A 52400-nucleotide genomic window follows, 5' to 3' on the forward strand; every position below is an offset into this window, starting at 1 on the left:
ATCATCGCCGCGCCCTCGGTGATCCGGCGCAGGGCCTCACCCAGGTTGGTGGCGCCACACACGAAGGGAACGGTGAACTTCCACTTGTCGATGTGGTTGGCGTAGTCGGCCGGCGTCAGGACCTCGGACTCGTCGATGTAGTCGACTCCGAGGGACTGCAGGATCTGCGCCTCGACGAAGTGGCCGATGCGGGCCTTCGCCATCACCGGGATCGAGACCGCAGAGATGATGCCGTCGATCATGTCGGGGTCGCTCATGCGGGACACGCCGCCCTGGGCGCGGATGTCAGCCGGGACACGCTCGAGTGCCATCACGGCGACGGCGCCCGCGTCCTCGGCGATCTTCGCCTGGTCCGGGGTGACGACGTCCATGATGACCCCGCCCTTGAGCATCTCGGCCATCCCACGCTTGACGCGGGCCGTGCCGACCTGGGCAAGCGAAGCAGCGGGGGTTTCTGGGGTGCTCACGGCATGACTCCATCGGTAGTGACCTGTATCGGGAAACGCCCGCGACGTGGTCCGGTCTCACGTATTCCTCGTAACGACCACGCTCGGGTACCCCAATCCTATGACGTGGGCGTCCGTGTCTCATCGCCCGGTCAGCGAATGGAACGGACCCCCGGGTCCTCTTCTTTCGCAGCGACGTCCCCGGCCTCGGCCAGCAGGTCGGGCAACTCGGTCGGGTAGACCACCTCACCACCTGCCGCGATGGCCCGCATGTCGTCCGCGGTACACCAGCGGTGGTCGGTGATCGCCCGACGTTCCTGCTCGGTGAACCCACCGCGCTGTGGACTGAACGCGGCGCGCCGCAACACGAAGAACAACTCCTCGGAGCGAATCACCTCGCCGTCGTACGGGAACACCGCGACCCGCCGCCAGATCGGCCCACGAAGCGAGGAGGCGTCCACGTGGAGACCCGTCTCCTCCCGGATCTCTCGGACCGCGGCCTCCCGCAGCGTCTCCCCCTGCTCGACACCGCCGCCGATCGTGAACCAGAAGTGCACGTCCGGGACCTTCGGGTCGTGCCCGCGCAGCAGCAGCACTCGCCCGTCCTCGTCGAGCAACACCACGCGTGCCGAGGTTCGCATCTCGTCGACACCCGCGCCCGCCGAGGTGGTGGGGCGTTCGGCGATCTCGAAGTACGTCGGAAGCGGCGCGGTACCGCCCAGGTGCAGCCAGCGAACCGGCCTGCGGGTGCGCAGCGCGAGCGTGTCGCGGACCGCGTCGTTGTGGAACCGGCGTGCGATGAGCACCCGAGCCTCGGCGTCGGCTAGTTCCGCCACCAACTGCGGTGGCAGCGCCGCGCTCGGCACCGCGACCAGCGCGGCGGACAGGCGGTTCTCGGTGGACTCACGCTCAGCGCGGTCGGCCCGCTCGGCCTGATCGGCCAACGCCGCCAACCGTTCTCCGTCCAGTTCCGGGCGTGGCGCGGATCCGAACGCGTATCCCGTCGGGACCACCGCGGCGGCCACCGCGCGCGCCACCACCGCTCTGCGTGCGAGTGCCGCGTCGAGCGCCTGCCACGAGAGATCGGAGCGAACGTGCAACCGGTCGAGGCGGTTCGCGGTGCCGTATGCCCACACCGCGACCGCGACGAGTATCGCGACGACGAGCGCGATGACGAGGATCGTCGTCGCGGAGAAGGTCATCACGCCTCCACCCGCACGCCGCGCGCACCGATGGTGACCGTCTCGTACACCCGCAGGATCTGTTCGGCCACCACCGGCCAGTCGTACTCGGCGACAACCTCGGTGGCGACGCCGACGAGTGCACGGCGCCGGTCGGGATCGGACAGCAGTCCGTCGACTGCCGCGGCCAGCGCGGCGGAGTCACCGATCGGAGTCAGGATTCCGGCGGTCCCGTCCCGGAGCACCCTCCGGAACGCGTCGAGTTCGCTCGCCACCACGGCGGTGCCCGCCGCCATCGCCTCGACCAGCACGATGCCGAATGACTCACCACCGAGATTCGGAGCGCAGTACACGTCGGCGGACCGCAACGCCGACGCCTTCTCCTCGTCGCTGACCTGCCCGAGCAACCTCAGGTGTTTCGCGTACCGACCGGCCTCCTTGAGCAGCCGGTCCTCGTCGCCGCGGCCGACCACGAGAACCTGGAGGTCGGGGTGCCGCTCGACCAGCGCGGGCAGCGCGCCGAGCAGGACCGCCATCCCCTTCCGGGGCTCGTCGTAGCGGCCGAGGAACAACACCGTGCCGCCTTCACGCGGATAGCCGTCGAGCGGAGCGGCGTCCGCGAACGCGGAGACGTCGACACCGTTCGGGATCTCCACGGCGTCCGAACCGAGCGACTCGACCTGCCAGCGGCGAGCGAGTTCCGACACCGCGATCCGGCCGGAGATCTTCTCCAGATACGGCTGGAGCACACCCTGAAAAGTACTGAGCACCAACGACTTCGTCGTCGAGGTATGGAAAGTCGCGACGATCGGACCCTCCGCGATCTTCATCGCGAGCATGGACAGACTCGGGGCATTCGGCTCGTGGATGTGCAGCACGTCGAAGTCGTTGTCGGCGATCCACCGCCGCACGCGGGCGTACGCGACCGGCCCGAACGTCAGCCGGGCGACCGACCCGTTGTAGGGAATCGCGACCGCGCGGCCGGCAGAGACGACGAAGTCGGGCAGCTCCGTTCCGTCCGACGCAGGCGCCAGGACACTCACCCGATGGCCGCGCTCGATCAGCACGTGCGCGAGCTCGACGACGTGCGCCTGCACGCCGCCGGGCACGTCGAACGAGTACGGGCACACCATCCCGATCTTCACGTCACGACTCCATTCGAGCCAGGCGCGCTTCGGACAGGTCGGACAGCCACAACGGTTGCAGCATGTGCCAGTCCGCGGGGTGCGCGGCGATGTTCTCCGCGAAGCGGTCCGCGAGCGTCTGGGTGGCCGCGCCGACCCCGCCCGCGGTGTCGATCGCGGCGCCGACGGAAAATCCCCAGTCGTCGCCGTCGAACCAGCAGTGCACCGGGAGCAGCGCCGCACCGGTCTCGATCGCCAGCTTCGCCGGTCCAGCGGGCATCCGGGTCGGTTCCCCGAAGAACGTCACGGGAACACCGCGTTTGGCGAGGTCCCGCTCGCCGAGCAGACACACCACCCGGTTGTCGCGCAGGCGGTCCGCGAGCTGGCCGAACGGCGGGGTCTCGCCGCCGCTGAGCGGGAAGATCTCGAAGCCGAGGCTCTCCCGGTAGGCGACGAAACGCTGGTACAGCGACTCCGGCTTGAGACGTTCCGCGACCGTCGACAGGGTGCCGTGGGCCTGCACGAGCCACACGCCTGCCATGTCCCAGTTGCCGCTGTGCGGCAGGGCCAGTACGGCGCCGGTGCCCGCGGCGAGCGCGGCCTCGACGTGTTCCTTGCCCTGGATCTTCGCGTCGAGCCGGCGACCGAGCTCGGCCTGGTCCATCGACGGCAAGCGGAACGCCTCGCGCCAGTATCGGGCGTAGGACCGCACCGACGCCCGGATCAGCTCGTCCGGCACCTGCTCCGCGGGTACGCCGAGAACGCGAGCGAGGTTGCGCCGCAGCTGGTCCGGGCCACCCTTCCGACACGCGAAGTCCGCTCCCGCGTCGAACAGACGGGTCGCGACCGATTCGGGAAGGGCACGCACCAGCCGCCAGCCGGCGGCGTACCCGAGGTCACTCGCCCGCTCCGCGACGCTCACTGCTCGGAGTCCTGGTCGGCGGGCTTCGCGACCGTCAACAGCTCACGCGCACCCGGTGAGTTGCGGACCGCCAGCACCCGCTGGAACACGGTGATCACGCTGGCGACAGCCAGGATCCACATCGCGACGTAGATCGCCCACTCCAGCCAGTCGATTCCGAAATGCCCGGCGATACCGGTCAGTCCGGCGCCGGCGAGGACGATGACCAGCCGATCCGGACGCTCGATGAGCCCACCGTCGGCGGTGAGTCCGCTCGCCTCGGCACGCGCCTTCGCGTACGAGATCACCTGCGAGGTCACCAAACAGATCAGCGTCGCCACCAGCAGCGACCGGCTGTTCTCGTGGTAGACGGCCCACCAGGCGAGGCCTGCGAAGATCGCTCCGTCCGCGACGCGGTCACACGTCGCGTCGAGCACCGCGCCGTACCGCGTTCCACCGCCACGAGCGCGCGCCATCGCCCCGTCGAGCATGTCGAACATGACGAAGAACCAGATGAAGATGGTTCCCCAGAACAGGTGCCCGGACGGGAACAGGGTCACCGCACCCGCCACGCTCGCGACCGTGCCGAACACGGTCACCGCGTCCGGAGTCAACCCCGTGCCCACCAGTGCACGACCCAGCGGCGCCGTGACTTTCGAGACCGAGGCCCGACCCAGAATGCTCAGCATCTAGATGCTCCCGACGTCGGTGGACATCTCCTGCCACGCCGCCGACAGCAGGGCCCGCGTCTCACGCAGCAACTGCGGCATCACCTTCGTGCCGCCGAGGACCGTGATGAAGTTCGCGTCGCCGCCCCAGCGCGGAACGATGTGCTGGTGCAGGTGTTCGGCGAGCGAACCGCCTGCTGCCGCACCGAGATTGAGCCCCACGTTGAATGCATCCGGTCGCGACACCCGCTTGACGACTCGAATCGCCTGCTGGGTGAATGCCATCAGCTCCGCCGACTCGCCCGCCGTCAGGTCCTCGAGCGCAGCAACCCGCCGATAGGGCACCACCATCATGTGCCCCGGGTTGTACGGGTACAGGTTGAGCACCGCGTAGACGTGCTCGCCGCGCGCGACGATCAGGCCTTCCTCGTCGCTCATCTTCGGGATCGCCGTGAACGGACCCTCGTCCGACTTCGCAGCCCGGGGCGACTCCGCGATGTACGACATCCGATGCGGTGACCAGAGTCGCTGCAGCCGGTCCGGGTCGCCGGGACCGGTGTCGGTCAGCCGGCCCGGCTCGTCACTCTCGGTCATTGCAGACCGCCGAGCAGTTCGGCCGTGGGCGAGGCGTTCTCGCGCCGCGCGATCCAGCCCGTGATCGCGGCGACCACGTCGTCCACCGGAATGCCGTTGACCTGCGTGCCGTCGCGGAACCGGAAGCTGACCGCGCCCGCCTCCACGTCCCGCTCGCCGGCGAGCAGCATGAACGGCACCTTCTGGGTGGTGTGGTTGCGGATCTTCTTCTGCATCCGGTCGTCGCTGACGTCGACCTCGGCGCGCACACCCGCGGCCTTGAGCTTGCCGACGACGTCGAACAGGTGCGCCTCGAACGCCTCGGCGACGGGGATACCCACGACCTGCACGGGTGCCAGCCAGGCCGGGAACGCACCCGCGTAGTGCTCGGTGAGCACACCGAAGAACCGCTCGATGGAACCGAACAGGGCGCGGTGGATCATCACCGGCTGGTGCTTGGCGCCGTCGGACCCGGTGTACTCGAGCTCGAAGCGCTCGGGCTGGTTGAAGTCGAGCTGGATGGTCGACATCTGCCAGCTGCGACCGAGCGCGTCCTGCACCTGCACCGAGATCTTCGGGCCGTAGAACGCGGCGCCGCCCGGATCCGGGATCAGGGTCAGACCCGACGCCTCGGCGACCTCGGCCAGGGTGTTGGTCGCCTCTTCCCAGGTCGCGTCGTCGCCGACGTACTTGTCGGGATTCTTGGTGGACAGCTCGAGGTAGTAGTCGTCGAGGCCGTAGTCCTTGAGCAGGCCGAGCACGAAGTTCAGCGTGCGAGTGAGCTCGTCACGCATGTCCTCGCGCGTGGTGTAGATGTGCGCGTCGTCCTGCGTCATGCCCCGCACGCGGGTCAGGCCGTGCACGACGCCCGACTTCTCGTAGCGGTAGACGGAGCCGAACTCGAACAGGCGCAGCGGGAGTTCGCGGTAGGAACGACCGCGGGACCGGAAGATCAGATTGTGCATCGGGCAGTTCATCGGCTTGAGGAAGTACTCCTGGCCGGGCTTGCGCACCGTGCCGTCCTCGTTCAGCTCCTCGTCGATGTGCATCGCCGGGAACATGCCGTCGCGGTACCAGTCCAGGTGACCGGAGACCTCGTAGAGGTGACCCTTGGTGATGTGCGGCGAGTAGACGAACTCGTAGCCCTCCTCGACATGCCGCTGACGGGAGTAGTTCTCCATCTCCTGGCGGATGATGCCGCCCTTGGGATGGAACACCGGAAGTCCGGAACCGAGCTCGTCGGGGAAGCTGAACAGGTCCAACTCGGCACCGACCTTGCGGTGGTCCCGTCGCTCGGCCTCGGCGATCAGCTCCATGTGCTTGTCGAGCGCCTCGGAGGACTCCCAGGCGGTGCCGTAGACGCGCTGCAGATCCTCGCGGTTCTGATCGCCACGCCAGTACGCGGCCGAGCTGCGGGTCAGCTTGAAGGCGGGGATGTGCTTGGTGGTGGGAATGTGCGGACCACGGCACAGGTCGCCCCACACCTTCTCGCCGGTCCTCGGGTCGAGGTTGTCGTAGATGGTCAGCTCGTTGCCGCCGACCTCCATCACCTCGGGGTCGTCGATCCCGGACTTGTCGTCGATCAGTTCGAGCTTGAACGGCTCGTTCGCGAGCTCCGCCCGGGCGTCCTCGATGTTCTCCACCACGCGGCGCGAAAAGCGTTGCGCGCCCTTGACGATCTGCTTCATCCGCTTCTCGAGGCGGGTCAGGTCCTCGGGGGTGAACGGCTCCGCGACCCGGAAGTCGTAGTAGAAGCCGTCCTTGATCGGCGGGCCGATGCCCAGCTTGGCGGCCGGGAACTCCGCCTGCACGGCCTGCGCCAGCACGTGCGCGCAAGAATGCCGGATCACCATGCGTCCGTCCGCGGTGTCGGCCGCGACGGCCTCCACCTCCACGTCCTGCTCGGGGATCCACGACAGGTCCTTGAGGTTGCCCTCGGCGTCGCGGACGACGACGATCGCGTCGGCGCCCTTGCCGGACAGCCCGGCCTCGCGGACCGCCGTGCCGGCGGTAGTCCCCGCAGGCACCCGGACGCGGGCGGCTGGGGCTACGGATGCAGGCGTGGTCACGGCGATGTGCTCCTCGTGTGGTGGGCCGACCCCGGTACGGGCCGGTCGATGAGAACTCATGCTATCGGCCGCCCGGGTGATCGACCCGATCACCCGGCCGGGCGGTCACAGCGCGGCCTGCTGCGGCCGTGTCACAGCGCGGCGAGCCGCGCCTGGCGAACCTCCGGCAGTTGATGCGGGCAGCTGACGCACTTCGCTCGCTCGGCGGCCTCGTCGCCCTCGGGGGCGACCACCCGGTAGATCAGACAGCACGAGGCACGCCTGAGGAACGTTCGAGATCCGACCTCGACGAAACGGGGAACGGGAAGCGGGGGTCCGACCAGTTCCGCGAGACGCACGGCGAGCGTCGCCGACCCAGCGTCGAGCGCCCGGTTGGCAAGGGAGTCCGATGCGAGCGCCCACATGGCCGGGGCCGCGCCTCCTGCCTGTCCCAGCGCGTCGACGATCGCGGTGAGCGATCGGCGGAGCCCGTCACCGAGTCCGTCGAGGTCTGCGACCCGCCGGGAATAGGTGACACGGGCGGGCGTTCCGTCGGCCTGCAGGGCGCCGCTCGTCGCATCCAGGGACGGATCGGGGACGGCGCCCACGATCGTCGTGTCGTCGAAGAGCGGCGCGAGAAGGACCGAGCTCGCCGAGTACCACCAGATGGTGGCGGCTGTCCGCCGGTCGGTGGTACGCCATCGGCGTCCGGTCTCCTCGATCCGCTGTGTCAGCCACACCGGGTCAGCCAGGTCCGCGCCGGTGAACAATGTGGTCACAGGGGCGATTCGAGTATCGAGTGCTCGATTCCGAACCAACCACCGACCAGCGAGAACGTCCCGAGAACCCACAGCGTCGCCAGCACGATCAGCATGGTCGCCAGCGCCGACAGCGCCTTGACGACGATGGACTGCTTCGCGAACCAGTCCATGAAGGCGTCGTACTTCGCTTTCGCGAAGTGGAGGAGCCGGTGCGCCCAGGCGAACTCCGACCCGAGGATGCCGAGGCCCGCGAACACGATCAACCAGCCCGGCCCGGGGTACGGGATCGTGACGATCCCGACGACGAGGACCGCGGTGCCGATCACCCCGACGGCGATGCGATAGCTCAGGTTCAGAACGGGATTGGACGCGATCTGCCGCCGTGCCCGCTGCCATCGGTTCTCGGTGCGCACCTCTTCTGTCACGGGCACCACGGTACCCAGATGTGACGGGCGACGTACCGGGCGATCACCCGATCCGTCACGGACTCGATTCCAGGTCGAAGTCGCCCGCCTCGACCCGCGCACGGAGCTCGTCGGCGTGTCCGAGTGCGCGACCGATCTCCTCGGCCATCACGTGGGCGGCCGACTGCCAGGCGACGGCTCGGATGCGTTCGAGGTTCTCGTCGAACTCGGCCTGTGTCGCATTGCCGTGGTACTTGCCACCGGACTCGCTGATCCACCGCGCGACGAGCAACTCGCACACCTCGCGGAGCCGGGCACGCATGACACCGGCCGACCATCGACTCAGCTCGAATTCTGTTCCTATCGAATACATTTCGAGTGCACCACGAAGCTGGGGAACACTGTCGACGTACCAGACCTTTCGACCGTCACCCTCGGTGCGGCGCTCCAGGTAGCCGGCCGTCACGAGCGCGCCCACGTGTTCGGGGTAGGCGTCGCCCAGCAGGTCCGCCAGCTCGCCTTCGTCCATCGTGCGCGCCGACGTGGCGAGCCAGGCGGCGCCGGCGAACGCGGGGCCGAGCAGGTCCACGACGTCACTGCCCACCTCGCCGCCCTCGCCGAGAACGGTGCGGATGGTCTGAAGCCGCAACCCCTTGGACTGAAGCGCGACGATCGACCGCAACCGCTCGAGGTGGTGCTGGGCGTACACCGCCTGGCCCGTTCGCCTGGACGGCTTGGGCAGCAGCCCCTCGGACTGGTAGTAGCGGATCGTCCGGACGCTCACATCTGCACTACGGCCCAGTTCGGCGAGTGTGTACTCCCTGTCGTCCGTCACCCCACCCACCTCCATCCCGCGTCCCCCCGGCGCCAACTCTGTTGCAAAACTTAACAGTTGACGGTGCTGAGCGGCGTTCATTACTGTCGCGTAACAGTAATTGCTGTAACGCTGCGGGTGAGGCGACGCCGCTACCGACAGCCGGCACCGTCGACCAGGAGCAACCGTGAATCTGACAGACAACCTCAAGGCGTCCGCCGCCAATCACGGCGATCGTGTCGCCGTCAAGATGGACGACGCCGAGCTCACCTACACCCAGCTCGAGGCCTTGGCCGCCAAGGTCGCAGGCTGGCTTCGCGAACTGGGCATCGAGCCCGGGGACCGGGTCGCGCTGTCGCTGCCGAACATCCCGCAGATGCCCGTCCTCTACTACGGCGTGCTGTGGGCAGGCGGCGTCGTCGTCCCGACCAACCCTCTGTACAAGAGCCGCGAGTTCGCCCATGTCTTGCGGGACAGCGGCGCCAAGGCGTTCTTCGCGTGGAACGCAGTGGACGAGGAGGCAGGCAAGGGTGCCGCGGAGGCCGGGGTCACCTACGTCTCCGTCGACCCGGCATCGTTCCTCGCCGAACTCGGCACCTACGAGGCCGTCGAGGGTGTGGACCGCGACGCCGACGACACCGCGGTGATCCTGTACACCTCCGGCACCACCGGCGCGCCGAAGGGCGCCGAGCTGACCCACGCCAACATGATGCGCAATGCGGAGATCTCCGCGAGCGAGAGCATCGCGGGTATGTCGGCCGGCGACGTCGTCTTCGGCGGCCTGCCGCTGTTCCACGTGTTCGGGCAGACCACGATGATGAACGCCGCGGTGCTCACGGGCGCGACCCTGACCCTGCTCCCCCGCTTCGACCCCGCGAAGGCGCTCGAGGTCATCGCCCGCGACAAGGTGACGCAGATGGGTGGCGTGCCGACCATGTACGTCGCGCTCTCGCAGTTCCCGGATCGCGGGGACTACGACACCTCCAGCCTGCGGCGGTGCGTGTCCGGCGGCTCCGCACTCCCCGTCGAGGTGCTCGGCGCGTTCGAAGAGGCATACGACGCCCCGATCCTCGAGGGCTACGGCCTCTCCGAGACCTCCCCGGTGGCGGCGTTCAACCATGCCGACCGCGAGCGCAAGGCCGGATCCGTCGGCCAACCCATCGACGGTGTCGAGCTCAAGCTGATCGACGCCGAGTGGAACGAGGTTCCGGATGGCGAGGACGGCGAGATCGCCATCAGTGGCCACAACGTGATGAAGGGCTACTTCGGTAACCCCGAGGCCACGGCGTCGGCGATCCGGGACGGCTGGTTCCGCACCGGCGACATCGGCCGCCGCGACGAGGACGGCTACTACTACATCGTCGACCGCGCCAAGGACATGATCATCCGCGGTGGCTACAACATCTATCCGCGCGAGATCGAAGAAGTGCTGTACGCGCACCCGGCCGTCGGCAGCGTCGCCGTCGTCGGCATCCCGCACGAGACACACGGCGAAGAGGTCGCTGCCGTCGTCATCCCGAAGCCCGGCCAGACGCTGACCGAGAACGAGGTTCGCGAGTTCGCGAAGGAGCGGGTCGCGGCGTACAAGTACCCGCGCGTCGTGCGGATCGTGTCGGAGCTGCCCCTGGGCCCCACCGGCAAGATCCTCAAGCGCGCGATCGTCGTCGACTGATCAGCCGACGCCTGAAGCGAAGCCCCGGTCACCTAGTGGCGACCGGGGCTTCGTGCTGTGACGGGCTTCGTATCGTCACGGTGTCGTGTTGTCGGCACCAGGTCGAGGCACGCGTGACGCACCGGGACACCGAAAACGACGAAAGCCCCCTCTTTCGAGGGGGCTTTCGTCTGAACCGGCGTTCTGTTGTGGTCCCGGCTGGGATCGAACCAGACGTGATATACCTGGTCAGAACACTAATTAGCAGGTCAAAGACACCAAGTCGTGCCACACCGTGCCTAGGTGTGCCAACTTCTGACACTCTAGGGCCCACGGAGGGCCCACGACAACGAAGAAAGCAGGCGCATGGCCAGGAAAGTATTCGGACGGATTGAAAAGTTGCCATCAGGCCGGTACCGAGCCCGCCACCCCGACCCCACTCCTGGGAGCGCGGAGCGCGTCCCGGCACCCAGCACGTTTAGCACCAAAGGCGCGGCACAGACCTGGCTGAACACGCAGCAGGACGCGATCGCCGGGGGCACCTGGATACACCCAGATGCTGCCGCCGTGGCACAGCAGGCCACTCAGGCCGATGAGGCACGTAAGGCTGTCGCGTTCGGCGTGTACGCCGAGAAATGGGTCGCCACCAGAACCAATAGCAAGGGCGAGCCGATACGCCCCCGCACCCGCAAGGAATACGAGCGGATGCTTGGCACAACCGGATCGCTATTCCATTGGGCAGTAACACCCATCAACGAAATACGCCCCGATGCAGTGCGCGAGTGGCGATCGAAGCTACTCGCAACGGGCAAGGCGACGGCCACAGCGAGGGCCTACGACTTGATGAAATCAATATTGAAGACAGCCGTAGAAGACGGTCTGATCAGTGGAAACCCATGCAAAATCAAGGGCGGCTCACTTACTACCACGGGGAAATCCACAACGCCGCCGACCGAGGTCGAACTGGACATCATCATCGAAAAGATCGTGCCGAAGTACCAGCCATTCGTGATCATCGCCGCCGCCGGCGGCCTGCGATTTGGCGAGGTCATCGGCCTGACCAGTGACGATGTGGCTGTTGAGCGCGACGGCGCCGGCGAGGTGGACGCGGTGCGGATCGCTGTCGTGCGCAGCATCGTCGAAGGCAACGGCATCGCCAAGGTAGCCGGACCTCCCAAGAGCGCCGCAGGGCAACGAATCATTGCCATCTTCGGACAGGACGCCCGGATCGTGGCTGCCCACGTCGAGTCCGTGAAACCGGGTGCATTGCTGTGGACAGACCGTAGCGGTGCCTATGTGTCACAAAGCACGGTGAATAACCATTGGCGGAAGGCACGGGCAGCAGCAGGCCGCTCCGACCTCGCATTTCACTCGCTACGCCACTATGCAGGAACTCGCTACGCGCAAACCGGCGCGACCGTGGCCGAGACTATGGCGAGGTTGGGACACAGCAGCGTCAAGGCCGCAATGCGCTACCAGCATGCCGGCACCCGTGACGACGAACTCGCCAGGCGCGCTTCACGCAGGTAACACCGGCCACCGCCCCGCACTCCATCTGCGCGAGGTGGTTTGTACGCTGTCGCCGGGGTGTTCGCCCCGCTGCAGGCGGAACACCTCTGACCTGCGATTTCAAGTTCGCTGCCGTGGCCCGCAGTGAGTTTGCACACATTCCGCTGCAAAATGTCGTGACCTGCGGTTTTAAGTTTGCGGTTAAGTCTGCCGCGGCGAACTTAGCGGCAAACTTGAATTTGCCTCCTGACCTGGCTGTTTGGTGGCAGCGGAGGGAACTTTGCAAGTCTGCCGGGGGGCAGCGTAGCGACCCCGGCGGGCGCAAAGCTCCTTACGCCCGCCACGGCGCGGATTCGGCACACGGTGAAAAGGACTGCGAAAGAGACTGTGACCGAGTGCCGTGGAGGTCGACGTGAGTTGGAGAGCAAGGCGGTGTGGCACAGCGCAATGGAAAGAAGAATGTTGCCTCTTTCCATGTCGACCTCCGCAGCACCTGCCACCGTCTCCCCCACCGCACCCGGGCGTTCCGCCCCACCGTAGGGCGCGCAGCGCCCGGGGCGCGGCGGTGCCGCCCCCGGGTGGCCTGCACGGGCGGAGGCCGTGAGGTGCCCTCGATCAATTGGCCTCATCGGGTGCCATAGTGGGGCACAAGAAATCTCGGGATCACGATGCAGCGAGGCAGGATAACCATGGCAAGTACCGGATGGGAGTTTTGGCGGCTGACCCGTACGGCGGACGGTGCACTTGAGTGGCTGGGGTCTACCCGGCCGGGGGCAAGATCCGCGATTGACCGACAGAAGGTGTGGACGCTGCTTCCGAGCAGTGGTGTGCTCGTTGCGAATTGGTTCGTCACTGAGGACCACTGGATGACGGAACCGGGGAGAGTGTCTGGCTCCACGAAGAGATCTACGCAGATGAGGCACGCCAGGTCGCGCTCGAAGTACACAAGCCTGACCCAGCGGACCTCGCGCGCCTGACTCGGCCGGAAAGGTGCCTGACTCTTGATCAGATCGACCGGCACCCTGCGGAGAAGGTCCTGGGCAAGCGAGTGGCTGACAAGCTCTTCGACAACCGCTGAGGCAGGCAACGCCCAGTGCCCGCGAACCCAGTCGGCGACCTGCGACGGAGCCAGTGCGAGCATCGGCGTCGGCGTCGGCGTCGGCGTCGGCGTCGGCGTCGGCGTCGAGGCGACCAGATAGACGACCTCGACGGTCCTGCGGCCATCTCTGGTGACGGTCGGCGGACCTGCACGTGCACGCTGATCCGGGATGTAGACGGCCATGATCCAGATCGGCCCGGCAGGTGCGGCGGTCAGCGTGGCACGACCCGACCGGCTCCCCCACCAGTTGTGATCCGGTCGATTTCGGTGAGCGGCCAGCGGGTACGCAACCGATCCTCCCGAACGGAGGTGAGTCGGCCAGAGGTCGTCCACGCTCAGAGAATCAGAACTCGCTGACGGAACGGGTCGAGAAGTACACGCCAAGGGACCAGCACACGCGTTCAGCATCGCGATCCGCCTCCATACGGGAATCGGCCCACCAGAACAGCTGAACGTCCTGACACACAGCGACGCCCGCCTGGATCTTCCGGATCGTGTCAGCGGCCCCGGTAGCATCGTCGAACTCGTCAAGGCCGTGACCGAATCTGATGTGTTCGCCATCCGGCAATCCGAACTCCTCAGCGATCCACCGCTGGAACATGCAGACCGCTGTTCTCACCTGTTGCGAGGCGTAGTCGCCACCGGACGCCTCGACTTCGCTGCACACCGCGTTCATGAGGAATGCTCGCTCGCGAAGGTGGCGTAGCTGCCGATCCGCAGCGCTCTCCGTCTGCAAGGTCGCGTTCACAAGTGGCATGTGCACAACCTATCGGTGGTCGGGTCGGCGAGGAACGCATCCGGCTCGTTTGTGTAGCCGGTCGTAGACCCCCGATATCCCGGCGACAGCCGAAGGGGCGCTTATGTCAGGGTTCCCGTCATCGACTCGGAGGTTCCATCGGCAGCAATGACGGTGTCGTACAAGTAGTAGTGGTGCAGCCTCTTGTGGGATTCAATACCGGCGTATGGCAGGGAGGCATTTTCGTAGCGGCGAAACGCGATCACGGCCTGGTCCATGGCGCTTCTTCGACCTGATGGCGTTGCGGGGTGGCCTTGCTGCCTGGAACCGGCCCGCCCCGGGCTGCGTACAACCGGGTATGACAGATGACGAACTCGACCGAATCGCCGAGCGGCACTTCGAGGGCCTCCCGCCCCGATCCCGTAAGGAGTCGGAGGTGCATGCCGGCCTCGACTTCGTGGTGTGGGAGTTGCAGATAGCAAGGAAGTGGTGACGGCAGGCGGGATCCTCGGATGCCTTCCAAGAAGGCACGGCCCCGACCCAATCCGTCCGGGACATCCCGATCAAGAACCTGCACCGGATCTTCGACCGCGACACCACCCGCACGTTGCCGCTGCTCCGGTGCCGCGGTGTTGAACGTCTCAGCGGACCCAAACTGCTGCGCGAATCGGATCGCCCGACCGCTACCCACCCGCGGCAGGTCCATCAATGCCAACAGCCCGAGCGCTGTCCGCAGGTCCGCCGCGTCACCCGCATCGGCGGATACGCCGACGTCCGCGAGCGGAAACAGGGTGGGTTGCCCATCCATTGGCACAGCATCCCAAACCATCAACCACGGACACAGGCGCCTGCCCGCACGATCCAAAGAATCTACCCGTCACTCCTGGATCGGACCCCTGCCTCCGGCGCGGGGACGGCCACCTCGAGGTCATAGTTTGCTGAGCCGCTCGGCGTCTTCCAGGAGGAAGTTCATGGCTTCCCGCGTGCGGGAGTCGATTTCGTCGGTCGCGCTGCGCAGTTCAGCAGATCCCAACTCGTCGAACACAGACCCCGAATCGACCTGGTCGTAACGGTGCTTTTCGAGCCACTTGCGTTTCTCGATCAAGGGTTCGAACCCGTGGACATGGTCGCGGTAGACCAGGAGTCCGTGCACTCGCTGCGTGAGTCCCGAGAGCCTCTCATCGAGCTCGCGGACTCGGCGCTCGTAGAGTTCGGTGACAGCTTCGTCTTTGGCCAGCGCCCCACCCGGTCGCGATCCCAGCTTCTTTCTGGCTCGGTCGAGAGCCCGGGCACTGTCGGCGATCTCGCCGACATGCCGGTGCAGGTCCACACGGGCGTGAAAGTCGTCGAACACGGGGTCACCCCACACCGGCGAGGACTCCGTTTCCGCCGCGAGAACCGCCGCCGCATACGCCAGCTTGCCTTCTGTCGTGGAAAGTATCTTCGCGAGGCTGTCCATCTCAGCGTTCGACAACTGCGGTACGTCCCTGCGCATCGCGGCCTGCTTGGCAGCCTTGACTTGCCTGCGGTACTCAAGGGCGGAGGCTTTGGTGACCTCCCGTAGCAGCCATGAGCCGACGAAGACGATCAGCCATGCCACCCATACCATCAGAACGAGGAAGGCTTCGATCTCGAAGTCGAACAGAATAGCGCCGAGCGAAACGGTGACTGCGGCGATCGTCCAGGCCGTGCAGCTACCGAGCAGTTGCGACGCGGAGTCGTGCACGGCTACCGCTCGCGGCTTGACGACGGTCTGCGGCTGAGACTTCTCCGGTGTCCCCTTCCAGTGGTCGAGCGTGCACGCGGCGAACTTCTTGGCGGCATCGGTCCGGAGGGTGATCTTCGTTAACCTCATCTCGACCCAGCCGGGCATAGCGACCCGCTTCAACAGAGCCGACGGCTCCGTGTCCGCCGTCACGAGGCCACCTCATCACTCGCGAACGCAATCCACTGGTCGCTCATCGACTCCCCTCCCCCAGCCCGACTACTACGAGTCGGTGCCCACGTCGCGGTGCAACGCCAGAAGCTACAGCATCCCTGCGACACCACAGGGCCGCTCGTCGCGACGCGCATGGCCGACCCCGACCCCGACAATCGATCCCACTCTCCAGCAGGCCCGTCGACACCGGCAAGCCGATACGACATTTCCCCTGCTGCCGGACCGGGATCCGGATTGGCCCGATGCGGCGGTTGGGCGTCGCGGGTTGCAGGCAGAAGTGTCAGTGGCGTACCGGCGCCAGCCGACACACCACCCCGGAGTGGTCGCTGAGCTTGAGCTCGGCGACGTGCCCGGACCAGGTGCGCACTCCGGTGCACGTCAGGTTCGAGGCGACGTGGTCGATCAGTGGGCCGTGTTCGATGTCCCCGGCGGTGTGGATCGTCCACCGACCCATCACCTCGGCGAGACGGTCCGCGACCCGTGCAGGTTGCAGGACACGAGGGATGCGCTGGTTGAAATCTCCGGCGACCACCGTCGGTGTCGACGGGTCGAAGCGTGGTGCGAGCATGTCGAGCTGGTCGAGACAGTCGAGGTGCTCGGACCAGGCCGTGGCGTCGCGGCGCCCGGTGCTCACGTGTGCGCGGGCCCACGGGATGCAGACTGCGAGGATCCGGATCGGCCCGGCGGGTGCGGCGGTCAGCGCCGTCACGACCCGCCCGGCTCCGCCGCCCGTGGTGAGGCGGTCGACGTCGGTGAGCGGCCAACGGGACCGGAGCAGCACCTTGCGGTGGTGCGGCTTGTCGTCGTAGCCCCAGTCGTTGCCGGCATCGACGACGTATCCGCCGTCTGGCAGGAGCCCGCGGCTGCCCTCCGTCACCACGAGGATGTCCGCGGACGCGTCGGCCAGCCGCTCACGAACGTGCGGACCCCGTCGGCCGGCGGTGGGTGCCCATTCGGTGTTCCAGGTCGCGACGGTGATCTCGGTGCTGTCCACAGCCAGCACCCTACGACCGCGACTCCCCCAGCCTAGGAAGGACCGCCCGGGCCGGTGCCCGCCGGTAACACCTGATATGACATCTCCCTGGTGGCGGCACCAGCCGGTACACGACCCCGGGTGATCTAAGCCGGAGCTCGGCGGAGTGCGCAGTCAGGTGCACGTCAGGGGGGCGACGTGGTCGATCGGCGGACCGTGTTCGACGTCGCCGACGGTGTAGACCGCCCACCGACCCATCACCTCGGCGACCCCGGACCGACTGCCAGACCCGCGGAACGTCGCGTCGGCATCGGCGGCGTTCGCATGCTCGGTCACGGACAAGAACGCGCGAGGGTCGGTCAGAGGCGCGAGATCTGTGCGAGGTATTCGCTGCATTCATCCACGAACCGGAAGTCCCATTCGTCGAGGCACCGGGTGAGCATCGCGTGAATGTCAGCAGGGACCGGTGCGCCTACCCGGACGAGGTGCCGCAGCATGTAGTACAGGCCGTCCTCGATCATCCCGTGCCGGAAGTCGGCGGCGACGATGTTGGACAGTTCGGGTACCGCCTCCTCGAAGACCCGAAACAACGCCTCCGCGCACTCATCAACAAAATCCGCCACGTGTCATGGTACTTTCATAGACTGGGGTCCCGGTAGTAGCAGCGCATAAAGTAACGAAGTTCGCGAAGCACCTGGCCGCCGAGTTCGAAACCAACCTGCACCACCTGCGGACCCGCGAGGGCATGGCCAAAGCCCGTGCGAAGGTCCGACTCAAGGGCAAACAGCCGAGACCGCCTCTCGCAGCACGGAAGACGATCCCTCGCCCGGCCCGACCCAATGACGACGCGAGCCTCGACCTGGCCGAGGAATGCAGCGTCTGGCCGACTCCACCTTCCACTGCATCGTCAGCGGCACCGCCCACCCAGTGCCTATGAGGCCATCGGCCAGGCCATCTATCAGACAGAATGCCGAACTTCGTTGGATCTTCAGCGATTACTGCCGGAACCCCCAGTAGCCTCGTTGCTCTGTCTTGAGAATGGAGTAGACCTGTGGCGGTAACGAATCGGGGCGAGCAACTGCAGATTGTTGCGTCGCGGATGCCGCGGATTCGAGAGCCACACGTCGCACCCCTGAACAATCTCGCCGACCGGATCGCCGACCATGAGCGGATCCCCCGAGGTCACGTGCCTTATGTCGACCCTGCGCAGGGGGGCATTCATGCCCGGGCTCTCGTCCTGCTCGATAATCCGAGCACTCAGGCCGAGGCTGGCACTGGGACCGGGATGCTCAGTCTCGACAACCCCGACTACACAGCACTGAACTGCCGCAACAAGTACGCCGAGGTCGGTGTGGACTGGCGGTACGTCGTGCACTGGAACGTCTGCCCGTTTCCCACTGCGAACCCCCGCAACAGCAAATCGACGACCGCAGAACGCCGCCGCGCAGTGGTCTGGACCCGCGAGTTCGTAGCTCTCTGCCCGGATCTACGAGTAGTCCTTCCCCTCGGTCGCGCCGCCGAACACGGTGCCAAGATCGCGAACCTGGCGGGGACCGGGCTGACTGTTATCGAGGATGTACCCCACTGTGGGCAGCGAGGATTGAACTCCAAACCGGACGCGCGGGAGCTCTTCGACACTGCTATCCGGACCATGCAGCGGATCGTCACCGCGTGACGTACCCGTCCTGCCCCGTCGGCCCAGGCACATCGCCATGGGCGACGAAAGGGGCCAGGCGGGGCCCACTTTCTCCGCGTTCCACCGGCCGATCATTCAACGGCTTGCAGAGGGGGAACCCCGCCCGGATGACCCGAAAGTACACGCGACCAACGGGGCACAGCACCCGGACTTCGCGGCGGCTCGCCACGCACGTGGGTGCCGTGCTCGAGGTCGCCGACACGGCGTCCGTCGCTAACACCGATTATGGCGCTTCCCTTGACGGGTTCCGGTTCCGGCAGCTCCACATCGCCGCCCCCTACCAACGAGATCGCCGAGGTCCTACACACCCAGCTCACCGGGTCATCACGGACTCGCACGTGCCAGTCTGGGCATTGTCGTGGGTGATCGCTACTCTCCGACCGAACCTGGGCCACACGAGACGAATGGGCGTGCCGAATGGCACTCGACACGGTCGGGACGGAGAGGTAGCCGATGGCCAGCCAAGTGATTTTCGTTTGTCAGACGGAGAGCAACCTCTACACGAAGGAGGTTCACATAACGTCCCAGGACTCTCTGCCGGAGAGCATCGCCACCGCGAAAGACCATCTCGAATACTGGGTAGGACTAATCATTCGAGATGGAGAGACCCTGGTTCGTTGGTGGGTTGAGGACGAAAACGGGTCGACAATCGAAGATTTCGGTACCGAGCTGTCCGTCTACGTGAACCAGTACGGGAAGTTGAAGAAGAGGCGCTGACCCCGATCCGGCCAAGGCGCAGCAGCGGGCTCCCGCGCGGGTTCACTTGCACGCCCGGCTGCCTGGATAGACCGCTCAGTACGCTGAGCCCACAAGGTGTCCGTGCGAACAAGTGTGGAGGGGATCGGGTGAGCGAACCGGTTCGGTTCTCGAACTACGGAAACGGTCCGTCCCTGCACGGCAAGCTGCTCGAGCTGATCTCCGGGGCACGGCGCCGGGTGTGGATCAAGGTTCCGTGGTGGGACACCAGCACCCCTGCTCGTGCACTGCTCGATGCGGTGGTCGCCGCGAAGCGCCGCGGCGTCGACGTGCTGGTACTCAGCCGGCCGGAGGCGTCGAACGATGCCGTGCACCGGGAGCTGCGCGCCGCCCGGGTGAAGTTAGTGGCGGTCCGCTACATCCACGAGAAGGAACTGATCGCGGACGACGAGGCGATCACCTACTCGATGAACTTCACCGGCACCGAGATCGAACGCAACGAGAACTCGGGCAACCGGTTCACCCGGCCCGAGGATATCGAGCCCCTGGAGGCAGGCTTCCGCACGCTGGTGGACAACCGTGCCGCTGCTTCCCTCGGTGACGAGCAATGGACCGGCGCCGACAAGATCATCCCCACGAACCTGCAGAAGTTTCTGACCCGCTACGCCCGGCTGAACCCACTGCAGTCGAAAGCGGTGCCTGCGGTACTCTCCACCCCCGGACATGTGATGGTTGTGGCCCCGACAAGTGCCGGGAAGACGTTGATCGGGGAGGTCGCGGCGCTGCGGTCGATCGTTGGCGACGGCAAGCCCGCGGTGTGGTTGCTGCCGGCGCGGGCGCTCGCCGCCGAGATCGGGGAGACCGCCCGGCGGTGGCGCGGGCACGGGATCAACGCGATCGAGTTGACCGGCGAAACGAACATCTCCAGCGACGCGGTGCGTCGAGCCCAGTTGTGGGTGGCGACGACGGAGAAGTTCGAGGCCCTCTACCGGCGTTCGTCGTTGCGGGACTTCATCGCCAAGGTGGGGTGCATCATCATCGACGAGGTCCATCTGGTCGGGGACCCCGAGCGTGGTGCGACGTTGGAGTCGCTGATCGCCCGGCTACGGGCCGTCGAGGGCCGCACCCGGATCGTGGCGTTGTCGGCGACAGTGTCCAACGCCGAAGAACTCGCCTCCTGGTTCAACGCGCAGCTGATCCGGTCGGCATGGCGGCCGACGATCCTGACCACCCAACTCGTCCCCTACGATGAACCCCCCGAGGGGTCGCGGCGAGAGCAGTTCGAGGGGGCGAAGGACCGGGTGATGCGGTCACTGCTCGCCGAACTGCGCGACACACCAACCCCGCCTGCTACCGACGGCGACGGATCGACTGGGCCGGCGAGTGTGCTCGTCTTCTGCGGCAGCAAGAACGCCGCCCGCCGCACCGCGGCACAAGCCGCCGATCTCACTGAATTCCGTGGACTCACCGACGACCAGCTCGTCGAGGCCACATTCGAACGTGGAGTGGGACTGCACTTCCGGGACGCACCGCGTGCCGGGCGGGCCCTGTCCTCGTTCAAGGACCGCTCCATCGCGACGCTGGTGGCGACGTCGGGGTTGTCGACAGGGGTCAACACTCCGGCACGGGCGGTGGTGATCCGGGACCTCGAGCTGGGCATGTCGCCGCTGGAGGTCAGTCAAGCGCAGCAGATGCTCGGCCGCGCCGGCCGCGCCGGGCAGGAACCCGAAGGGTTCGGGTTCCTGCTTGTCCCCCGCCACCAGGAGGCGTCGTGGCGGCGCCGGCTTGCCGACGGGTACGCCGCCCGATCCCAGGTCGTCTCCCGGCTCATCGACGTCATCCTCGCCGAAATCCTGCTCGGCTCGATCACCGACCGCCGCTCGGCGGCATCGTGGTTCGAGGAAACCTTCGCCTACGCCCAGTCCGGTGAACCGCTCGACGTCGACGACGCGGTCGATCACCTCGTCCGCCGCGGCTTCGTCACCGAACTCGACGGCGGACTGGCCGTCACCGAACTCGGTGCCCTGACCTCACGTCTGATGGTCGACGTCGAGTCCGCCGGCGCCATGCTGACCGCGATCACCGACACACCGCTGCCGACGTCCGCATCCGAGGCGGAGGAGTTCGTGATCGCGGCGGCGACCGGCAACGTCGGGAAGCTGCGGGACTGGCCGGTGAACCGGAAGGCCTACGACTCCCATGTGCAGTGGATCCTCGCACCGTGGTCACTGCGGGCGATCAGCCGTGTCCGGGACGACTTCGGTGCCAAGTTCTGTATGGCAGCAGCGCATCTGGCGTTACGGGACCCCCGCAAGCTGCACGCCACCCCACCGAAGGGGGTGTCGCTGGCCGAGTTCCGGCGGGCGATCGACGACCTGCCCCGCTACCTGGCCTGGATCGCCGCCCTCGGCTACCTCGACACCACCACCTGGATGCCCGCCGTCGCAGGTGATCTGGCGCGGCGTCTGTCCTGGTGGCATCTGACCCCGCACCCCGACCGCGGTAGCGGCCGACTGCTCTGGTTCCTTGAGAAGACCCTCGAACCGCAGAACCGCAACACCGCCATGCAAGACCTGTGGAGGCGCGCCACCAGTGCCGGATTCACCGGACCCGACCGAATCAACACCCGACCCGGCGGCGTCGATGTCTCCCCCGACCAGTTCACCGATCTGGCCCGGGGCCGCGCCCACCTGGACCTGACGCCTCCGCAGCGGCTGACCTTGCCGGTCACGACGTCGACGACCGACGCACGGTTGACGATCATGAGCACTGCAGGCAGCCACCGGGCGATCTCGACCACCTGCCCTGCCGGCGGGCGGGTGGAGATCCCCGTACCCCGCGGCGCGGACACCGATCGGATCGCGGCCGACGTCTTCCTCTATACCCGCTCCGGTGACTTCGCCTACCGGAACCTGGTCACCGACCTGCCGGCCGATGCCCTCGTCGGCCGCAGCGACCCGGTCGCCGACGCGGCCGCGTTGATCCCCGACCTGCGGCCGGTCGCGGTGGTCACCCAGCGTTTCGGCAAGGTGCGCCGGCTGCTGATGACCGACCGTCGCAAACGTGCCACGGAACTGCTGGCGCTGCTGGCACCGGATCCGCAACTGCGACCCGTCGCAGCGGCATTGTCCGGGCACGAAGCCGAACCGGACCTCGCGGTGATTGCACTGCGTGAGAACCTGCCCCGACTGCTCGCCGAACGCGCCGCCGGCGCTCTTCGCCCGGCCGCGGCAGTCCTCACCTCCTGGTATGCCTCACCGGACGAGTTCGAATTGACCATCGCTGCACTCGCCGGAGCACTGAACCTCGAGGTCGGGGTCGCATCCAGAAACGACGCACTTGCCGCCCTGGTGTGCATTGGCAGCGAATGGCACTTGGTCTCACCGTCAGACGAAGCACTGGTCCGGGTCGAAGCACTCATCCCCGACGATCTGCCACCGATCCTCCGATCGGTGCATCCACCGCAGCCAGAAGAGGCGAACGAGACAGCCGCCCGCTGCGCCTGGCTGACGAAGTTCGCGGCGGCTGACTGCGGTGAAAACGAACGCGAACACCGTGACCACGACGTTGCCACCACCGAACCGGGAGCAGTGTCCGAGCTTGGGAAGGACGCCGACGATACGCAAGACACCGCCACCTCCCGCCACTTGTGGGAGAAAGCCGCCGACCTCGGCGACGCTGATGCGATGTATGCACTCGGCGTACTCGCCGACGATGCGGGCGATACCCGTGCGGCCCGCCGCTGGTGGCAGAAGGCCGCCGACCTCGGCCACCCCGAAGCGATGTGCAACCTCGGTGTACTCGCCGTCAGTGCAGGAGATACCGCTGCGGCGCACTGCTGGTGGGAGAAGGCCGCCGACCTCGGCGACCCCACTGCGATGTACAACCTCGGTGAGGTCGCCGCCGAGGCAGAAGACTCCGCCACCGCCCGTCACTGGTACGAGGAGTCCGCCGACCTCGGCGACGCTGATGCGATGTACGCGCTCGGCGTACTCGCCGACGATGCGGGCGATGCCACTGCGGCCCGCCGCTGGTGGCAGAAGGCCGCCGACCGCAACCACACCGGAGCGGCGGGAGCCCTCCACTGATCCGGCCACTGGGGCGGAAGACGCCGAACCCTGCGATCAGCCAACGGGCTCACGGCCCACATCATTTGACCGCGGATAGCTGCCTCTTATGTCAGGTAACCAGACGAGGCAGAACATGATGCGAGCCATACCCTTGCTCGTGCGGGAGCGATGACGAAGGGACATGCAGCAATGAAGTTGAAGCAGGAGACTCGGGTTCTGCGCCGCAAGGCACTCTCCTCGCTGACGGTCGCAACGACCGCGTTCAACTCGCCGAACGACGAGGGACGCGTGACCCAAGTTCTCCTGAACCTCCAGCATTCCTTCGAGATGTTGCTCAAGGCAGCGCTCGTCCAGAATGGCGTCCAGGTCTTCGACAAGAAGCTCGGCCGGTCACTTGGCTTCGAAAAGTGCCTCAATCTGTCGACCGCCGAGCCAGCAATCAAACTCACAGAGGCTGAGGCTGGAACCTTGCGGGCCATCGACGCGATGCGCGACGACGAACAGCACTGGTTCAACGAGGTCAGCGAGCAACTTCTCTATGTATACGCACGGGCAACAATCACATTGTTTGACGAACTCCTCCAGCGGGTCTTCGGAGAGCACCTGGCGGACCATCTACCCTCTCGTGTCCTCCCCTTGTCAGTGGACCCACCGCGAGAGCTGGATGTCCTGATTGATGAGGAGTACTCACAGATCGCCGAGCTCCTAAAGCCGGGCCGGCGCGCGCGACACGAGGCACGAGCCCGCATCCGCACTCTGTTGGCCATGGAGGCACATGTCGAACCGGATGCACAAGTTTCCGCGAAGGACGTTGACCGTGTCGAACGGGGCATCAAGGCGAGACAGGCTCGCGCTGAAGTCTTCCCTCGACTCAACGGCGTCACCGCCCGCGTCGAGGGCACCGCGGTGAACGTGACAGTGCACTTCAGCAAGAAGGAAGGCGCCCCGGTCCACTACGTCTCTGACGAGTCAGTAGAGGCCGCCGGCATCCGTGAAGTCGACCTGAACCGGAAGTACTACATGCCGGCAACCGAGCTGGCCCAGAAGCTCGGGCTGACCAGCGCGCGCAGCACTGCCTTGCGTCGGCATATGGGCATCGATGACGATGCGCGCGCCCACTACGTCTTCGTGCTCGGATCGCAGCACATCTCCCGCTATTCCGACGCGGCCTTCACCAAGATGAGAGACGTCTTGAGGGAGATTGATATGACGGCGGTGTGGGAGGGGCACAAACCCTTAGGTCGCAGCAGGACACCACGAACCTGCACCGCGCCCGGCTGCGCAGCCACAGGTTAGCAATGGCGGGTTATGTGCGGCACTGAAGGCGGCGACACGCGTACCGGTCACGCCATAGGGTGTAGGTCGCGCTGCGCACACGTTCGCCGCTGGCCGCCGTCTCCGGAGCACCGAGCCAGGAGCCATAAATATCAGCGCTCCGACCGGCGTCAGATGTGACCCGGTAACGTCTCCTGCGCTGGGATTTCGTCGTCCCTGCAAGTCATAGACATCTGCGCCACCCGGCGCATGAAGGAGGAGTCCGCTTCGTGCCGAAGAGTGTAGAACGACAGCCTCGTGGCGTGCGATGAGCGACGCAATCACCCAACCGATCCTCAACAACCCGTACGAGATCCCGAGCCGGCACCACGAGCTTGGCCGGCACGGACCGACCGGCCAGATCATCGACGGCCGCCGCCCGTCTGAATCCTTTGTCCCGATCGCCAAGGCGAAGAAGGGCACCACCCCCGCCGCGGCGATGTCAGTGCCAGGCGCCGAGCAGCAGTCTCTGGACCTCGACGTCACGCACGAACGCCGCGAGGCAAACGACCTCATCAATTCCCTGCGCCGGGAGGTTGGCCTATGGCGGTTGCGTGGCTACCCCACCGTCACCGCCTACACCCGCAAGCTCCTCGAACACTGGTCCGACCAGGACAAAGAGAACCGTGTGCTGTTCGCCCAGCGGGAGGCCGCCGAAACCGCGATCTACCTGGCCGAGGTAGCGGGCCGTGCAGGCAACACCGACTGGCGTACCCGCCTCGCGAAGGTCAACGCGGAGCACAACCACGACTTGAACCGTATTGCACTGAAGATGGCTACCGGCGCCGGCAAGACTGTCGTGATGGGCATGCTCATCGCCTGGAACACAATCAACAAGGTCCATGCCCCCCGCGACGGACGGTTCGCTAAGCGGTTCCTGATCGTGGCCCCTGGTGTGACGATCCGCGACCGTCTGCAGGTGCTGCAGCCGTCCGCTCCCGACAACTACTACGACCAGCGCGACCTCGTACCCCCTGACCTGCAGCATGCGCTCGGTCAGGCAGAAATCAAGATCATCAACTTCCACCAACTGCAGTTGCGCGACACCAAGGAAATAAAGAACGTCGCACTCAACACCCGCAAGCTCCTCAACGCTGGCAAGACAGTCGATCCGTTCAAGGAAACGCCGGACCAGATGGTCTCGCGGGTCCTGCGCGGCTTCACAGGCAAGGGCAAGCTCTCCGAGATCGTGGTGTTCAACGATGAGGCGCACCACTGCTACGTCGACCGTGCCACCGACGAGGCAGCCGCTGAGGTGAAGAAGCTGTCCACGATCGAGAAGAGCGAGGTCAAAGAGGCCACCGAGGCTGCCCGCATGTGGTTCCGCGGCCTGCAGTCCGTCTCGAAGAAGATCGGCATCAAAACGGTCTACGACCTGTCTGCCACGCCGTTCTACCTCACCGGCTCCGGCTGGCCCGAGGGCTTCATCTTCCCGTGGGTGGTCTCCGACTTCTCGCTGATGGACGCGATCGAATCCGGCCTGGTCAAGGTGCCGCGTACCCCGGTCAACGACGACGCCGCGAGCGACACAGTGGCGTATCTGAACCTGTGGGACAACATCGATCCGAAGTTGCCGGCGCGAAACACCGACAAGGCGATCAATCCCGATACCTGGATGCCACCACCGGTAGTGCAGGGTGCACTCGAATCGCTCTACGCGGACTACGAGAAGGAATACGCACGCTGGGAAGAAGGACTCCGAGACCTCGGTGAGCCACCACCGGTGTTCATCGTCGTGTGCTCGAACACTCTGGTCTCGAAGCTGGTCTACCAGTGGATCGCCGGGACAATCACCCTCGCAGACGAGGATGGCGGTCGAGACCACTACCGGGCCGGGAACTTGCCGTTGTTCGCCAACGGATCTGGCGATCGTCCCCATGCGCGACCGCTGTCGCTGCTGATCGACTCGAAAACCATCGAGTCCGGCGAGTCATTCAGCAGTGACTTCGCGCAGGCCGCGGCCGCGGAGATCGATGCATTCAAGGCCGACTACCGCATCCGTTACCCCGGCGCGGATGCGGACGCGGTCACCAATGAGGATCTGCTGCGGGAGGTGCTCAACACCGTCGGCAAACGCGGCAAACTCGGCGCCGACGTTCGCTGTGTCGTGTCGGTATCGATGCTCACCGAGGGATGGGACGCCAACAACGTCACCCACATCCTCGGCATCCGAGCGTTCCGATCGCAACTGCTGTGTGAGCAGGTCGTCGGCCGGGGCCTCCGCCGCCGCTCCTACGCGCTCAACGACCAGGGCATGTTCGATCCGGAGTACGCCAACGTGTACGGAATTCCGTTCGCGTTTATCCCCTCCGACGGCACCGTCGTCGACACACCCCCGTCCCCACCCGCGGTGGAGGTCTACACGAAGCCGGAGCGAGAGGACATGAAAATCGCGTTCCCGCACGTGCAGGGCTATCGAATCGAACAACCAGACCTGCCGCCGACGATCGACACCACCACCGCTCGCACCTACCTGCTGTCGGCATCCAACGTCCCCACATGGACCGAGACTTCCGGCCTGGTTGGAGAATCGGTCGTCATCGAAGGCCGCGACACCTCCAGCATCCGCGAACAGACCGTCGCCTACAAGCTCGCCGAAACGCTGATCAACCGACAGCTCACGGCCGACGACAATTCCCGTCGGCCATGGCTGTTCGGCGACATCTCCAAGCTATGCCGAACCTGGCTGCGCGAGTGCGTCATTATCGAAGACGGACGGCACATCGGCGAGATCATGCAGACCACCGAACGGCTGGTCGAGGCCGCCGAGTACATCTACCAGGCACTCACCGAGCAGGATGAGGACAAGCGCATCACCTGGCTTCGCCCGGTCCTGCGCGAGTTCCGGCCAATCGGATCCACCGACAACGTGTACTTCCAGACCCGCAAACCTGTGATCGACACCGAACGCTCACCCATCTCCCATGTCGTGCTCGACCCGGCGCGGGCCGGCGGCGCCAACCAGTGGGAGAAGACCGTTGCCGAGACGCTCGAGGACATGCCGGAGTTTGTGGCCTCATACGTGAAGAACGACCACCTCGGGTTCACCATCCCCTACGTCCACAAGGGCAAACCAGCCGAGTATCACCCGGACTTCCTCGTGAGGGTCGCCGGTCGAGACGGCGACCCTCATACCCGCGTGCTCATCGTGGAAGTCTCCGGCGGCCAGAAGCCCGCCGGCCAGACACTCGCCAAGGCAGAAACAGCACGCAACACCTGGATCCCAGCAGTCAACAACCACGGTGGACTCGGCACGTGGGGATACCTCGAGATCCGATCGATGACCGGGGTCCGCCACGTTCTGACCAAGGCGATCCGGCATCTCAACGACGATCTGCCGATCCCCGCAGACCTGTCCACCCCCGACCAGCTCACCATCTGACAAGGGAGCCCACAGAAATGAATGCACGCAAGGCTCCCGCAGCGAAGGGCCCGACCCCGGTTGAGCGGATTAAGCACGGCGACAAACGCACAAACCTGCCCACGGCGGACGCCCACGATTTCGTGACTGCCGAGATCGAGGCACCCCGCACCCTCCGCTACCCCCGGGACATCTCACTGGATCCGCAGTTGGTGTGGAAGGGCAAGGACGAGCAGGACTCCCAGGATCTTGAGATCGACGCACCGCCGATCTTCATCCAGGAGAAGATCGACCCGCGGGTGCTGATCGAGAATCTCCGCAACACCTCGAAGGCTGACGAACTCGAGCCTGAATTGACGATGTTCGACGTGTTCGACGGCCTCGATGAGTACGACGCCGTCGACTTCTACCGACACTCTGCGAACTGGTCCAACCGCATGATCCTCGGCGATTCGCTGCAGGTCATGGGCTCCCTCGCCGAACGCGAAAACCTGCGCGGAAAAATTCAGATGTGCTTCATCGACCCTCCTTATGGAATCCAGTTCAAGTCCAATTTTCAGACTTCCCAACAGAATCGGGATGTCAAGGACGGGAAGATTGAGCATGTAACGCGCGACGTCGAGATGATCAAGGCGTTTCGTGACACCTGGGAACTCGGCATCCACTCGTATCTGCCCTACCTTCGTGATCGGCTCGTGGCCGCCCATGACCTACTTCACGAATCAGGGTCAGTATTCGTCCAGATCAGCGAAGATAACGTCCATCTCGTGCGTTGCCTCCTCGACGAGATCTTCGGCGCCACTAACTTGGTAAGTCAGATCTCCTTCGTCACTACCAGCGGATTCACACAAGCCAAGGGCGTTGGCCGATCCGGAGATTATTTGCTCTGGTACGCAAAGGACATCGACCGAGTGAAGACGCGTCAGCTGTGGTACGAAGCCAAAGATCGTCAGGGGTACAACTGGGTCCGCTTCAAGGACGGATCTTCGCGCTCCATGACCAAGGATGAGAAACTCGATCCCACATTGCTCCCAGACGGCGCACGCATCTACAACCCAGACAACATCCAGTCGCAGGGAGCCGCGTCGTCCCCCCAGCCATTCGAGGTCGGCGGCAAAACCTACGAGCCGCGCGCTACATCCCATTGGAAGGCCAGCTACCCCGACGGAATGAACCGTCTCAAAGCGGCCGGCCGAATCCATGTGGCGAAGAACAGTCTCCGATACGTGCGGTACCCGGACGACTTCGGGTGGAAGCCCTTCACCAACAACTGGACCGACACCGCTACTGGCAACTTCACAGACGACAAGATCTACGTCGTGCAGACCTCTACAAAGGTCATCGAGCGTTGCATCCTGCTGACCACGGATCCTGGCGACCTGGTGCTCGACCCTACATGCGGTTCCGGGTCCACTGCGACCGCGGCGGAGGAATGGGGACGCCGATGGATCACCATCGACACCTCCCGCGTCGCACTGGCATTGGCGCGGCAACGCCTGATGGGCAGTAAGTACCCCTACTACTTGTTGGCAGACTCAGAACAGGGTCGGGCCAAGGAGATCGCAGTCAGTGGCAGAGCGCCGGCTAGCGTGCATACAACGAACGACATCCGGCACGGCTTCGTGTACAAGCGCGTCCCGCACATCATGCTGTCGGACGTCGCGAACAATCCGGACATTTCCGAAGGGATGCAACAAGAAGAGGTCGATGCAGCAATCGCTCGGCACGCACAGAGCGAGATTCTCTACGACCGTCCGTACGACGACGATCGGCGGGTCCGGGTGGCTGGCCCGTTCACAGTGGAGTCGTTGTCGCCGCATCGTTCTGCCTCATTCAACGGAGTGGATTCGGCTGGCGACGGCGAGCAACGGGCAACATTGAGTGAGCAGTATGCAATCGGCGACGAGGTGGCGAACGACGAGTCGTTCGAGCAGATGATCCTCGCCAATCTCACAGCCGCCGGGATTCAGAACGGACGAAAGTCCGAACGAATGAAGCTCGAGGCTCCCGAGCCCTACCCTGGCAGCTTCGTGCAGGCCGTTTCGGCTCAGATCGTCGAGGACGGGGAACCACCGCTACGCGTTGGGTTGGCGATCGGCCCGCAGTACGGGACCGTGTCGCCTCGGTTTGTGAAGGACGCGGCCCGTGAGGCGATCACCGCTGGCGATATCGACGTGCTCGCGGTGCTCGCGTTCGCGTTTGATCCGACCGCCAGCGGTGTGAAAACCGCAGACGGTGGTGGCGATTTGGAGAAAACTGACGACTTCGCGGAAGTAGCTGCGTCACGGAATCTAGGCAGGTTGCCGGTGTTGTTCGTGCGAATGAACGCGGATCTGCTCATGGGCGACGAGCTCAAGAAGACCGGCGCTGGAAACATGTTCATGGTGTTCGGCGAGCCGGACATCGACGTGCGAGTTGATGGCGACGAGGTCGTGGTCGACCTGCGTGGTGTCGACGTCTACGACCCTAACACCGGCGAAGTACGGAGCAACGACACCTCGCAAATTGCACTGTGGATGATCGACAGCGACTACAACTCCGAGTCGTTTTTCGTCCGGCACTGCTACTTCACGGGGGGAAACAAGCCGTATGAGCAGCTGCAACGCGCACTCAAGGCAGACATCGACGCAGAGGCATGGGAGTCGCTGTACTCGACGACTTCTCGCGCATTCCCGAAGCCGAGAACGGGCAGGATCGCAGTGAAGGTAATCAACGACTACGGCGACGAGGTCATGAAGATCTTCGACGTCCAGTAGACCGTCGGCGAATCAATGAGAAGGGGCCGCCTCGTAATCCGCGGGGGCGGCCCCTCGTCCGCAGCCACTCCTAAGCCGAGACCTGGTACCGAGATCGCCGAGTGTTTCACAACCTCGGTAGTAGGAGCATCCGCGCCGGCGGTGAGTTGGCTCGGATCGTCCCAGCTCGCGACGTCTCACAAGTTGATACCGAAATTATGTTTCGAAATCATGCTACGAGAACAACTTTCGATACACTTAGCGGAATGGAGCTGGGATACGCGCGGGTCTCGACGACCAAACAGGACCTCGAGCGGCCTCACCTCGGCCGGCATCGCCGAAGACCGCATCTACGTCGACCGCAAGTCCGGAGCCACCACCGACCGCCCCGGCCTGACCGCACTGCTCGACTACGCCCGTGATGGCGACGTCATAGTCGTGCACACTCTCGGCCGCCTCGGACGTAACGTCCGCGCGACCCCCTCAACCTGATCCACGATCTGCGCGAACGCGCCGTCGGGGTCCGCAACCTCGCCGACCCGATCCGGATCGACTCGAGCAACCCGGACGACCCGGTGGCGCAGCTTGCGGTCGTGCTGCTCGCGTTGTTCGCGCAGATGGAACGCACCTACACCCTCGAACGCGCCGCTCACGCCCGCGCCGGGGCGACCGCGAAAGGCCGGCGCACCGGTCGCCTGTCGGTGGTGACCGAATCCCAGATCGCTCACGCCGTCCAGCTCCGAGATGCCGGCGCCACCGCCGCGGAGATCGTGTCCAAGACCGGCCTGACCCGTTCCAGATCGACCTCTTGACGGCGTCCAGGTCCGACTGCCGTGACGTGGCCATGGATACGGAGGCTATCTCGAACCTGATTTGGGACGACGCCGGTTAGGGTCCACTGTCGAGTGCCGGATTCAGATCCGTCCCCGGACACTCGGGTGAGATCGCAGTGGACCAACCCAGGACCGTCCCCGCGCGGGTGTCCCTCCCTCGGCCTCCTCCTCGGGCGGGCGGGCAGAGCTTGTCTATAGGAAGTCCCCGGACACGCGGGTGAGATGCCCCCTGAACTGGTGATGCCCTCGACTGCACCGACTCCCGATCAGTCTTCTGGCATCACTGGGGTCAGTGACGGGAGGTCCATTGCTGGCCTCTGCTGGCCTGCCTTTCGGCAGGTCTGCCGGACACGCACCGGGCTGACCGTAACGAGCTCGGTGTTGGGCTGTCGCAGCGTTTAGCGTCGGCCGCATCCACGGTCGACGGGGAGGGCGAGTGAACGGATGTTGCGGGCAGCATTGAGGTCACGATCGAGAACCAGGCCGCACTGCTCGCAGCGATACACCCGCTCGGACAGACGCAGCGTGGCTTTTACTGCGCCGCAGCCCGAGCAGGTCTTCGAGGTCGGCGCGAACCTGTCGACAATGACCAGGCGTGCGCCGTACCACGACGTCTTGTATTCGAGTTGTCGACGGATCTCCCCGAAAGTGGCGCGGCGGATCGACCGGTTCAGGCCGGCCTTGGCTCGCCGACCATTCGGCAGAAAACTACCCAGGCGGGCTGGGTCGGGTTTGGGTCGCGGGGCGGCCGTCATCCCTGCCACTGCCAAATCCTCGATTCCGATCGTCTCGAATCCGGTTGCGATCCGTTTCGTCACCTCATGCAGCCGTCCCCGACGTCGAAGCGTGTCGGCGTGCTGCAACCGCACGATCCTGCGGGTGGTCTCCACCCATCCGGCAGAGGGCCCCTGCTCGTGAGTGGGGCCTCGCTGCCGAGCGGCGTGCCGTTGCAGTCTACGAAGACGCCGGTTGAACGCGGCAGAAGGCTGGCCGACGACCAGTTCATCGGTCGACAGTGCGACCAGCGAATGCACTCCTACATCGACACCGACCGCTCCGGCGGCCCGCTGCCGCCGGGTGGCCACCGACGCCGGAATCACCTCGGCGGGGATCTCAAGGACGATACTGACCGTCCATCCGGTGCCGCGCCGGACGAATCGAGCAGATTTTGGGATAGCACCACGCTGGATCCAGCGACGCAGCCGACGGGTATTCTCGTGTACCCGCAGCGAACCAAGGTTGGGGATACGAACCCGGTGCCCCTGGTCGATCGCCTTCCACGGATCGTCGCCGCGACTGGTGACGCTGAGGTTGAAGATCGCGAACGAATCCTTCGAACGGTGCTTCTTCTTGAACCGTGGCCATCCGATCGGGCGGCCATCCTTGCGTGGTGGCCGGTCTGGAGACCTGGCACCGTCCCAGTAGCGGGCGATCGCGGCATCGAGGTCGCGGAGCGCCGTACTCACGACGAATCGGGAGACGCCGTGATTCTCGATGTGCCACCAGTGGAACCGGCTGTTCGGGTCGCGGGTGAGTTCGGTGAACCGACGACCCAGCGAGGTCCTGTTGGGACGCCGACGCAAGTCCTCCGGCGCCTGAAGCAGCGACCCCCTACGCCAGTCCATATCGCCCAGCAGGGTCTGCGCCTCGCCCTCGCTACGGGCGACCGCGTAGGCACGCTCACACAACCATGCATACCGCTGCACATTCCACGCATTGATAGTGGCCAGACCCCAGTTGTACACCGCGCGAGAGGTACCGGCAGACCGATCAAGCAACAGTCTTTGGTCGTCAGTGAGCGCCGCTGCATCGAGGTGCAGCAGCACTGCGCGCGAACATGTCATGTCGGCCATGACGGATTCCCTCGATCCTCATTCAGATCTCGTAGTCCTCTTCTGGTGTAGCACCCAACACCGATACGCGACAGAGGAAAGCGCGGAATTTCATTCCAGGAAAAGGTTTTCGTCGATCTGATCCGCACCTCACTCTAGCCGTATCCCCGCGACCGATCCGTGGGGTGGGAGTTTCCGAGGAACAATCCAGGCACCTCGATTACGAATAGCCAGTGGGAGATTCGCCGACGCACCGAAAACAAGGAACGCGCCGCCGCTGGCGGCATCCCGGCGACAACGCATGAGCGTGGCGGTGAGAATCGAAGCAACGGCGACGGAGAGCCGAGAACACTTCGACGCGAATAGTATTCACCGAATCCCCGAAACTTCCTCCGAAGTAACGAGATCGAGTTTCCTCCACTACACCCCGCCAACACCGCGTAGGTGTCGCGCGGCCACGGAGAAAGCGCCCCCGTACCGGCTTGGGGATCCAGGCCCGGCTACCTGGCACAGACGCACTGCTGGCAGCCCTCACGACAGACCTGCCACACCGTCACGCCCATCCGGTCGAGGCCGCCCACACCACCGCCGATCTGATACGGCCGGCCCGCGACGAGGGTGATCATGCCCGGGCTCATCGCGGTGGCGTGCTCACCCCACAGCACCCTCCGGGTGCTCACCCCGCGAGTATCCATCGCCCTCACACCGACCCGTATTCCATGGCCGCGAGGCCGCTCCAACCCGGACGAACCGCGGCTGGCGAGCACCTCCAGGGCGGCCGAATGAGGCCGCCCGCCAGGGGCCGTGACGTCACCAACTCACTCGCACTGCATCGCCTCGCAACAGAGGCGACCGATCAACCCACGGACACCGTCACCGTGCCCGTTCGCGAGCACATCGACTCAGCCCGAGCGCAGCGAGAGCGAGCTGTCCCCGGCTGCCTCCGGATCGTCGGACACACCACCGGTGTCGCCGCTGGGGCTACCGCCGACACTGCCGCAGCAGTGTCGGAACTTCCGTCGCGGCCCGGCTGGGCCGAACCACGCAGCGAGCGGGCGAGCGGCGTGCATCTGACGGCCGTCAGGCCGCCCACCCCCACAGCGTGGGGCAGCAGGTGGGTCATCGGGCAGCGCCCCACCCGTCGCAGACTCGCGCGCCCGGGGCGCGACACAGGCCGGCAGGACGCCGCGGCGCCAGCGGTTGCGAGCGAGCGAGTAACCGCCCGGAGAGGGCACAGGCGCGCCAGCGCCGAGCACCACGCAGGACACAAGGCCGCGGCGGACAGGGCACCCCGCAGGGGTCGCCGGAGGGGGAGTGAGGGAGGTCGCGAAGCGACCGGACTGAACGGACCCGGAGGCGATAAGGACCCTCGCGCAGCGAGGGCGACGAGGCGCCAGCCGAGGAGGTCGTCCCGGCTCTGCCGGGCAAACGAAGGGTGCAGGGAGCGCAGCGACCGAAACCCGAAGTGCGTCACGACTCCTTATGCCCTTTTTGATCCGAGCCATAGCAAGCGGCTCCGAGCGTCAGCGAGGGGAGCTTGCGTAGTTGGCGTACTGGGGAAACAGGTCGAATTCTCCATCTTTGCGACCGGTCGCAGAGACGTGAGAACCCCTCGAAAAAGGGGGTCGCAAAGATGGCACCGTTTTCCTGTTTCCCCAGTCCAGGGCGGGTGCGTTTTGCGACCTATGATCCACGTCACTGACGCAGATGTCGCAAAGACGCCAGAGGCGGGTTTGGGGCATATCAGTGGCGCCGGGAGCGCAGCGAGCGGTGACGCTGTATCGGTGTTGGCGTCAGGGTCACACGGGCCGCGTCAGCGGGTCGTGCCGAGCAAGGCGCAGCCGTGTCGCAGCATCGCTGCGACTGCCCCAGCGTCGATGTCGGGTGACAGTCGCAGGCCACCTCGTTGGGTCCAGGTTTTCCTCGAGGAGGGCGGCGTCAGCCGCGGCCACAACCTGAGCGGAGGCGGAGCAGCGTCGTGGGTCGGGTGCCCGCGCGTGAGCGCGCCTTGTAGAGCAGTTGGCACCCGTGAGGGCCCCACGACGATGTTCCACCGCAGCGGTCCGGCGGCGGCGTTGCCAGGCGCGCCGAAGGCGCATCACGCCCCTGCCGGTACCGAGGTCTCGTCTCGTCGGGGATCCGACACGGGTCGGCCGCGTCAGCGGTCGCAGGGGGCGTCCGGTGGTGCCGGTGCGGATCGGGCAGCGGCGCAGCCGGCTGCCGCCACCGGCCTGAATCAGACGGTCGCGGGCCGCTCCGGGGTGAGCCGAGAAGGGCCGCCTGCGGTGCCACTGCGGCAGCAGCCTGAGAGCTCACGGGGAGGCCGCCGCAGGCGGCGTGCGGCGGCCTCCCGGATACCGGGTGACGTCACGAACCGGCGGCGAACAGTTGGTGTCGGTGTCGCCGCCGGTGTCGGCGTGCAAACCTGGGTGAGGCCCCTGCTTCTTTCCAGGAGGTTCACCGATGTTCAGCACCGATTTGCAACCGATCCCCGGGGTATGGGGATGGCTCAGCGTCGTGTGGAACTGGTTTGCCAGTTGGCTCTGAGCTGACCCGAGGGAGCTGCCGGCCGCAGGGATCTGCGGCGGTGTTCGACACGGTCTCGCTGCAGGCTGGGCTGCAGCCTCCGGCGGCAGCCGGGGAGACAGGGTCGGCTTCTTCGGCGCACGTGGGCTTCGGTCGCAGTGCTCTTCTGCGACCGGCTCTGGGCGCGCAGCGTCCGGGGCCGCCAGGTCACCAACGATGATCGCTTCCCCTGGTGTCCACGTGCGCCGGAGGAGCTGGTCACCGCGGCGGGAAGTATCGCCGATGCGGAAAGAACGGCCGTTTCCAGTCACTATTCGATGGGCGTCAGGATTTCGCCGTTGTTCGCGCCGCGACACAGGCGATAGACGCCGTTTTTGTGGCCCGGAGATCATTTATCGACGTGTCTACATGAATTCGCGCCGTTGATATTCGGCCGGAAATTACTTCAGCGGTGAATCCGTCATTGTTTGAGACCCGAGAGAAACGCAGGAGTGTTTCGAGCGCTGGTCGCCGGCCGTCGACGGACCCAGAGAAAGCCCAGGTCGCGAGGGTGCGGCGCCTCGGCGCCGTGCCGCGGAGCGGCTCACGGCCGCAGTGAGGACACTGTGGCCGTTCTGAGGCCACCAACGGGACGGTTGTGCAGATGGTGCGTCCTTTGAGAGCCACATGCGTTGTCACCACTGCGCAGATGTACCGGCTACTAGGCATCCGTTCATGTGGCTGCACTGCGGCGCGTAATCCCCGCCGCTGCCACCTGTACCGCTGCACAGCAGGCATATAAGGGACGGTAGAGAAGATCAACAGGCGCAAAAGGGGCGGTTGGGCGGTGCTCATGGCCTCTGAGTGGTTCAAGTACAGATCATCAGCCAGGAGAGAGACAGTTGTACCGCCATAGAATTGCCAGCGTTGACGCCGTAGTGACGGTTCAGCAGTCACATAAGAGCCGCCACAACGGTGTCAGAACAGTTTTGCAGCCCAATGGCTGCCGCCCGCAGTGGCGGCACATGAGCCGGTTATACGGCGATAGAACAGCACTCCGGCGGTTGAACAGCGCTACGGCCATGAAGCAGCCCTGCGGCCAGTGAGCGGTTGTGCGGCAGCACTGCCGCAACCCGTAACGGTGTCGGCGAAAAGAAGGAACCCGCACTCTGCCGGCGAGGGCGGAGTGCGGGTTCTGGTGGCGGGTGACGCAGTCAGCTAGCTGACGGGGTCGTGATTGTGCAGGAGGGGACCGCACCTCCGTGTCGAGATGTGCTGCCGATCAGCCGAGGCTGTTGCGTACGACGCGGCCGATCAGCTCGTTCTCGTCCACCCCGGAGGTGGCAAGTTCGAGTGACCCGGTCGACGACAGCACCGCGATTCCGTGGATGCCGACCCACAGGGCGGCGGCCGCAGCTGCTGGGTCCGACGCGGTTGTCGACTGCTCGACGAGGTCCACAACCCAGCCGAACAGTGGCCGGGAGACCGTCCGCAGTTCCGCGCCCGATCCTTCGAGCAGGTCGTGTCGGAAGATCAGCGTGAACATCGCCGGCCGGCGGCGAGCGAAGTCGACGTAGGCCACGGCAACCTCCGTGATGCCGTGGTCAGGCCCGTCTGCCGCGGCGGACAGGACCGCGGTGAGGTCGCGCAGGCCCTGCTCAGCGATCGCCGCGAGGAGGCTGCGGTGCGTCGGGAACCATCGCCGCGGCGCCCCGTGGGAGACGCCAGCTCGCCGCGCGATCGCGCGAAGGCCGATGTCGGCCGAGCCGGTCTCCTCGAGCAGGTCGATACCGGCCCGCACCAGGGTCGCTCTCGTATCGTTCGCCGTCACGTAGACAGTGTCTCCCATCGTTGTGTAGACACTGTCTATGTCCATCGGAAATGTCTGCGCCTACCGCCTGTGTCGACACGTGGCGGTGGGTCCGGCGCTGTACCTGCGAGGGCGCCCGAAGATCGTCGGGCGTCGCAACATTCCACGGCGCGGCCCGGTCATCGTGGCCGCGAACCACCTCGCGGTCCTCGACTCGTTCTATCTGACCCTGGCGGCCAGACGGCAGGTCACCTTCCTGGCGAAGAGCGACTACTTCGACCGCGACGGGCTCGCCGGTCGGCTACAGCGCCGGTTCTTCACCGCCGTCGGCCAGATCCCGGTCGACCGCCGGGGCGGGAGCGCAGCATCACCGGCACTAGACGCCGGAACCCGGATCGTCGAGCACGGCGGAGCCTGGGGCATTCACCCGGAGTGGACACGGTCCCCGGACGGGCGTCTCTACCGAGGGCGAACAGGCGCAGTCCGTGTCGCGATGGAGACCGGTGTACCTCTCGTGCCGGTCGCGATCACCGGAACCAGGCCCGATCGCAGCGTGCCGTGGTGGCGTCGCCGGGTGGTGGTCGAGTTCCTCGAACCGCTGGATCTGGCCCCCTTCCGGAATGCCGGCGTCGACGACGTGCGCGCAGCCACGGACGCCCTGATGGCGGCGATCCGGTCCCGTACCGGTCAGGAGTATGTCGACACGTACGCCAAGGCGTGGGCGCCATCTACTTCCCGCCCGGAAGCGGCATGACCTGCATTGCGCCGGGCACAGGGTTGCCGCTGGTCGATCGGCGCAATGCCTGCAGTGACGGCCACGCGCCGCGACTGTACGAACGCCCAGACCTTGCGAAAGGAAGAACCCGCACCTGCCGAAGGGCAGGTGCGGGTTCAGTGGTGGGATAGCTCGCCGCTACGCCAGCGGCACGAAGCGCAGTGTCCAGGGTCCCCTGGTGTTCCCGATCTGGAGGGTCACTGGCCCGGTGGACCCGTAGGCAACGACACCTGACCCGTTACTGGCATTGATGAACGACGAACCCGTCGATCCGTCGCGATTGACTGGCTTCACGATCAGATGACCTGAGGCGCTCGTGTACTGGACGGTGTAGCCGCCCGGTTCGAGGTTGGCTGTCAGAACTGAATCTTCGGTACCACTGAGCTCCACCGGCACCGTGGGAACGGACACAGCAGTGCTGGTCGAAGTGGTTGGAACGGTCCACGCATTGACGGGCGCAGACTCGTCGGCCTTGGTTTGGGCCTGGCACGCCGTTCCCACCACACAAACTCCCACTGCCACCACGGCAGCGGTCACAACTTTTCTCACTTGATCCTCCTTGTTGCCGCAGAGGCTACAGCCACGCGAGAACGCCACTTCACCTGCACCTATGACATGAGGTCGCCGGCACGCGTTCCCTCCTGGGGGCGCAAGCCGGGCCGAGATCAGTTCGTTCACGGAAACGCAGAACCCGCACCCTGCCGGGGCGACAGAGTGCGGGTTCTGTGGTTGAGGCGACGGTACTTCGATCAGGAAACGGGGTACGAGGGACCGGTCGTCACCTCGCCGTTGTGGATCTGAAACCACAGATACGGGCCGGGGAGGTACGGGGCGTCGATCGCGCGGCCCACCGCTGTTCGCTCGAAAACGGTGACCTCAGCCTGGGCGACTTCGCCACCCAGGCTTCCGAGGAAGTCGAACGGGATGGACTCGGTCTCAACGGTCTTGGTGAGCTTGAGGGAAATTCTGCTCGCGCCCGAGTAATTGAGAGCTGCGGCCCAGATGTGGAACTCGGGGCAGCTCGGACATCCGCGAGCACCAACGCCGCTGGTATCAGCTTCGAACAGGATGTGAGTGCAGGCGAGTTCGCCGTTCTGGACGAAGGAGTTCACATCCAAGCGCCCCTCGTAGGGAGACTGCTGCAGGACACCGCCCGCGCTGTACTGCAGGCGGCTCAGATCGGTGCCGGCCGCCTGGTCGGTGCAGATCTCCAGGTTGAAGGAGGTGAGTTCGGTTTGGCCACCAGGGTCTTGGGCGCTGGCGTTCCCGGTGACGGTGGTGCCCGCGATAGCAACGATGGCGGCGGAAAGGGCCAGCTTGGCGATGCTGCGCAACGTGTGTTCTCTCTCTGAGTGGGTGAGACGAACGGATTGTAGGAACTTCTCGTCTCGAATTTGCTTGCCAGCTTTTTGCGGCGGGTTCTTGCGTATGGGAGGCATTCACGTGGTCGCCCGAACTGGTACCGAGAAGGAAGAACCCGCACCCTGCCGAGGAGGCTGGTGCGGGTTCTGATGTGTGCGATACAGCTTGGTTCGACCGGTCAGCCGAACTCGCTGGTGTCGCGGTGCGCGAACAGCTCGGCACGCGCGCGGGCTACCTCTTCCTCGGTGGTTGATTCACCACGCTCGACCCGACGCAGTGCGGCAACGTCGTCTGCGGTCAGCGGCATGCCCGCCATTTTGTGGCCGGCGGCAACGGCGGCGATGACCTCGTCTTCGCTGCGAGCACCAGCGGTGTGCGGTACGGGCATGATCGCGCCCTCCTCCATGTGGCGATGACGTACTCAGCTCGTCGGCGGCGAGACGATCCGCACCGTCCGAGGCGCGCTGGCGACGGTGAAGCCGCACCGCCGGGCGGAAGCGGTGAGCGGCTCCGGGTTCGGATCCTCCGGCCACGCAGCTTCGCCCGCGTCACTGAACAGGGCGACCGCGTTCGGCGTCGGCCCGGTGGTGAACCGGGTCTGGTACCGCAGCCCGGCGAAGCTGACCGCGTCGAACGCCGAGGCCCACTCCTGCGGCACCGCGTACGGCGTCATGGACGCCAGCTCCCGGGTGAGGCCGAAGTCCGCGGCCCGCTCCGCGCAGGTGTCGGCCACGCGGTGGTCGTGCGGCACGGCCTGGGTCGAGAGCTGCCGGGTAGCGGCGAAGGTGTCGGTGATGATCCCGGTGGTGGCCAGCGCTTCCCCGACGGTCTCCCGGATCGCGGTGACCTCATCGAACGCGAGGTAGCAGGTGCCTCGCGGCGGAGTCAGGTCGAACCGGCCGCCGCCCGAGGAGGAGAACCACCACGGGCCGTTGGCGGCGCTGTGCCCACGGATGAGCTTCTGCGACGTGGTGACCTCGCAGCCGGGGAAATCCTTCAGCGGCAGGGCCGGTGGACGCAGAGCAACAGAGTCTCTGCTCACGCGCGCCACCGCTCGGCATCGGCGCGGGCCAGCGCCAGTGCGGTGTCGACCGGGTGGCCGTCGGTGATCCACTCGACCGCGGTGCGGTCGCCGAGGCCGGGCTGCCGGCTGCGCAGCCAGACCGCGCAGGTCCACGGGTCGGCGGCCTCGCGCAGCGTCTGCCACAGGGTGATCAGGTGCGGGTGCACCGTCCTCTCGTCGGTGAACTGCCAGGTGGGGTAGACCCACTGGCCGTCGTCGGCGAGGCGGCAGGCGATCACCGTCCCTGCGGCCACGGCCTTGTTCACGGCCTGGCGGCTGATGCCCCACCACCGGGTCAGTCCGCTGGTGTCGTAGAACGGGCCCACCAGCAGGTCGTAGACGTGGGTGGTGGGCAGCGCGGCGGCCATCGAGGCGGCGATCGACTCGACGTCGTCGAAGACCTCGGCCGGGACGCCGGCCGCGCGTGCGTCACGAAACGTCGCGTGGACGCGGCGGGTGAGCAGGTCCATGAGCTTGCGCTCCTGTTCGACCAGGGTGGGGGTTTCCATGCGAAGTCCTCCTAGCAGGTCAACCACGTCAATCACATTCTCCCGTTGGGCGTCAACCATGTCAACCAGCCGGCACTCATCAACGACTACTGGGGTAACAACAACGCCCCCAAACCCGAAAGGGTGCAAGGTGCCAGTTCAAAGCTGTCGGGAACCGGCCCGTTGCTGCGGGCCGTTCCCCGGTCGGCTACACGACCAGCCCGATGCGGAGCGCGCGGTAAGCCCCTCAACGATCCCGTCTGTATAAGAGATCTATTTGAACCCACCCAATTTGACCCAGGTCACCCCGTCAATCATCACCTCCGACTTCTGGAACACCGGCTGACGGAAGGGCCTAACGCCGACACTGCGAGCTGCGGTGATCGCGCGGGGATCATCGAAGACCTCGAGACCGTGGGCCCGGATCCCGGCGAGGTCGATGTCGAACCCGTATTTCTTGCCTCCTTCGACGAGGTGCCAGATGTACCGGACGATGACCTGGTTGTCACCGACGAGGCGGATCTCCTCGAACGTGAACGAGCGGGTGTTGCCCCCACGCCCGAGCTCGTCCGCGATGGTCGCGGTCAGATGGGAGACGAACTCCTGCGCCCAGACCGCCGGCGGTGACGCCTGCGGGTGCGCGACGCGGTCCACGTTGATCAGGTCACCGTTCCGTCGGAGGTATCTGAGCAGATCTGGGTCCTCGGGAACCAGCTTCTCGGGGTACGCGCGGCGCCCGCCGCCGCTGACGAGTAGCCACGCGAAGTCGCTCGCCGCGAGCCGCGGCGTCCCGTTCCGGTCGACGAGCACGATGAAGAATCCTGGTTGATCCCGCAGCGTGCGCATGTCGGTGACGATCCGGTACGCGTAGTCCGCCAATCCCCCGAGAACCACGCGGACCCAGGCGATCTGCTCACGGTGAGGTAACTCGACCGGGGGCGGAGGGCCACCGTTGATCCACGGATCGTTGGGGCGTGCGTCGATCGCAATCTGGATCAACGTGGTTCCGGCGGTTCGGTCGAAGGTGCCCAGGTACGACGGATCGCTGTACCACGCCGAGATCGTGACGGTCACGTCATCGAGCTCGATGCTTGGAGCCCGAATTGTCTTGGCCCGATCCGGAGTCAATGAGGCGGTGCCGTCGATGACCGGTGCCAGATGTTGTTGAACTGCAGTCAGATCGATGCTGGTGTCCGCGCGAATCAGTTCGGCCAGTTCGGTGGGAGTTCGGTCCGCAGGCATCGCTCTCACGCTCCCGAGGTGCCGTCGGCGGCTGTCCCTTCGAGTTCCGCGATGCGGTTGCGCAGACGATCGAGTGTCATTCGTATGTCGACGATGAGTTCGGCGGTGCTCGTCCCGATCGGGCCGCAGGTGCCCATGAGCTCGTGAAGTTCGCCCCACAGTCTCCGATGCATGGCACTCTCGCCTGCCAGCGCGGCTTCGGCCATCAGCAACCGCACCTCGGCCGGGACCTGGTCTTTCACCTTCGGACCGTACGGCGGAGGGTCTTGGTCCTTCCACGGTGACCACTTCGACCGCAGATCCGTCTCCGTCATCTTCGAAAGTCGACGTAGCAGTTCCCGACAGGCGGTTGGCGATCGGAACACCGTTTCCATGCATCGGTGATAGTCCGGGGGCTGCAACTGCTTGTGTTCAGACATCTATCATCACTCCACTGACTCCGCCCGAGGACGAAGAGAACGACGTTACACCGAAGCGCCGGGATTGTCCGGTTGGCCGTCGTCCCCAGGTGCTGTGTGAGTCGGCTTCGGCATCGGGCACTTACCAGCTGCGGGTCTGTCCTGACCTGGGCCGATGGCGTAGCAGTTGTTATCGCCTCCAAAAGATGACCCATTTCATCTGCACGAAGCCGCGTCGCCCGATGTCGAATCGTTCCTCACTGCCGGCATCGGCGTCGGCCTGGGGGTCAGCGGCATCACCGCGATGGCGGCGTTCACCACATTGGACTCGAGCACACTGGCCACGATGATCGGCCTCGGAGTCGGCATCGACTACGCCCTGTCACCCTCGCGCGCTACCGCACCAAGCTCGAGCACACCCCGAGCGTGCCACGCCATCGGCCGAGCCTCGGAACCGCCGGATCCGCGGTCGTGTTCGCCGGAGTAGAGCGAAGGTTATGGCCGCGATCAAGAGCTGTGACGGCGGCCACGCTGCGGTCGCTGGTACTTGAGGTCGCCGCCATTGCGGCCAGCTGCCACATGGTCAGGCGGTTGATCAGTAGGGCTGTTCACGCTATTGTTTGTTTCAACGATGCCCGCCAAGGCTAGAGCGCAAGCTTCCTCACTTCGGCGGGCTCTTTACTATCATCACTCCGGTGAAGCCATTCCTCACCGTTGAGCAGCAGGTACAGAAGCTCCGGGACAATGGGCTCGCTCTCGTCGGCGCCGATTTGGCTCTGGCTCAGCAGCTCCTCTGCGATCACAACTACTACCGACTAAGCGGCTACTTCCGGTACTTCCAGACCAACCCCGCCGCCGGCAACAACCGGTTCGCTGCCAGCGCCACGTTCGCTGATATTCGGGCGGCTTACCTCTTTGACCAGCAGTTGGCCAGAAAACTCCACGAAGGACTGGCAGAGTTTGAGGTCGTTTTCCGCTCCCAGCTCGCGTACCTGATGGGCCAGTCGACCGGGCCCGGCGGCTACCTGGAAGATAAGGCGTACGAGTACCGGAACGGGGCACGCGACACGCTGTTCAAGTCCATCAGGGAAGACCTGGCTCGCTCCACCGAGCGGTTCGCCAATCACCATGTGACCCGTGGCGAATCCATGCCGATCTGGGCAGCTGTCGAGGCGATGTCTCTGGGGACCACCTCGAAGATGTACGGCCTCACAACTGATGTCGAGGGCGTATTGAAGCCTCTGGCAACTAGATTCGACCTTAAGCACAGTCACGCGGCCCGCACATTCCGCGCCATGACCGTGCTGCGAAACGTCTGCGCGCATCACGGCCGAATCTGGAACCGAAGCCACGGCGTCGAGCTCGAGGCGCCCCGCAAGGTACAGACCGATGGCGATAGATCCATCTACAAGAACACGCCGTGGTCCTGGATCATGACGCTTGCCCACCTGGTCGACACCGTCCGCAACAACCATGACTACTCTGACGCACTCTGGGACTTCATCGACGCCCAACCCGACTGGCTATGCGACGGACTGACGTATCCGTCGCCAAAGTAACCCCGTGACAGATAGTTTGGGTAGTTCCGTCAACTAGCGGTTGCCGCAACGTCCTCGCCGGATTCCACCACGATCACTTACTGGTTCCGTGGTCGGAACAGGAGCACTCCGTCAGCGTTCTGCGCTCCGCCGCCGCACCAGTACGGCATGTGGTGCCACGCCCTGGTGCGCACGGACATCAAGGAAGGGTGCGGCGGCGAGGTATTCGGCGTTGTTGCGGGCGGGGACTTCGAGCTAGGTGATTGCGTCCGGCTTCGTTCGCACGTCTGCGGACTGGTGTCGTCAGTGCCTGAGCACAACCGAAACGGCAGCAGATCTGGCAAGTATTCGGACGCTAGCGCGACTCCTTGGACGCATCCACACAGTTCAAAAGGGTTTTCGTGCGTACTCGCTCACCCAGGTGCGGCGTCGATCCTGTCGATCGTCACCGTATCTCGACACGCGTTCAGCACCCTGAATCCGGTCGCTTCCACTACTACCCCTTGTCACTCGTGATTTCTGCGCGATAACCGACGAGAATTTCAGTTCCCGCAGCATCTCGGACAAAAGGCCACCTCAACGCTTTTTCCGGTCGATGGTGGGTGGATTGACTGGCGGAAACCGGGTCAGTGCTCGATTTCCCGCCTAGAGCACCCCACGCCGACACCACTCGGTGGACTGCTATCACCCCGGTTCACAGGCATAGGGAGAGTGCCCTTTATACGCTGCACCGCGTGACGAACCTTCCCGATCCGGGCATCGCCGAGGCGCTGCTCCCCCTGGCTTTCTCCCTGCACGACGACCCCGGTGCCTACGCGCTCGTGGCCGGGGCCGGCATGTCCTACGGGGCAGTACCCGTCGCCTGGGAAGTGTTCACCGATCTGATCATCCGAGCCGCACAGGTCGAGGGCGTCGAACTAGAACGAGAGACCGCCGAATCCTGGTACCGGAAGCGGTTCTCCGCCAAACCAACCTACGAAGGGGTCCTGGAGAAACTCGGCCCCACCCAGGCCGCACGCCAGGCGATTCTTCGCGGGGCGTTCGAGCCCGGCGGCCAGCTTCCGGAACCGACGAACGCGCACAGGGCGGTGGCGCGATTGATGAAGGCCGGCGCAATCCGGATCGTCGTCACGATGAACTTCGATCGCCTCTTCGAGCAGGCACTGCGGGACGAAGGCGTCGAACCGGTGATCGTGGCCACCGAGGCTGCGGCCGCGGCGCTCGGCCCGCTGCACAGCGCGCGGGCCTGCATCATCCACCTGCACGGCGAGTATCAGGACCCCGAGTCCATGCGCAACACCATCGACGAGCTCTCCGCGTACCCCGCTCGAATGCAGGCACTCATCGAACAGATCTCCCGCGAGTACGGGCTGATCATCGCCGGCTGGTCCGCCGAGTACGACCCCGTGCTGCGCGGCACCATCGAAACCCACTACCCGCGCCGGTACCGCCCCGTGTGGATCGACCCCTCCGACCCGAAACCAATGGCCGCGAAAGCGCTCACGCTGCTGCGGGGAACGCCGATACGTACAAGCGCCGACGAAGCCTTCTCTCATCTCGCCGACGCGGTCGACGCCCTCACCACCCGCCGTGCCCGCAACCCGCTCACGCTCCCCGTCGCGATCGACACCGCCAAGCGTGAACTCGCCGGCACGCACACCGCCATCTCGCTGCACGACCGGCTCCACGCAGAGTTTCGGCGACTCCATGACCTCGACGATCTGTCCCGCACCGACGGCACCGGCACGGAGTACCTCAAGCTGGTCGATCGGCTGGAAGAGGCCAGCACAGTCGCAGCCGGCCTGGTTGCCGTACTCGCCTACTGGGGCACCCCGGACACCGATCGCTGGTGGATCCCCGAGATTGCCCGGTTCGCCCACGTCGCCTCGAGCGGTTCAGCGTTCCGGAAAGCGCGACGAGTGATCGGCACCCGGCTGCTGTACGCGGCAGGAATCAGCGCCGTGGCCGCAGGCCGCAACGACACGTTCGGCGCCCTCGCTCAGCTGGCCACACCCAGCATCACCACCACCGGGGACCACGACTCGGTTCTCGCGGTCTGCGCCGCCAACACCGCGTACGAACATGTTCCGCGGTCTGCGCGTGCGCAGTACGAGCAGCTTCTGCCGGTTCTCGATCAGTCGCTCACCCTGACCCACGACGCGCTCGACGACGCGTGGCAAAGATTCGAGATTCTTCGCCTGGCCACGCTGGTTCTCTCACAACCCAACTTCGAGACACAGCGCGACCGCTACATCGAGTACAAACACTCGTACGAGGGTCTGAACGAACAGAGCACCGCCCGCCCAGAAGCATGGCAGCACATGGACAAGGCCCTCGCCGACGTAGCACGGTGGCTCCAGGTGGACCAGCTGCACATCCTGATGCGCGACACCCGCGATCCCAGCTTCACAGGCTGGTCCAGCACCGCGATCGCACAGCTCACGCGCGAGCTCGACACCGACCCCGAGCACCCACTCGTGTCCATCGGTGCCAACCACGCCGAACGCGACCTACGCACCGCTCTCGACGCCGTCAACACCAGACTCCGCATGCAAACCCACGCTCACACGAAACCCCCCACACCCGGAACGATACGAGTGCCCGACGACGTCTGGCTCGACCTCCCGATCACCGAGCAATGACACCGGTGCGATCCAGCGGTCCGAATTCCTGTTAGCTCTACAGCATGGACACACACCGACAGCAATCAGAGGCAGCCGAGGTCCGGGCCGCTATCGGCCACCAGATGCGCTCACGTCGCGCACAGCGAGAGATGACACAGGCCGACCTCGCCGAGCACACCGGTCTCAGCGCCACGGAACTGGACCGTCTCGAGCGCGGTGAACGCGACATGGACATCCCGGAGGCAGTCGTCATCGCAGCAGCATTCGAGACCACGGCCGGTGAGTTCTTGCAGTCAGTTCAGGATTCGCTCGACGGCAAGCCGCTCTGAGTCAGAGCCCGCACACGCCCTCGAACCGAGAGATTTTGCAGCGCCAGCATCGCCGCGCGTCACAGGCTCTGCCAGCCTTCACCGGGCCGTACCGTGTCGGTGCCTCGCACCAGGATTGCCTGCATGGACCCTCGCGACGCGTCGTTGACCGTCCCCGGCGACTGCGTCCGCTGGTGCGCCTCGCAGCCACCGGAACTCGCGGTCCTCGACGACATGGTCGCGATCGACCTCGACTGGTGGAACACCCGCCTGGACTGCCACAAGATCCCCGTCCGGCTCGCCGGCCGCGATCCCGACGGCCAGCAGGTCGACACCGGCATCGCCTTCCTGCGGCGCGGTGACCTCCAACGCTCCACCTGCACGCTCGAATTCGGCAACGGCTGGTGGGATCTGACCGCGCTCTACCTGTGCGCGGCCTGGCTCTACGCCCACCCGCACCGCGGGCGGTCCCGCCGGTTCGTCGACGTCCGCAACTGGACCACACCGCAGCAGCCGTTCTCGGTGATCTCCGCGGCGTTCGCCGCGTGCGAGCGATCCCCCGCACTGATCGACGCCGGCCCCATCCGGGAATGGTCCGGGTGGCCGAAAGCACCTGGTGTCGGGCCGTCGCTGCTATCGCTGTACTGCTGGGCCGTCCACGCCGACGACGCCGACCGGCCACAGCTCCTCGACCAGCAGGCCGTGTCGAGCCTGATCCGCCACGGCTGGCTCGAGAACCCCTCGGTGCCCGGGTTCTCCGTCGCCCGCTACACCCGCTACACCGATCTGCTCCACCACTGGGCGAGGCAGGCGGGCACCACCGCCGAACTCGTCGAGATGTGGCTCACCCACACCTGGCGCGAGCGGGTCGCGGCCGCCGACAGGCTCCGCGACAACCACACCGCCTGACCAGCGACGCTCCTTCAGACGGCCGGGTCACCGTGGCAGCGGCCACTGCTCGCGGAGCTCGTCGAGAACCTGCAGGCGTTCGGTCTCGGTGAGCAGCACCCCGAGCGGAGACAGGTTGCGCATCTCGTTGCCGGTCTCGCCTTCGAGCGCTGCAACGGCGCGGGCGGCGTCGATGTCGTTGCCGGCGACGATCTCCTCCCACCGGTCGAGCAGGTCGGTGAAGTACGGGGCGCGGGAGACATGGGCGCGGGTCACCCGCAGGCGCTCGCGGACCTGGTCGGTGTCGATCCGCAGACCCTCACGGTCGATCTTCGCCAGCACCGCGGCCTGCATCAGCTTCTGCCGAACCACCTTGGGCGTCACGATCACCGGGAACCTCCCCTCCCGCAGTTGTCCCACCCGGCCTGGGCCCCGGATCTGGAAAGAGTAGGGGCGCTGCTCAGTGTGCCAGCGATCAGAGCGACGGTGTCGGGTGGTGGTGAGATCCTCGATCCATGACGCAGATCAGGGTGACCGTCATCGGTGGCAGGTCCGTGGACCGTGGTGGCAGGGCCGCCGCCGCATCCCCGGGCTCGAACTCGACGTCGACGGCTGCGGCGTCACCCAGACCGACGGCACCCGCGATCTCGACGCCGCCCGTACTGCGGTCCTCGAACACCTCGCCGTCATCGGCACTCCGGCACCGGCCGACGCCGTGATCGAGTGGGTCGAGACCGGCACCTGACACCTCCCACCCCGAACCGGGCGGGCGCCGCCGCAACGCGACATTACGGTTCCGGTCGTGGGTCGGCTTCGGTGTACGGCGGGCGTGACATCCGGTCGGCTCGCAGCTGCTGCGCTCGTTTCATCTGCGCGACCTGTTCCGCGGTCATGACCCTGGCCGAGCCGGTGAACGGTTCATCGGCGTTGACTGCCTCCTTCATCTGAGACGTCATCACGGCCAGCGCCCGCCGGCGATCAGCATCGTTCAGCGCCCGGAGCTCCCGTCGAGTCATCCACAGCCACAGCTCGCCATCCTCGGTGTCGTTGTCGGTCATGGAACCAGCAGACCACGCGCGCCCGACAAGCTCTGGCGCCAGCGCATATCCACATACAGCCCGCGAAGCACCAGACGGTCGGCAACCGTCCGACGGGGTGTGGGGCGGGGTCACCCCGCGTGCCGCTGACGGTGATGGTGCGCGAGTCGGCTGCAGTCCAGCGATCCCCGTGAGCGAGCCCGTCACCTCAGGCGATCACCGCGTGAACGTGATGCTGTAGCCGGACATTCCATCGATGCTCACCCGGAGCTCGACACCCTCGAGCGTTGTCATGGACACGCCTTCCTTGGCGCTCAACGACTCACCCACAGGCAGGTCGTCGAATCCCCCAAGCGAGTCGACGTCGCCGTCGCTCACCCACCGGATTCCGCTGTAGCGGCCGCCCTGTTCGGCGTTCTTCGCCTCGGTGAAGATCGAACCGTGCTCCAGGGCCAGCTCCGGCGATGTGTTCTTGACCGTGATCGGGAAGTAGACGTTCACGGGATGCAGAGACAGGTCATACAGCGTCTGCGCGTCCTCGCTCGGTGTGAACTCGATCGGTGCGCCCACGGTGATCTCCAGCTTCCGCTCGCCCCGTTGGCGCGGCAATGTGTCGCTGTAGATCGCGGTCTGACCGAACTTGCATGACGCGCCGAACAGATCCTGTTCCGCTACGCAGATCATCGGGTCGGTCGCCGAAGACGGTTCGGCGTCCTGTTCCGGAGCAGGCTGCTCGGCACTCGCGACCGCCGCGGCGTCGGTCGTGGACGCGTCGCTGTCGTCTTCCACCAACGCCCCGACAGCCAGGAGTCCCACCAGGAGGACACCGACGCCGCCGACCGCGGCCCACATCTGCCAGGGAGTCTTCGGCTTTGGTCGACGGAAAGTCATGGTGGTTCTCAGGCCGCCCTTGTCCTGGGTGACCAGTTCCCAGCCTTCCTGCTGCTTGCGTGCGATCGTCTTCGACTCCGTGCCCCGGATCGCCTTGACCTCGGTGACCTCGTACCGTTTTCCCTCGCCGGTCATGCCTCGTCCCGTCCGTCGATAGCGGTGTTGTGGGTGAACCCGTACCCGAGGACGGGAAATCCAGGTGCACTGCAGTCTGCACTATCCGGTTGGCATCCCTAGGCACCATCCAAGGAGTGTCCGTTTCCCGGACACGAATCCGGGTACCGAATCCGGCGCGGGTGTCGATCCCGTATGGACCGGATCGGGACCACAGAGCGACGACTCACGACTCGGCCAGGTCGTCGCATTGCCTACTTCGTGATTCACCACTGACTGAGTTGGCGCAAGCAGCAAGGAAGGACCACGGCTAGAAGGTCGATTTCGCTTCCCGGGTGACCGAGAATCCGTGACCTGTGCCGTCCTCGCGACAGCTCACTCCCTGAGTCGTGCCGACAGCACAGGTGAAGCCGAACGCCTCGACCTGCGTCCCGGATTGAATCTCGTACTGGCGCATCTCATCGCGGCTGAGGAGCTTGTTCAGGCCCGCGGTGATCGGCGCCATGTCGATGGTGCCGCCTCTGGAAACCGAGATGTTGTTCGCCGGGGCGAGTGACACAACGGAGTTCGGGATTGCGACGGTCAGTCCGTCGACGATCGACTCTCCCCTCGTAGGACAATGAGTCGGACACGGAACCTCTTTCGGGCCAGGGCCAGCTGCGGACTCAGCGGAGTCCAATTGGCCCGCGCACTGCCAACGGGAGGTGGTTCTCGAACGTGCCCTGCACGGTCCTGACTTTCGAACACACAGGGCGATGTGGGGTTGAGCAGGGTGTACCACCTGGGTGGCTCGTGGCCAGGCGTTGGCTGCTCGACAGGGACTTCGGTGGTGTTCTCCACGAGCGGAATCGTGGCGTCTACTTGAGCTCGAAGGTCATCGAGCCGATCTCGTCCTGACCGAAGTTGGTGGCGGCGACCAACTCCACGGGGGTTGTCGTGTCGGACAGCTCGTACGCGATCGCGTGAGAGACAGTGCCGCCCTTCTTGATGTTGTTCATCTGCGAGTCGAGGAACGCAGGGTCCGGCAGCATCCCGACATTGAGCTTGTTCTCGGCGTTGGGGTCATTGTCTTGATACGCCTGGAACAGGAGAATCCACGCCGTCCCCGGATTCGTCTCCTTGCCGGAGACGTTCGTCGTGTCGTACCAGAATGCGATGACGGGCTTCTTGCCGTACTCGTTGCCCTCCTCACCTACCTGGATCGTCTTCACCTCGGTGATCGTGATGCGGACGTCCTTCGTCGTGAGGACGTTGTTCTCGAACGACGCCTCGGCAGGCGCTGCGGCCGGCGCGTCGACGGCGACTGTCGAACCTGACGTCGGTTCAGCCGATCCTGACGTGCTGCAGCCGACGAGAGCGATTGCAGCGATACCGATGGTCGCGACGGTGAGAGAGAGCGTGCTGATGCGGTGCATGTGGTGTCCCCTGGTGAATGTCGAGCAAACGAACAGAACCGTAATCCGGCGGGCGCGTGCAGGTTTGAACGGGTACCGACTCGCGAAGCTTCCGTCGAGGCCGCTCAGAGGTCAGGTGGGCCGAACTCCGCAGCGACCTCCGGGGCATCGATCTCAAGCAGCCCCCACGCGACGCGCACCAGCGCGCGCACGTTCGCCGGGTACGGCTCCCCTGCCGCCTCGCACTCCCTCGCCGCGGCCAGGGCGGACTCGAGGTCTGCGGCATCGTCGTCCGACACGAACGTCTGTGCCTGGAGCAGGTAGCTCGATGCGCGGGTCGTCATGCCCACACGCTAATGCCCGACGACCCGGACAGCTGCCTGTCCGCCGCAGGGATGAGCGAGCGCCGGGTCACTCGCAGGCCACGCCGTCGCCGTCTCGATCCAGCTTCGAGCTGTATCCGGGTTGGCCAGCGTAGATCGGTGCCGCGCCGGCCGCCCGCACAGCTGAGCAGTTCGCATACGACACGCTCGCTGGTGCTGGTGCTGGTGCTGGTGCGGGTGCCGGAGCGGGAGCGGGAGCGGGAGCCGGGGCGGGAG

Annotated in this window: 50 protein-coding genes (1 of these 50 only partly in view); 17 read left to right on the forward strand and 33 right to left on the reverse strand. The window is 65.6% G+C overall.

Annotated features, from left to right (window positions below; translation table 11 throughout):
- From pdxS to FFS72_RS03930, 10 genes are all read right to left on the reverse strand, one after another.
- Positions 1–467, reverse strand: the 5' portion of a protein-coding gene (gene pdxS, locus FFS72_RS03885; RefSeq protein ID WP_050066063.1) for a pyridoxal 5'-phosphate synthase lyase subunit PdxS. 448 nt of this gene lie to the left of the window's left edge; only the first 467 of its 915 coding nucleotides appear in the window; its start codon is at positions 465–467; its stop codon lies beyond the left edge, outside the window.
- 131 nt (positions 468–598) lie between these two features.
- A complete protein-coding gene (locus tag FFS72_RS03890; RefSeq protein ID WP_137872687.1) occupies positions 599–1648 on the reverse strand; it encodes an NUDIX hydrolase in 1050 nt (349 codons plus the stop codon).
- On the reverse strand, positions 1648–2772 hold the full coding sequence (locus FFS72_RS03895) for a glycosyltransferase family 4 protein (RefSeq protein ID WP_050066065.1): 1125 nt from the start codon (positions 2770–2772) through the stop codon (positions 1648–1650). Before FFS72_RS03895 ends, FFS72_RS03890 begins: the two co-directional genes overlap by 1 nt.
- Position 2773: 1 nt before the next feature.
- Positions 2774–3673 (reverse strand): phosphatidylinositol mannoside acyltransferase, encoded by a 900-nt coding sequence (locus FFS72_RS03900; protein WP_137872688.1) that lies wholly within the window; start codon positions 3671–3673, stop codon positions 2774–2776.
- Positions 3670–4341, reverse strand: coding sequence for a phosphatidylinositol phosphate synthase (gene pgsA / locus FFS72_RS03905; RefSeq protein ID WP_137872689.1), 672 nt, complete (start codon positions 4339–4341; stop codon positions 3670–3672). Before pgsA ends, FFS72_RS03900 begins: the two co-directional genes overlap by 4 nt.
- Positions 4342–4914 carry an ATP adenylyltransferase gene (locus tag FFS72_RS03910; RefSeq protein WP_137872690.1) on the reverse strand — a complete coding sequence of 191 codons (573 nt, stop codon included), beginning with the start codon at positions 4912–4914 and terminating at the stop codon, positions 4342–4344.
- Complete coding sequence (gene thrS, locus FFS72_RS03915; RefSeq protein WP_137872691.1) at positions 4911–6962, reverse strand: threonine--tRNA ligase; 2052 nt, start codon at positions 6960–6962, stop codon at positions 4911–4913. Before thrS ends, FFS72_RS03910 begins: the two co-directional genes overlap by 4 nt.
- A gap of 131 nt (positions 6963–7093) precedes the next feature.
- Positions 7094–7720 carry a (2Fe-2S)-binding protein gene (locus tag FFS72_RS03920; protein ID WP_137872692.1) on the reverse strand — a complete coding sequence of 209 codons (627 nt, stop codon included), beginning with the start codon at positions 7718–7720 and terminating at the stop codon, positions 7094–7096.
- Positions 7717–8127: a TIGR02611 family protein gene (locus FFS72_RS03925; RefSeq protein ID WP_171018546.1), complete on the reverse strand. Its 411-nt coding sequence runs from the start codon at positions 8125–8127 to the stop codon at positions 7717–7719. Before FFS72_RS03925 ends, FFS72_RS03920 begins: the two co-directional genes overlap by 4 nt.
- A 55-nt stretch (positions 8128–8182) precedes the next feature.
- Positions 8183–8941 (reverse strand): MerR family transcriptional regulator, encoded by a 759-nt coding sequence (locus FFS72_RS03930; RefSeq protein WP_249353103.1) that lies wholly within the window; start codon positions 8939–8941, stop codon positions 8183–8185.
- Positions 8942–9107: 166 nt separating this feature from the next.
- Here FFS72_RS03930 and FFS72_RS03935 point away from each other — a divergent pair, with 166 nt between their 5' ends.
- Both FFS72_RS03935 and FFS72_RS03940 read left to right on the forward strand, forming a co-directional pair.
- Positions 9108–10592: a long-chain-fatty-acid--CoA ligase gene (locus tag FFS72_RS03935; protein ID WP_137872695.1), complete on the forward strand. Its 1485-nt coding sequence runs from the start codon at positions 9108–9110 to the stop codon at positions 10590–10592.
- A gap of 345 nt (positions 10593–10937) precedes the next feature.
- Positions 10938–12101, forward strand: a complete 1164-nt coding sequence (locus tag FFS72_RS03940; RefSeq protein WP_137872696.1) for a tyrosine-type recombinase/integrase — start codon at positions 10938–10940, stop codon at positions 12099–12101.
- A gap of 604 nt (positions 12102–12705) precedes the next feature.
- On the opposite strand, the gene FFS72_RS03945 is transcribed toward FFS72_RS03940, so the two are convergent.
- Together FFS72_RS03945 and FFS72_RS03950 are read right to left on the reverse strand one after the other, a co-directional pair.
- Positions 12706–13362, reverse strand: a complete 657-nt coding sequence (locus FFS72_RS03945) for a hypothetical protein (protein WP_137872697.1) — start codon at positions 13360–13362, stop codon at positions 12706–12708.
- Between the two features lie 160 nt (positions 13363–13522).
- Positions 13523–13936: a hypothetical protein gene (locus FFS72_RS03950; RefSeq protein WP_137872698.1), complete on the reverse strand. Its 414-nt coding sequence runs from the start codon at positions 13934–13936 to the stop codon at positions 13523–13525.
- A 337-nt stretch (positions 13937–14273) separates the two neighbouring features.
- Between FFS72_RS03950 and FFS72_RS26930 the strand changes: the two genes are divergently transcribed.
- Positions 14274–14408, forward strand: coding sequence for a hypothetical protein (locus tag FFS72_RS26930; protein WP_283235400.1), 135 nt, complete (start codon positions 14274–14276; stop codon positions 14406–14408).
- 435 nt (positions 14409–14843) lie between these two features.
- Here FFS72_RS26930 and FFS72_RS03960 read toward each other — a convergent pair whose 3' ends face one another.
- From FFS72_RS03960 to FFS72_RS03970, 4 genes are all read right to left on the reverse strand, one after another.
- Positions 14844–15833, reverse strand: a complete 990-nt coding sequence (locus FFS72_RS03960; RefSeq protein WP_137872700.1) for a hypothetical protein — start codon at positions 15831–15833, stop codon at positions 14844–14846.
- A 301-nt stretch (positions 15834–16134) separates the two neighbouring features.
- Entirely contained in the window at positions 16135–16848 is a 714-nt protein-coding gene (locus tag FFS72_RS03965) for an endonuclease/exonuclease/phosphatase family protein (RefSeq protein ID WP_137872701.1), read from the reverse strand.
- A gap of 153 nt (positions 16849–17001) precedes the next feature.
- Entirely contained in the window at positions 17002–17163 is a 162-nt protein-coding gene (locus FFS72_RS26325; protein ID WP_171018547.1) for a hypothetical protein, read from the reverse strand.
- A 23-nt stretch (positions 17164–17186) separates the two neighbouring features.
- Positions 17187–17450: a hypothetical protein gene (locus tag FFS72_RS03970; RefSeq protein WP_137872702.1), complete on the reverse strand. Its 264-nt coding sequence runs from the start codon at positions 17448–17450 to the stop codon at positions 17187–17189.
- Between the two features lie 662 nt (positions 17451–18112).
- Between FFS72_RS03970 and FFS72_RS03980 the strand changes: the two genes are divergently transcribed.
- From FFS72_RS03980 to FFS72_RS27095, 8 genes are all read left to right on the forward strand, one after another.
- On the forward strand, positions 18113–18502 hold the full coding sequence (locus tag FFS72_RS03980; protein WP_349303980.1) for a uracil-DNA glycosylase family protein: 390 nt from the start codon (positions 18113–18115) through the stop codon (positions 18500–18502).
- Positions 18503–18976: 474 nt separating this feature from the next.
- A complete protein-coding gene (locus tag FFS72_RS03985; RefSeq protein ID WP_137872703.1) occupies positions 18977–19240 on the forward strand; it encodes a hypothetical protein in 264 nt (87 codons plus the stop codon).
- A gap of 128 nt (positions 19241–19368) precedes the next feature.
- Entirely contained in the window at positions 19369–23307 is a 3939-nt protein-coding gene (locus tag FFS72_RS03990) for a DEAD/DEAH box helicase (protein ID WP_137872704.1), read from the forward strand.
- Positions 23308–23478: 171 nt separating this feature from the next.
- The gene (locus FFS72_RS03995; protein ID WP_137872705.1) at positions 23479–24585 is read left to right on the forward strand and encodes a DUF3644 domain-containing protein; all 1107 of its coding nucleotides are present in this window, start codon (positions 23479–23481) and stop codon (positions 24583–24585) included.
- A gap of 286 nt (positions 24586–24871) precedes the next feature.
- Positions 24872–27985 carry a BPTD_3080 family restriction endonuclease gene (locus tag FFS72_RS04000; protein WP_137872706.1) on the forward strand — a complete coding sequence of 1038 codons (3114 nt, stop codon included), beginning with the start codon at positions 24872–24874 and terminating at the stop codon, positions 27983–27985.
- 17 nt (positions 27986–28002) lie between these two features.
- Positions 28003–30720: a site-specific DNA-methyltransferase gene (locus FFS72_RS04005; protein ID WP_137872707.1), complete on the forward strand. Its 2718-nt coding sequence runs from the start codon at positions 28003–28005 to the stop codon at positions 30718–30720.
- Positions 30721–30930: 210 nt separating this feature from the next.
- Complete coding sequence (locus FFS72_RS27090; RefSeq protein ID WP_502704075.1) at positions 30931–31191, forward strand: recombinase family protein; 261 nt, start codon at positions 30931–30933, stop codon at positions 31189–31191.
- A gap of 8 nt (positions 31192–31199) precedes the next feature.
- A complete protein-coding gene (locus tag FFS72_RS27095) occupies positions 31200–31511 on the forward strand; it encodes a hypothetical protein (RefSeq protein WP_502704076.1) in 312 nt (103 codons plus the stop codon).
- 419 nt (positions 31512–31930) lie between these two features.
- Here the strand turns inward: FFS72_RS27095 and FFS72_RS04015 are convergent, their stop codons facing one another.
- From FFS72_RS04015 to FFS72_RS04025, 3 genes are all read right to left on the reverse strand, one after another.
- Entirely contained in the window at positions 31931–33358 is a 1428-nt protein-coding gene (locus FFS72_RS04015; RefSeq protein WP_171018548.1) for an RNA-guided endonuclease InsQ/TnpB family protein, read from the reverse strand.
- Between the two features lie 506 nt (positions 33359–33864).
- The gene (locus FFS72_RS04020; RefSeq protein ID WP_137872709.1) at positions 33865–34044 is read right to left on the reverse strand and encodes a hypothetical protein; all 180 of its coding nucleotides are present in this window, start codon (positions 34042–34044) and stop codon (positions 33865–33867) included.
- A gap of 3107 nt (positions 34045–37151) precedes the next feature.
- Positions 37152–37700, reverse strand: coding sequence for a TetR/AcrR family transcriptional regulator (locus tag FFS72_RS04025; protein ID WP_349303981.1), 549 nt, complete (start codon positions 37698–37700; stop codon positions 37152–37154).
- Positions 37701–37737: 37 nt separating this feature from the next.
- Here FFS72_RS04025 and FFS72_RS04030 point away from each other — a divergent pair, with 37 nt between their 5' ends.
- Positions 37738–38433: a lysophospholipid acyltransferase family protein gene (locus FFS72_RS04030; RefSeq protein ID WP_137872711.1), complete on the forward strand. Its 696-nt coding sequence runs from the start codon at positions 37738–37740 to the stop codon at positions 38431–38433.
- A gap of 159 nt (positions 38434–38592) precedes the next feature.
- Here the strand turns inward: FFS72_RS04030 and FFS72_RS04035 are convergent, their stop codons facing one another.
- The 7 genes from FFS72_RS04035 to FFS72_RS04065 all read right to left on the reverse strand — a co-directional run bounded on the left by FFS72_RS04035 (position 38593) and on the right by FFS72_RS04065 (position 42851).
- The gene (locus FFS72_RS04035; RefSeq protein WP_137872712.1) at positions 38593–39003 is read right to left on the reverse strand and encodes a hypothetical protein; all 411 of its coding nucleotides are present in this window, start codon (positions 39001–39003) and stop codon (positions 38593–38595) included.
- 200 nt (positions 39004–39203) lie between these two features.
- Positions 39204–39788, reverse strand: a complete 585-nt coding sequence (locus FFS72_RS04040) for a hypothetical protein (RefSeq protein ID WP_137872713.1) — start codon at positions 39786–39788, stop codon at positions 39204–39206.
- A 206-nt stretch (positions 39789–39994) separates the two neighbouring features.
- Positions 39995–40204, reverse strand: coding sequence for an antitoxin VbhA family protein (locus tag FFS72_RS04045; RefSeq protein ID WP_137872714.1), 210 nt, complete (start codon positions 40202–40204; stop codon positions 39995–39997).
- 33 nt (positions 40205–40237) lie between these two features.
- On the reverse strand, positions 40238–40858 hold the full coding sequence (locus FFS72_RS04050) for an RES family NAD+ phosphorylase (RefSeq protein ID WP_137872715.1): 621 nt from the start codon (positions 40856–40858) through the stop codon (positions 40238–40240).
- A complete protein-coding gene (locus FFS72_RS04055; protein WP_137872716.1) occupies positions 40855–41388 on the reverse strand; it encodes a hypothetical protein in 534 nt (177 codons plus the stop codon). Before FFS72_RS04055 ends, FFS72_RS04050 begins: the two co-directional genes overlap by 4 nt.
- A 252-nt stretch (positions 41389–41640) precedes the next feature.
- Complete coding sequence (locus FFS72_RS04060; RefSeq protein WP_249353105.1) at positions 41641–42609, reverse strand: hypothetical protein; 969 nt, start codon at positions 42607–42609, stop codon at positions 41641–41643.
- A 5-nt stretch (positions 42610–42614) separates the two neighbouring features.
- Positions 42615–42851, reverse strand: coding sequence for a hypothetical protein (locus FFS72_RS04065; protein ID WP_137872718.1), 237 nt, complete (start codon positions 42849–42851; stop codon positions 42615–42617).
- Between the two features lie 851 nt (positions 42852–43702).
- Between FFS72_RS04065 and FFS72_RS04075 the strand changes: the two genes are divergently transcribed.
- The 4 genes from FFS72_RS04075 to FFS72_RS04090 all read left to right on the forward strand — a co-directional run bounded on the left by FFS72_RS04075 (position 43703) and on the right by FFS72_RS04090 (position 48386).
- Complete coding sequence (locus FFS72_RS04075) at positions 43703–44566, forward strand: Abi family protein (protein WP_171018549.1); 864 nt, start codon at positions 43703–43705, stop codon at positions 44564–44566.
- 713 nt (positions 44567–45279) lie between these two features.
- Positions 45280–47187: an SIR2 family protein gene (locus FFS72_RS04080; RefSeq protein WP_137872720.1), complete on the forward strand. Its 1908-nt coding sequence runs from the start codon at positions 45280–45282 to the stop codon at positions 47185–47187.
- A gap of 104 nt (positions 47188–47291) precedes the next feature.
- Positions 47292–47498: a helix-turn-helix domain-containing protein gene (locus FFS72_RS04085; RefSeq protein ID WP_349303982.1), complete on the forward strand. Its 207-nt coding sequence runs from the start codon at positions 47292–47294 to the stop codon at positions 47496–47498.
- A gap of 123 nt (positions 47499–47621) precedes the next feature.
- A complete protein-coding gene (locus FFS72_RS04090) occupies positions 47622–48386 on the forward strand; it encodes an 8-oxoguanine DNA glycosylase OGG fold protein (protein WP_137872722.1) in 765 nt (254 codons plus the stop codon).
- Between the two features lie 27 nt (positions 48387–48413).
- Here the strand turns inward: FFS72_RS04090 and FFS72_RS04095 are convergent, their stop codons facing one another.
- Complete coding sequence (locus tag FFS72_RS04095; protein ID WP_249353106.1) at positions 48414–48755, reverse strand: hypothetical protein; 342 nt, start codon at positions 48753–48755, stop codon at positions 48414–48416.
- 106 nt (positions 48756–48861) lie between these two features.
- Between FFS72_RS04095 and FFS72_RS04100 the strand changes: the two genes are divergently transcribed.
- Entirely contained in the window at positions 48862–49110 is a 249-nt protein-coding gene (locus FFS72_RS04100) for a hypothetical protein (RefSeq protein ID WP_137872723.1), read from the forward strand.
- A gap of 43 nt (positions 49111–49153) precedes the next feature.
- Here the strand turns inward: FFS72_RS04100 and FFS72_RS04105 are convergent, their stop codons facing one another.
- From FFS72_RS04105 to FFS72_RS27040, 6 genes are all read right to left on the reverse strand, one after another.
- The gene (locus FFS72_RS04105; protein WP_137872724.1) at positions 49154–49423 is read right to left on the reverse strand and encodes a hypothetical protein; all 270 of its coding nucleotides are present in this window, start codon (positions 49421–49423) and stop codon (positions 49154–49156) included.
- Between the two features lie 195 nt (positions 49424–49618).
- On the reverse strand, positions 49619–50428 hold the full coding sequence (locus FFS72_RS04110) for a hypothetical protein (RefSeq protein ID WP_137872725.1): 810 nt from the start codon (positions 50426–50428) through the stop codon (positions 49619–49621).
- Positions 50429–50717: 289 nt separating this feature from the next.
- Positions 50718–50912: a hypothetical protein gene (locus tag FFS72_RS04115; RefSeq protein ID WP_137872726.1), complete on the reverse strand. Its 195-nt coding sequence runs from the start codon at positions 50910–50912 to the stop codon at positions 50718–50720.
- Between the two features lie 352 nt (positions 50913–51264).
- The gene (locus FFS72_RS04120; protein ID WP_137872727.1) at positions 51265–51822 is read right to left on the reverse strand and encodes a DUF5067 domain-containing protein; all 558 of its coding nucleotides are present in this window, start codon (positions 51820–51822) and stop codon (positions 51265–51267) included.
- A gap of 104 nt (positions 51823–51926) precedes the next feature.
- Positions 51927–52145, reverse strand: a complete 219-nt coding sequence (locus tag FFS72_RS04125; RefSeq protein WP_137872728.1) for a hypothetical protein — start codon at positions 52143–52145, stop codon at positions 51927–51929.
- Between the two features lie 67 nt (positions 52146–52212).
- On the reverse strand, positions 52213–52329 hold the full coding sequence (locus FFS72_RS27040) for an excalibur calcium-binding domain-containing protein (RefSeq protein ID WP_349303983.1): 117 nt from the start codon (positions 52327–52329) through the stop codon (positions 52213–52215).
- Positions 52330–52400: the final 71 nt, after the last annotated feature.

The sequence above is a fragment of the Rhodococcus sp. Q genome (genome assembly GCF_005503035.1).
GTDB lineage: Bacteria > Actinomycetota > Actinomycetes > Mycobacteriales > Mycobacteriaceae > Rhodococcus_G.

Excerpts from the sequence above, each read along its gene's own strand:
- FFS72_RS04110 (WP_137872725.1), bottom strand. The coding sequence starts at position 50,428 with ATGACCGGCGAGGGAAAACGGTACGAGGTCACCGAGGTCAAGGCGATC.
- FFS72_RS03890 (WP_137872687.1), bottom strand. The coding sequence starts at position 1,648 with ATGACCTTCTCCGCGACGACGATCCTCGTCATCGCGCTCGTCGTCGCG.
- FFS72_RS03995 (WP_137872705.1), top strand. The coding sequence starts at position 23,479 with ATGAAGTTGAAGCAGGAGACTCGGGTTCTGCGCCGCAAGGCACTCTCC.
- FFS72_RS04105 (WP_137872724.1), bottom strand. The coding sequence starts at position 49,423 with ATGACCGACAACGACACCGAGGATGGCGAGCTGTGGCTGTGGATGACT.
- FFS72_RS04045 (WP_137872714.1), bottom strand. The coding sequence starts at position 40,204 with ATGCCCGTACCGCACACCGCTGGTGCTCGCAGCGAAGACGAGGTCATC.
- FFS72_RS04115 (WP_137872726.1), bottom strand. The coding sequence starts at position 50,912 with ATGGCGCCGATCACCGCGGGCCTGAACAAGCTCCTCAGCCGCGATGAG.
- FFS72_RS04005 (WP_137872707.1), top strand. The coding sequence starts at position 28,003 with ATGAATGCACGCAAGGCTCCCGCAGCGAAGGGCCCGACCCCGGTTGAG.
- FFS72_RS27090 (WP_502704075.1), top strand. The coding sequence starts at position 30,931 with ATGCTACGAGAACAACTTTCGATACACTTAGCGGAATGGAGCTGGGAT.
- FFS72_RS04030 (WP_137872711.1), top strand. The coding sequence starts at position 37,738 with ATGTCCATCGGAAATGTCTGCGCCTACCGCCTGTGTCGACACGTGGCG.
- FFS72_RS04090 (WP_137872722.1), top strand. The coding sequence starts at position 47,622 with ATGGACCCTCGCGACGCGTCGTTGACCGTCCCCGGCGACTGCGTCCGC.
- FFS72_RS03980 (WP_349303980.1), top strand. The coding sequence starts at position 18,113 with ATGCTCAGTCTCGACAACCCCGACTACACAGCACTGAACTGCCGCAAC.
- FFS72_RS04000 (WP_137872706.1), top strand. The coding sequence starts at position 24,872 with ATGAGCGACGCAATCACCCAACCGATCCTCAACAACCCGTACGAGATC.
- pgsA (WP_137872689.1), bottom strand. The coding sequence starts at position 4,341 with ATGCTGAGCATTCTGGGTCGGGCCTCGGTCTCGAAAGTCACGGCGCCG.
- FFS72_RS03950 (WP_137872698.1), bottom strand. The coding sequence starts at position 13,936 with ATGCCACTTGTGAACGCGACCTTGCAGACGGAGAGCGCTGCGGATCGG.
- FFS72_RS03940 (WP_137872696.1), top strand. The coding sequence starts at position 10,938 with ATGGCCAGGAAAGTATTCGGACGGATTGAAAAGTTGCCATCAGGCCGG.
- FFS72_RS04125 (WP_137872728.1), bottom strand. The coding sequence starts at position 52,145 with ATGACGACCCGCGCATCGAGCTACCTGCTCCAGGCACAGACGTTCGTG.
- FFS72_RS03945 (WP_137872697.1), bottom strand. The coding sequence starts at position 13,362 with ATGGCCGTCTACATCCCGGATCAGCGTGCACGTGCAGGTCCGCCGACC.
- FFS72_RS04085 (WP_349303982.1), top strand. The coding sequence starts at position 47,292 with ATGCGCTCACGTCGCGCACAGCGAGAGATGACACAGGCCGACCTCGCC.
- FFS72_RS04060 (WP_249353105.1), bottom strand. The coding sequence starts at position 42,609 with ATGCCTGCGGACCGAACTCCCACCGAACTGGCCGAACTGATTCGCGCG.
- FFS72_RS26930 (WP_283235400.1), top strand. The coding sequence starts at position 14,274 with ATGACAGATGACGAACTCGACCGAATCGCCGAGCGGCACTTCGAGGGC.
- FFS72_RS03910 (WP_137872690.1), bottom strand. The coding sequence starts at position 4,914 with ATGACCGAGAGTGACGAGCCGGGCCGGCTGACCGACACCGGTCCCGGC.
- FFS72_RS04055 (WP_137872716.1), bottom strand. The coding sequence starts at position 41,388 with ATGGAAACCCCCACCCTGGTCGAACAGGAGCGCAAGCTCATGGACCTG.
- FFS72_RS03985 (WP_137872703.1), top strand. The coding sequence starts at position 18,977 with ATGGCCAGCCAAGTGATTTTCGTTTGTCAGACGGAGAGCAACCTCTAC.
- FFS72_RS04120 (WP_137872727.1), bottom strand. The coding sequence starts at position 51,822 with ATGCACCGCATCAGCACGCTCTCTCTCACCGTCGCGACCATCGGTATC.